A 55,111-nucleotide genomic window follows, 5' to 3' on the forward strand; every position below is an offset into this window, starting at 1 on the left:
GCACATACATGTCCTGCTCGCCGACAGCACATACATGTCCTGCTCGCCGACATAGTAGACCTTGTCGTATTTCAGCGCGTGGCCCTTGCCGTCGTTCAGTCCGTCGCGCGGCAGCACCATCACGGCGCCGTTCATGCCGGAGACGACATGCCAGGGGATCATCGGGCCGCCCGGGGCGCAGTGATAGACGAACACGCCGGTCCGCGTTGCCTTCCAGCGCAGCACGACCTGCTCGCCGGGATTGACCAGCGTGAGCTCGGCACCACCGAGCGCGCCGGTCGCGGAGTGGAAGTCGATGTTGTGCGGCATGGTGTTGGTCGCGGGATTGACCAGCGTCACCTCGACATAGTCGCCTTCATGCACGACCATCAGCGGGCCCGGCATCGAGCCGTTGAAGGTCATGGCCTGGAACGTGGTGCCCTTGTCGTCGATGACGACCTTCTTCTCCTCGATGTTGAGCTTGAACTCGACGATCTTGGGCCCCTGCGTCGTGGCCTGCTCGTGCGCGTGCACGAAGGGCGGGGCGACCAGCTCGACTTTCTGCCGCGGCAGCTTGAGATCGCCGGCGGCGAACGTGGGTGTCGCGAGCATCAGGGCGGTCGCGGCGGCGCTGATCAATGCGGCTCTGCGGGTGAACATCGGAAGCATCCTTCATCTGAAAGGGTTTTGATGACGGATGCAGTCTGCGCCTGTTACGGCAAGAGTGTTTGCGCTGCGACAAGCTTTTGCCGAATTCGCCTCCGGTAAAATCCTTAGGAGGTTTGCCGAAGCGCGTATCGGCCGTGCGAAGCGCACGACGTCGCGTGGCATCGGCTGCGCAAGCGGCAAATCGTTCGCATGTTCAACTATGCGCGATTGTGAATCTATGGTTGTCGATCAGAGAAGCTGGATCGCAATCCAGACCGTGCCCCAGACCGCGAGCGACAGCGCGGCGAAGATGGCGGCGGTGATCGCCAGCACCCGCACGAGATAACCTGCGCCGACGGTGGGTGCGGCAGGGACGGGACGAAAATCGTCGAAGCGCGGGATATGACCGCGAACGCCGGTGAGCCAGAGAACGAGATCGAGCGCGAGCGACGCCATGGCCTATCTCCAGTGAGTCATGATTGAACGTGATCTTGGCTCCGATCCGGCGCTCGGACTTTGAGCGAGCGCAAGGTGGTCCGCCCGAAAACGGGTCATCCAATGCCATCCGGGATTTGCCGCGCCACCGCGCGGCATCGATTTACGAATGGGTAAGATATGAGGACCGATCTCGCAGCGAGCTACGGCGAAGAGAGATTGCCGCGGTACACGAGCTATCCGACCGCGCCGCATTTCTCGCCGGCGGTCGGCCCGGATACTTATGCCGAATGGCTCGCCGGACTCCCGGCAGGCGCCAGCGCGTCACTCTATCTGCACGTGCCGTTCTGCCGCGAGATGTGCTGGTACTGCGGCTGCCATACCCAGATCGTCCGCCGCGACGGGCTGATCGCCGCCTATCAGCGAACGCTGCGCAGCGAGATCGCGCAGGTGTCTGAGACCATCGGCCGCCGCATCAAAGTCGAGCACATCCATTTCGGCGGCGGCACGCCGACCATCATGGCGCCGGAGGCTTTTGCCGAGTTGATGGCGGCGATGCGCCATTCGTTCTTCGTGCTGCCCTCGGCCGAGATCGCGGTCGAGATCGACCCGCGCACGCTGACATCGGAGATGGTGGAGGCCATGCGGCTCTCCGGCGTCAACCGCGCCAGCCTGGGCGTGCAGAGCTTCGATCCAGTCGTGCAGCGCGCGATCAATCGCGTGCAGAGCTATGAGCAGACGGCTTCCGTCGTCGAGAGGCTGCATCGCGCCGGCATCAACGGGATCAACTTCGACCTCATCTACGGGCTGCCGCACCAGACCGTCGCGTCCTGCCTGGACACCGTTCGGCGCAGCCTCGAACTCGGGCCCGATCGTTTCTCGGTGTTCGGCTATGCGCATGTGCCTGATTTCAAGAAGCACCAGCGCATGATCAACGAGGCCGTGCTGCCCGACGGCCTCGCGCGTCATGACCAGGCATGCGCGATCGCCAATGCGCTGAAGGAGGCCGGCTACGTGCAGATCGGGCTCGACCATTTCGCGCGCCCCGACGACGCCATGGCCGTGGCCTTCGAGGACCGGACGCTGCGGCGCAATTTCCAGGGCTACACCACCGACAAGGGCGAAGTCCTGCTCGGGTTCGGCGCGAGCGCGATCGGACATCTGCCGCAGGGCTATGTGCAGAACCAGGTGCAGATCGGCGCCTACGCGCAGAGCGTCGCCGCCGGCCGCCTCGCCACCGCGAAGGGCTACGGGCTCACCGACGACGACCGGCTCCGCGCCGACATCATCGAGCGCATCATGTGCGAGTTCGGCGCCGATCTCGGCGACATCTGTGCGCGCCATGGCGCGGAACCCGAGGCGATGCTGCAATCGGCCGCGCGCCTGAAGCCGTTGATCTCGGACGGCATCGTCAGGCTCGATGGCGACCGTCTCGCGGTCGCAAGCGACTCGCGCTTCCTGGTCCGCAGCGTCGCCGCGGCGTTCGACGCGCATCTGGATCCGGGCAAGCAGTTGCACAGCAGGGCGGTGTAACTCACCTCGCGCCGCCTACGGCAGGGACTTTTGCGTATGAGCTTGGCGGGGTCCGAGCGAGCGCCTCGTCCTTCGAGACGACCGCTTCGCGGTCTCCTCGGGATGAGGCCGAGCGGCAGCTTTGCCTGTCGAAATAGTAACCACGTACTCCGTCCTCATCCTGAGGGCCCGCCGGAGGCGGGCGTCTCGAAGGATGGCCGCGGGCGAGCTTCCCGCCACGTTTTCTCATATGCGATAGCCCTGCCGCTTGCGGGGAGAGGGAGAAGCAACCACCAGCTTGCGCTTCAACAAAGAAGCTCGGAGCCCCTCCGTTATCGTCACTTCGGAACGGAGTTGTCCATGCCCTTCCGATCCGACGATCTGGTCGATGACATCATGCGTGCGGCACCGCACACGATCCGCGTGTTCCTCGCCTTCAGGATGGCTTGCGTCGGCTGTCCGATCGCGACCTTCCATACCGTGGAAGACGCCTGCCGCGAGCATGGCATCGATCGCGACAAATTCCTCGCTGCGCTGTGCGAATGCGTGCCGGCGTGAGGCGGGTTGGAGTTCGCACGGGTCGCGTGCGGATTCCCGGGTGAGGGCGGGCTTGCGCCGTAAGCGGAAGCGCCCTCACCCCTATCTTACGCAGAATTGCCGTCCGCCGTACGCTCCGCCAGCACGACGATCTTGTGCGGATCGCGCAGGATGATGCGCTGGCGGCCGCTCTCGACGAGGCCCTGGCTCTCCCAGCCGCTCAGGATGCGGCTGACGGTGTGCAACGTGGTGCCCGTCATCTGCGCGATGTCCTGTCGGCTGATCGGGAAGTCGATCTCGATGCCGTGGTCGAGCTTCTTGCCGGACTGTTTTGCGAGCCGCAGCAGCGCATGTGCGACGCGCTGCTCGACCTGCTGGGTCGACATTTCCAGGATGCGGGTGTGGCTCTCCTGCAGCCGCGCGCCGACGGTTTGCAGCGTGTTGGCGGCGATTGCCGGAAACCGCTCGATCAGCCGCGGCCAGGCCGAATTCGGCCAGATCAGCACCACGCTGTCGTCGACCGCCATCGCAGTCGCCGGATAGTGCGCGGCTCCAATCGCCATCGCGAGCCCGAAGGTCTCGCCGGGGGCGACATAGCGCACCACGATCTGCTCGCCGGTCGGGGTGGTCTTGGCCGCGCGGACATGGCCGTGCAGCAGCAGGAAGAAGGATTGCGCGTCAGCGCCCTGTTCGAAAATGGCGGCGTTCCTGGGGTACCGCGCCGAGCGGGCCTCGCGCAGGATTTCCTCGAGGTCCTCCGGCTTGACGCCGGAAAACAGCGGCAAATGCGCAACCAGCGATGTGTCGACCTTGGCCATTCTGCCTCCTTGGCGCTCGGGAGTGTGATGGCACCTGTATTCGTCAGGCAGTTTGCGATAGCGCAAAACGGGCCGGCCGGACGGCAGTATTTTTCCAAATGACGATCCAAGTGACCGTCCGAATTCACAGGAGTTGCCCCCATGGCTGGCGCCCGATCCCGTAACTTTGAGGGCTGGCCGCTGTTTGCGAACAGCTTTCGGCCTTTTTTCCTGCTCGCCGCGATTCAGGCGGGGCTTTCGATCCTAGCGTGGCTGCCGATGTTCTATGGCGAGCTCTCCGTCAGTTCGGCCTTCGCGCCGCGCGACTGGCACGTCCACGAAATGCTCTATGGCTTCCTGCCGGCGGTGATCACGGGATTCCTGTTCACGGCGATCCCGAACTGGACCGGGCGGCTGCCGATCCAGGGGACGTCGCTGGGCGCGCTGCTGGTGGTGTGGCTGGCCGGACGTTTTGCAGTGACCCTGTCCGCCGATATCGGTTGGGCGTTCGCGCTCGTCGTCGATGCCGCCTTCCTGGCATTGGTCGTTGCCGCGGCCACGCGCGAAATCATCGGGGGCGGCAACTGGCGCAATCTGCCGGTGGTAGTGCTCGTGCTGGTGCTGCTCGCCGGTAACGTCGCCTTCCATCTCGAAGCGCACTTCGAGGGCGCGGCCGATGTCAGCATCCGCGTCGGCATCGGCGTGGTCGTGCTGCTGATCTCGCTGATCGGCGGCCGCATCATCCCGAGCTTCACTCGCAACTGGCTGGTCAAGTTCAATCCCGGCCGCCTGCCGGTGCCGTTCGGACGCTTTGACGGCGCGGTGATTGGATTGAGCGCGCTCGCGCTCATAGCATGGATCGTGGCGCCGCTGAACATGATCACCGGCGCGGTGATGGCGCTCGTCGGTGTGCTTCATTTGGTGCGGTTCGCGCGCTGGGCTGGCGATCGCACCACGCGCGAACGGCTGCTGCTGATCCTGCATGTCGGTTATGTCTTCGTGCCGCTGGGCTTCCTGCTGCATGCCCTGGCTGTCTTCGGCGCGCTGCCGCCGAGCGCGGGCATTCACGCCTGGATGGCTGGTGCGGCCGGAACCATGACGCTTGCGGTGATGACGCGTGCGAGCCTCGGGCATACCGGACAGGCGTTGACGGCCTCGCCCGCGACGCAGGGGATTTACGCTGCGATCATCGTCGCGGCGCTGGCGCGGGTCGCTGCCGTGGTGTTGCCTGCGCATGGCGATGTCCTGCTGCACATCGCCGCCTGCGGATGGGTCGTCGCGTTCCTCGGCTTTGCGATTGCGTTCGGGCCGCTGCTCGCCGGCAGCCCCCGGCGCGCCCTTGCCATCATGGGCGTGCCCGCTCCGGCACGCTGAGCCTAGGCCGCGGACGCCGAGGGAACGCCGGCGGGCTTGGCCAGCGGCCGCACGCCCTTGCGCCATGCGGTGATGGTGCAGCCGAAGCGGCCACGGAACCAGCGCGCCATCGCGCTCTGCGCGGAGAAGCCGAGCTGGGTGGCGATATCGGCCAGCGGCCGGCCGGGGTCGTCGATCAGCTGGATCACGAGATCGGCGCGCTGCGCGTCGAGGATCGCCGAGAAGCTGGTGCCCGATGCGGCGAGGTGCCGATGGATGGTGCGGCGGGTGCAGGCGAGATGCTCGGCCACGCGCTCGACCGTGCAGTCGCCGCTTGCGAGCAGGATGCGCACCACCTCGTCGACCTTCCCCTCCCAGCTTGCCGGCCGCGTCTCGATCGCCTCGATCCGTTTGCGCAGATAGCTCGCGATCAGCGGATGCGCGCTCGGGATCCGCCGCTCCATGTCATGCGCCGACAAAAGGATCGCATCGTCATCGGCATTGAAGGTAACGCGGCAACCGAAGAAGTCGCGGTAGCGCTTGCGGTCGTGTGGCGGCGGATAATGCAGATGCACCTCGAGCGGCCGCCAGTCGCTGCTGAACAGCGACTGGATGATGCGGTGGACGCTGCCGAGTGCCATGTCGATCGACTGGCGCGGCGCTGTCGGCTGCCGGCCGCGCAGATGCAGTGTGACCGTCACGGTCTGCTTGTCGCGCGTGACCTCAAGCTTCATGCCGTCGTGATGAACGTGGATGAAGCGCGAGAACGCTTCGATGGCCTCACTGACGGTCGCCTGTTCACGCACGATCAGGCCGACCGCGCCGAAATTGGTGAGCCCGCCACGCTCGGCGAGCCGCAAGCCGAAATCTTCGGCACCCGATGCCTCTGCCGACAATTCGAGCAGCCGGCGCAGGCTGGTCACGGCAATGGGGGTATCGGGCTTGTCGAGCACGGCCAGCGGCAGCCTGACCTTGCGCATCATCTGTTTGGGGTCGAGTCCGACCGACCGGGCGACATCCGGGTAGTAGCTCAAGCCTGCGCTGCGCATGAGGTCGGTCATGCGACCCGTTCCTGTCAGCCATTCCCGCAGATGTCCCGAAATGTAAAGTTTCTGTCCCGATCCGTCAAATCCGGGAACAGGATGGAACATACATAAGGGAAACCGAAGCACGGGCGTGAATGCCGTGCGTATGACGACGCGGCGCGACGATGCCCCGCTGCCGTCTCGGGCCATTTGACCAAGACATTGCTGGATCGGGATGATGCCGGGAAACATGCTTTCCAAGGGTGAGGTATTCGTCATTGAAACTGACGCGGCCTCCCGCGAACAACTTTCAATGGCGCTTCAACAGAGTGCCTATGACGTGATCTGCTTTGCCGACGGCGCGTCGCTGCTGTCGGAAGCAAAGGCGCGGATGCCGGCCTGCGTGCTGCTGGAGATGCCGCCGGATCGTTCCGCCCTCGACGTGCTCAAGCGCCTGCGCGAGGAGAACTGCATGGCGCCGGTCCTGGTGACCTCGGCGAACGGCAGCATCGCCATGGCGGTCGACGCGATCAAGAGCGGCGCGGCCGACTTCATCGAGAAGCCGTTCCGCACCCGCGACATCGTCGACCGGATCGATGCTGCCATCGACGAGTTCGCGCAGCCGGGTTCAAACCGGCAACGCTGGCTCCCCGGCTGCGAGCCCCTGACCGGGCGCGAAGTCGATGTGCTTGAGCACCTTGCTGCCGGCCTGACCAACAAGGAGATCGCCCGGCGCATACATCTGAGCGCGCGCACGGTCGAAGGCTACCGCGCAGGCATCCTGAAGAAGGCCGGCGCCCGCAACGTGACCGATCTGCTCCGCCGCATCTTCGGCCAGGGTTCGCCCACCCCGGTTTAAGGACCTAAGTTTAACGGCTTCGCCGCGAGTCGACGACACTTTCCGCAGCCTTGGTGCGGCCGCGGCGGCGCCCCACGGAAACCCCAATCGAACCAGTTCCTCCGCTGCCGCGTCCAACCATGTTGGCGAGGCATTTGATCGCACGCGTCCGGCTGGCGGCGCGGCGATACGGCAGGAGGGACTTTATGCGCATCACCGCAAGATGTTTGGCAACGACGAGCCTGGTTCTGGTGACCATGGCGACGGCGTCGCCATCATGGGCCGCCGACGTGGACGCCACATCGGCCATCGACACCGTCACGGTCTATCCGGACGGCGCCACCGTCACCCGTATCATCGCGCTGGACCTCGCCTCCGGCGACAGCACGCTGGTCGCCAAGGACTTTCCGCTCTCGCTCGATCCGTCCTCCCTGCGGGTCGAGGGCGAGGCGGGTGCAAAACTCACCATCGGGACGATCGACGCGCGGCCGCCGCGTGCGGCGCCTCCCGTCAACCTGCCCGAGCTCGACAAGCGCATCGAAGCGTTGAAGGATCAGCGCGCCGATCTGCAAGGCGACATCGACGCGGCCAACGCCCGGCGCAAATTCGCGCAGCACTTTGCGGAGGCTTCTCCCGCCGGCCTTGGCGAGAAGGGCGAGGCTCGGCCGATCACCGAATGGCGCGCGGCCTTTACCGCGGTCGCCGAGGAGATCGCGACCGCCGATACCGCGATCCGCGACGCCACGCGAAAGCAGCGCGAGATCGATCGGCAGCTCGCGCAACTTGAAGCGGAGCGTTCGGCCAAGCCGCCGAGCAAGCTTGAGGTTCGCATCGATGTCGCCTCCGCCGCCGCGACGAAGGCGACGCTGCGGGTGACTTATGCAGTCCGCAATGCGCGCTGGCTGCCGCTGTATGACGCCCGGCTCGACACCGGTGCCAAGGACCGCAAGCCGCAGCTCGAGCTGGTTCGCCGCGCCGAGGTCACACAGTCGACCGGCGAAGACTGGTCGAATGTCAGCCTCGGTGTTTCCACCGTTCGCGTCAGCCGCGGCGGTAGCGCGCCGGAGCTGAATTCGCTGGTTGTGAGGTATCCGCAACTGCCGAAGCCGCTGGCATTGGGCACAGCGTCGGACATGGCGATGCCCGCGCAGCCGATGACGCGGCAGGCGCAATCTCCGGCGATGGCGAAAGCGGCGGAGCCCGAGCTGCGTGAGCGCGCGGACGAGCAGCAGGCCAATGCCGAGATCGGTGATTTCCAGGCCGTGTATCAGATCAGCGGCCGCGTCAGTCTCGGCGCCAATGAGGGCGCCAAGAGCCTGCTCATCTCCTCCATGACGGTGACGCCCGACCTCGCCATCCGCGCCGCCCCGGTCGCGGATCCCACCGCTTACCTCGAGGCGTCATTCAAGCTTGCCGAGGATACCAATCTGTTGCCCGGCAAGGTCGCGATCTTCCGCGACGGCACGTTCGTCGGTCGCAGCAAATTCTCGACCGCCGCGCGGAACGACGCGATCCGGCTCGGCTTCGGTGCCGACGACAAGATCAAGATCGAGCGCACCGTCATCAGGCAGAACGAAGGCACGGCCGGCGTGATCTCGTCCTCCAAGACCGACACGCGTTCGTTCCGCACCGTCGTCCGCAACGGGCACGACTTCCCGATCCGCATCGCGATCGAGGATCAGCTTCCGGTCAGCGAGAACGAGGATATTGGCGTCGAGATGCTGTCCTCGACCACGCCGCCCACGACCACCAATCTGCGCGACAAGCGCGGCGTGCTGGAATGGGCGTTCGACGCAAAACCCGGCGAGATCAAGGAGATCAAGTTCGCCTGGCGCATCCGCTGGCCGAAGGACAAGATCACGGTGATCGTGCCGGCGGGGTAATGCGCCCGATCTGAACCGAGGCGCGGCTCCGTCCTTCTTACCTTGCCCCGCTTGCGGGGAGAGGTCGGATTGCATCGAAGATGTAATCCGGGTGAGGGGGTACAGGTCTCTCGACGATCTCGTGCGTGGAGAGAGGCCCCTCACCCCAGCCCTCTCAGCGCGAGCGAGCTCGTCGCGGCCCCGTAAGAACGGGGAGAGGGAGTGCATCTTCACCGCGGCGGCAGTTCGGCTCGCGCCGCCGCGCGCATCGATTGCGGCAGCACGTAGGGCACTCCGTCGTCGGCCTGATGAACGACGGCGTCGATCTCGAAGATGTCGCGGATAGTCTCGCGCGTGACGATTTTGCTGCGCGGGCCGTCGGCAGCGAGCCTGCCGCCGTTCAGGACGATCAGCCGGTCGGCGAAGCGAATCGCGAGGTTGAGGTCGTGCAGGATCGCGATGACAGCGGTGCCGCCTGCGGCGCGGCGGCGCGCGGCTTCGACGAGGTCGATCTGGTGGCGCAGGTCGAGGCTCGATGTCGGCTCGTCCAGCAGCAGGAGCCCCGGCCCATGCTCGGCCTCGCCGCAGGCGAGCTGCACCAGCACGCGGGCGAAATGGGTGCGCTGCTGCTCGCCGCCCGATAGCGTCGGCAATTGCCGTTCGCGGAAATGTGCGAGGCCAACCTCGTCCAGCGCGGCGTCGACGAGCGACACGGCATCGCGCAGGCTGCGGTCGCCCGCGCCCATCAGCACGATCTCCTCGACCGTGAAGGGGAAGGTGACGTTGATGTGCTGGGACAGCATCGCACGGCGCGCGGCGAGCTCGCGCGGTGTATAGCTCGTTATGTCGCGTTGCCTCAGCCGTACCTCGCCGTCGCTGGGGCGGAGATCGCCGGAGAGCAGCCGCAGCAGCGTCGATTTGCCGGCGCCGTTCGGGCCGATGATGGCGACCATCTCGCCGGCTTCAACCGACAGGCCGACCCCATCGAGCAGCGTGGCGCGGCCGGCGCGCTTGCTGAGAGATCGCGCCTCGATCACGGCGCTCATAGCGAGGCGAGCCCGCGCTGTCGCAGCAGGATGCCGAGGAAAACAGGCGCGCCGACCGCCGCGGTCAAGATGCCAATCGGCATCTCCGCGGGCGCCACGATGGTGCGCGCCAGCGTGTCGGCGCCGACCATCAGGATGGCGCCGAGCAGCACCGAGGCTGGCAGCAGCAGGCGATGCGCAGGTCCAATAACGAGACGGAGCAGATGCGGCACGACGATGCCGACGAAGCCGATGACGCCACTGATCGACACCGCGACCCCCGTCATGGCGGAGACCATGACGATCGAGATCCGCTTGAGGCGCTCGACGTCGACGCCGCCGTGAAATGCGTCGGCCTCGCCGAGCACCAGCAGGTCGAGGCCGCACGCAATATACGCGCAGGCGCCGAGCCCGATGATGAGGATCGGCGCGAGCACGGCGGCCTTGGTCCAGGTCGCTCCGCTCATCGAGCCCAGCAGCCAGAATGTAATGTCGCGAAGCTGGCGGTCGTCGGCGATGAACACCAGCAGCCCGATGCCGGCATTGGTGATGGCGGTGATGGCGACGCCGGCGAGCAGGAAGATCGCTATCGAGGTCCGCCCCGCGCGGCTGGAGATGCCGTAAAGGATCGCGGTCGTGGCCAGCGAGCCCGCGAAGGCCGCGAGTGGCAAGAGCTCGGTCTGAAGGAAGCGCAATGTCTCGCCGAAGCGCGAGTCGGTAAACACGATCGCGCTTGCCGCCGCCAGCGCGCCGCCGCTGGAGACGCCGACCAGCGCGGGATCGGCGAGCGGGTTACGAAATAGTCCTTGCATGATGGCGCCGGCTGCGGCGAGCAAGCCGCCGACCATCGCGGTCGCCGCGATCCGGGGAATCCGGATCGACCACAGCACGAGCTGGTCGCGCGCCGTCATGGCGTCGGCGGTGGTGTTGCCTGCAAGACCGAGTGCAGCAGGCAGCCGAGAGAGGGGAATGCCGGCCGCGCCCACGGTCAGCGCGACGATGGCGGTGGCCGCGAGGATCACCAAGAGGAGGGGAATGGCAATCGACGTAAATCGCCGTCCTGCGCCCGCGCGCCGCGGGCTCCGCGAGTCCGTCCCGATCGCCACGCTCATTGCCGGCAGTTCGCCGCCGACAGAGCCGACGTGAAGGCGCCGCCCTCGGCCATTGCCGGATAGAGCTTGACGGAGAGATCACGGGCCGCCGCGGCCGTGCGCGGGCCGAAGCCGAGCAGATAGAGCCCGTCCATCGTGATAAAGCTCTTGCTGGCGGCGACGGGCGTCAAGGCGAAGCCGGGATGGGCGTAGACCGCGTCGGCCTGGAGTGAATCCTTGCCACGCTCGATCGACAGCACGACGTCGGGTTTTGCCGCGACGATCGCCTCGTCTCCGATGTTCTTGTAGCCGTCGTAGTCCTCGACCGCGTTGGTGGCGCCTGCAAGCTGGATGATCTCGTCGGCGGCGGTCTTGTGACCGGCGACCATCGCCCGTCCGTTCAGGAGCGACATCACGAACATCACGCGGACCGGCTTCGTGACCTTGGCACGCAGTGCGCGCAGCTGCGCAAGATCCGTAGCCACTGCGGTCGCCAGGCACTCGGCGCGTGCATCGACGCCCATGGCATGGCCGACCAGCTTGATCTTCTCGATCAGGCCTTCCTCGGAGAAGGTCTCGGGCACCAGCACCAGCGGCACCTTCGCCGTCTCCAGGAGGTCCATGGTCTCGCGCGGGCCCGATCCCTGGATCGCCAGGATCAGGGTCGGGTTGAGGCCCAGCACGCCCTCGGCCGAAATCTGGCGCATGTAGCCGACATTGGGTTTGTCGTGCAGCGCCGCTGCCGGATACAGGCTCGTGGTGTCGACGCCGACCAGGCGGCTCTCCAGCCCGAGCGCGTAGAGGATCTCGGTAATGGCGCCGCCGATCGAGACCGTGCGGGCGAAGTCGGCAACGGCGACATCGCGATTGCGCGCATCATGCACCGTGATACCGGCGGCGTGCGCGGTCGAGGCGAGCGCGATGGTGCCGGTGAGCAGGAGGTTTGCGAGGGTGCGACAAAATGTCATTGCAGGTTACTTCGTCAGGATCAGCTTGTTCTGCGAGGTCAGGCGAAGGCGATAGGCGTCCTCGCCATGCGCGATGATGATCTCGCGCTCCGCCGCAAACAGCTCGCGGCTGTCGATCCGGCTCCCGCGTATGGTCAAACTTCTCGTTGTTGCAGAAGGGCTTTGTGTCGGCCCTGCCGCATCGCCGCTATTGTCTCCGGACGTTGCTGACATGGTAGGTGTGATGCGCTTTCGAAATTTCAGATGCGTCTTGTTTGTATAAGCGGCATCAGGCGCATTCCAACGGCGGCAATTTACAATCGATATAAACTGCAACCCGATGACATTGACCGTCAGGGTGTTGCCACGTAACCAAATGGAACAATGCGGGCCGGGGGGCCTGCACCAGAGAATAGCCAGCCAGTCGCTCGCCGCGCGAGCGCACGCCAGCCAAACAAGGCATATCATGATTGGGTTGGGTGTATGGCTGACGGGGCTAGGTATTCGCGCGCGCTGATTTTGGGTGCGTCGGTGGTTTCAATTGCGGCGGTGTCGCCGGTGAGCAGCTTTGCGCAGACCGCGGATCAAGCCGCGCAATCATCCAAGCCGGCGAAGCCCAAGCAGGCCAAGCGCAATCCGGCCAAGCCGCAAGCTGTTCAGCAGGAGCAGGCCAGCACCAGCGTGTGGGATGCACGCGCGCAGGCGATCGTCGGCGTCCAGGCGCTCGACACCATCACGGCCGCGGCCTCCAAGACCGACGAGCGCGCGGTCGACGCGCTCGCACCGGTCAGCGTCGTGACTTCGGCGCAGATCGAAAGCCGCCAGGCCAGCACCGTCGGCGATCTCATCTACAATGTGCCGGGCGTATGGGTTCAGAACCGCGGTGACGAGCCGTCGACCTCGATCAATATCCGCGGCCTGCAGGATTTCGGCCGGGTCGCCGTCGTCGTCGACGGCGCGCGGCAGAATTATCAGCGCACCGGCCATTTCGCCAACGGCTCGTTCTTCCTCAACCCCGAATTGATCAGCGGCATCGACATCGTTCGTGGTCCGACCGCCAACATCTACGGCTCCGGTGCGATCGGCGGCGTGGCATCGTTCCGCACCAAGGATATCGAGGACGTCGTGCGTGCTGGCGAACGCTGGGGCGTCGACGTCAAGACCATCCTTGGCAGCAACTACGGACGCGCGCTCGGTTCGGCCTTCGGCGGTGTTCACGTCAATCCGAACGTGGATGTGTTCGCGGGCGGCACCTATTCGACGCAGGAGAGCTACAAAGACGGCACCGGCTTCGAGGTCGCCAACACCGGCAACCGGCTCACCAGCGGCATCGCCAAGCTGACGGTGCGCCCGGCCGACGGGCACGAGATCAAGCTCGGCACCATCTTCCAGGAGGACATCTACAGCGTGGGTCAGCCGCCACGCCGTGCCGGCGATCCCAACTCGACCAATGCGAACGGCGCCAACAACCTGAGCGGCACGTCGATCTACAGGTCCGACGTCAAGAACTACACCACGACGCTCGGCTGGAAATATTCGCAGCCGGATGACCGGTGGTTCGACTGGGACGCGAAGGTCTACTGGAATCGCACCGAGAACGACCAGGTCAAGACCGCGCATACCAGCACRACGCCGTCGGTCTTCTGCGGCGGCGTGCCCGGCAATGCCGTGTCCGGCTGTATCGGCAGCAACCGCGGATATCTGCTCGATACGGTCGGCGTCGATGTGTACAACACCACGCGCTTCGATACCGGCAGCTGGCGTCACGCGGTGACCTACGGACTGGACGCTTTCCAGGACAAGGTGTCGACGCAGGACAGGACCGGCACTTCGGAAGTGACGACGCCCGGCGGTCAGCGTACGGTCTCCGGCGGTTTCGTGCAGTGGAAGGCCAATTACACCTCCATGCTCGAGGTGATCGGCGCGCTTCGTTACGACAATTATCAGCTCTCCTCGGCATCCTCGTCGTCCGGCGGCGACCGTTTGTCGCCGAAGATCACCGTCGGGCTCGTTCCCACGGCGGTCGTGACGCCCTATGTCAGCTACGCCGAAGGTTATCGCGCGCCGTCGATCACGGAAACGCTGGTCAGCGGTCCGCATTCGGGTGCGACGGTCAACGACTCGTTCTTCCGCTGCCCGTCGGGCACGCCGGGTCCGGGCGCGGATTCGACCTTCTGCTTCGTCCCGAATCCGAACCTGCGGCCCGAGGTCGGCAAGAACAAGGAGATCGGCTTCAACATCAAGAAGAACGATCTGTTCACGGCGGGCGATACGCTGCGCGGCAAGATCAACGTGTTCCGCAACGACATCTCCGACTTCATCGATCAGGTCGCCTATGGAAATCCGCTGGTGGTCCCCACCGGCCCGCCGCCGGCGCCCTCCATCACCGTGCTTCCGTTCCTGCAGTATCAGAACGTCGCGTCCGCCCGCATCCAGGGTCTCGAGGCCGAGGCGATGTACGACGCGAACACCTGGTTCTTCGGCCTCTCCGGCAGTTACCAGAACGGCAAAAACCTCCAGACGGGATTTGGCCTGTACAGCGTTCCGCCGCAGAAGGTCACGACGACCGCCGGCGTGCGGTTGCTGGACCGGACCCTGATCCTCTCGGTGATGTGGACGTCGGTGATCGCGAACACCGACATCCCGCCGACCTATACGCCGGCGACGTCGTACGATCTCGTCAACCTCTACGCCCAGTATCAGCCGCGGCCCGATCTCACGCTGAACTTCTCGGTCGAAAATCTTCTCAACCAGTACTACCGGCCCTACGCAATTCCGGTCGGCAGCACGGGCGATACTCAAAACGACGTGAAATGGGCGAGCGCCGGCCCCGGGCTCGTGGTCAAGGGAGGCCTGAAGTACCACTTCGGCGGCATCTAAGGAGTACGCCGACGACAGCAAACGGGACGCCGTATTGACCGCCAGAGCCACGCTGATGTCCCAGCGTGGCTTCGGCACGTTCTGAAACATCCGCTCGGCATTCGCCGATCAACAAGACTGACAGGAGAAAAATCTGATGTTCATCGCAATGAATCGTTTCCAGGTGAAGCTCGGCTCGGAAGCTGCTTTCGAGACCGTCTGGCGCACCCGCGAATCCTATCTCGGCAGCATGGCCGGCTTCGTTGAATTCCATCTGCTGAAGGGGCCGCTGCTCGAGGACCACACGCTGTATTCCTCGCACACGGTCTGGGTCGACAAGGCGGCGTTCGAGGCCTGGACGCGGTCGGACGAATTCCGCCGCGCTCACGCGCGCGCCGACAACAAGACCGGCGAAAGCCTCTATCTCGGCCATCCCAAGTTCGAAGGGTTCGAGGTCATCATGACCGAGCGCAAGACGAACGCGGCCGCTTAGGTCGCGGCGGATCACGAAAGGGAGCCGGACATGCTGAGCACCGATCTCGCCGATCTCAAGGCGTATATGGTTGACAATCCCGGTGCGGTGATCGAGGACGTTGCGCGCGAGCGCAAGGTCACCCCGCGCGCGGTGATCGAGGCGCTGCCGTCGTCGATGGTGCGCGTGGGTGGCGGCGAGCATTTCGCCGCCGCCATGCAGGACATCGCCGCGTGGGGCGAGGTCACGCTCATCGTGCACACGGATGACGCGATCTTCGAGTTCACGGGCGCGGTCCCGGCGGGCGAGGTCGGCCGCGGCTATTTCAACCTGATGCAGCCGAAGGGATTGCACGGCCATCTCCGCCACGAGCGCTGCGCGGCCTTGGCCTTCGTCGAGCGTCCCTTCATGGGCAAGACCTCGGCCTTCGTCGCGTTCGTCAATGCCGACGGCGGCATCATGTTCAAGGTCTTTGTCGGCCGCGACGAGACCCGGGCGCTGCGGGCGGACCAGCTCGTGCGATTCCGGCAGCTGGCGGACCGCGTCGCGGCATAATTTCCTTCTGCCTATCGGGAGATCAGGATGCAGAGCAATTTTAGGCTTCGGCATGTGATCCTAACAATTGGGCTGGTGCTTGCGCCGGCCCCGGCCTTCGCGATCGACGAAGCGCTGTTGCCGCGCAATCTGTCGCCCTGGGGCATGTTCCTCGGTGCCGACATCATCGTGAAGACGGTGATGGTCGGGCTCGCCGTCGCCTCGCTGGTGACGTGGACGGTGTGGCTCGCCAAGACCATCGAGCTGCGCCGCAAGAGCGCGCTCGCCGTGCAGCGGACGCGCGCGCTCGAGGGCAGGATGAAGCTGGCGGAGGCGGCGGAGCGGATCGGCGACGCGCATGATGCGGTCGCCCAGCTCATCCAGTCCTGCGCGAAGGAGGCGGAGCTCTCCGGCGGCATTGTCGATGACGGCCTCCAGGAGCGCGTCGCGCTGCGGCTGGAGCGGGTCGAGGCGGCGATGTCCAGGCAAATCGCGCGCGGCACCGGCGTGCTCGCGACCATCGGCGCCACCGCGCCGTTCGTCGGGCTGTTCGGCACGGTCTGGGGCATCATGAATTCCTTCATCGGCATCTCCGAGAGCCACACCACGAGCCTTGCAGTGGTCGCGCCCGGCATCGCCGAGGCGCTGCTTGCGACAGCGCTCGGACTCGTCGCGGCTATTCCGGCGGTGGTGATTTACAACCATCTCGTCCGCGGCATCGCCAATTACCGCGCGCTGCTCGGCGACGCCTCGGCGCAGCTCATGCTGCTGGTCAGCCGGCAGCGCGACAACAGAGAGTTCCGCCTGGCGCGGGCGGCGGAGTAGGCCATGGCCGCGAAACTCGGCGCACGCGGGGGATCGCCGCTGAGGCGCGGCGACCCCGGCGATCTCGACGTCACCCATGAGATCAACGTCACGCCGTTCATCGACGTGATGCTGGTGCTGCTGATCATCTTCATGGTGGCGGCCCCGCTCGCCACCGTCGACATCGGCGTCGAGCTGCCGGCCACCGCCGCCGAGCCGGCGCCGCGGCCGGACAAGCCCACCTTCGTGACGGTGAAACCGGATCTCACGGTGGCCGTCGGCGAGGAGACAATGGCGCGCGAAGGCCTCGTCACGGCGCTCGATGCCGCCACCAAGGGCCGCAAGGACGAGCGCATCTATCTCCGTGCCGACAAGGCCGTGAGCTACGGCGACCTGATGGAGGTCATGAACACCCTGCGCAATGCCGGCTACCTCAAGGTCGCGCTGGTCGGCCTCGACGGACGCAGCTGATGGCCGCGAACGCCTTTGCCCTGCACGAGCCGCTCAGCGAGCGCGAGACCGCCCGCTGGGGTGCATCGGGCGCGGTGATCGTGGCGTTGCATGTCATCGCTGCGGTGATCGCGATGAACTGGGTGCGGTCGCAACCGGAGCAGGGCGTCACCCTGCCTGCGGTCATGATCGATATGGCGCCGATCACGTCGGCGCCTCAGGCGACGCCGGATGACGTGGTGCCGGGGCCGGTGATGAAGGAGGCCGATGCCTCACCGCCGGAGCCGATGCAGCGGCAGGCGGTCGAGGAGACCATCGCGCCGACACCGCCGCAGGAGAAGCCCGACGTGGTGGCGCCGCCGGAGCAGAAGCTCGAGCCGACACCGGACAAGCCGGAGCCCGCGAAGATCGTGCCGCAGGAAAAGCCGGCGCCCGAAAAGCCGAAAGTAGTTCGTCCGGAGGCAAAGAAGCCGTCGGAGGCGCGCCCCGCGCCTCGCACCAGCGCGCCGCCGCGCGCCGAGCGGGAGGCACCTGCAGCGTCCGCCATGAGCGCGGGCGCGATCGCATCACTGGTTGCGACCTACAATCAGCGCGTCCGTGCGCATCTGATGCGCCTTCACTCCTATCCGTCCGGCGGCAACGGTCAGCGCGGGGTGGTCCGGGTGAGTTTCACGATCGGCCGTAACGGCCAGGTCACGTCCAGCCGCATCGCTTCGTCCGGCGTTGCCGCGTTCGATGCCAAGGCCACGTCGATGATCCACCAGGCCTCGCCGTTCCCGCCGATCCCAGCGGAGATCAAGAACAGCTCGATGAGCTTTACCGTTCCGGTGGACTTTATCGTGCGGTGAGGTTGCTCTCACCCCTCCCTCTCCCCGTTCTTACGGGGAGAGGGAGGGGTGAGGGGCTGTCTCCGCGCACTCATCGAGAGTGCGGGAATGGAGTTCTATCCTCGTCATTGCGAGCGTAGCGAAGCAATCCAGACTGTCTCTGCGGAGAGAATCTGGATTGCTTCGCTGCGCTCGCAATGACGGAGGGTGAGGCGCCACTGTCGGTTCCTTCCCTCTCCCCGTGAGAACGGGGAGAGGGAGAGGAGAGAGCGTCGGCTTACTTCGCCTTCAGGAAATCCGCGACCTCGAGCAGCATGAACTCGTCGTCGTCGGCCTTGTTGGGATCGCGGCTGGACGAGAACGGCAGGTTGTTGTCGTTGCCGACGATGATGTGGGTCTCGTCGACGCGATCGACGTTCTCGATGGTGAAGAACGGGAAGGTGTAGACGCCGTCATTGAGCGGCTTGCGGGCCTTCTTGTCGGGGTCCTGGATCTTCATCAGGTCGATATGGCCGATCTTGCGCACGGGCTTGCCGACATTGGCGTCGGTCAGCTCGATCTTGTAGACGCGCTTGAACTTGGCGATGTCAGGGAAGCAGTTCTCGCCGCGGGTGCCTTGCGGGCAGGCCTTGTCGGCGGTGCCTTCGCCGTTGTCGCGCTCGATGATGAGGCCGGAGGCCTGATCGATCATGTTGAAGTCGCCGATGGCGTTGCCGTTCTGCTCGAACACATATTGCCAGTAGCGGCCGGTGAATTTTTCGGCGGCGACGTCGAATTCGAGGATGCGGGAGGCTTCCTTGCCGTCGACCTTCTCCCAGTCCTTCTTGTCGGCGTCCCACAGCGGCCCCTCGAGCAGGCCGTAGAGGAACTTGCCGTCCTTGGACGACGCAAAGCCCTCATAGCCCTTGGAGCGGCGGAGGTTGACGTTGGTATAGGTCGCGCCCGGCGCGCCCGGCGTCGCCACGGCCCAGTTGTCCGGCGAGCGCACCGGCTTGCCGTCGGCCACCGTCTCGAACACGCCGAGGATCTTGCCGGTCTTGTCGGCCTTCAGGATATAGGGGCCGAACTCGTCGCCGATCCAGAAGACGTCACCGATGATCTGGAAGCCCTCGGTGTCGAAATCGGAGCCGGTGAGATAGCGCTTCTGCGTATCCTCATGCACGATGCGGAACGGCACCTTCTTGTCGGGATCGTGCAGGAAGATGGTTTCCTGGCGCTCGATCTTGCCGCTCGCCCAATCCATCTTGTAGCGGTTCAGGTACAGCATCGAATCCGGCGAGTTGGCGCGCGCGCCCATGCCGTTGTCGGTGATGACCCAGTAGCTGCCGTCGGGCATGTGCTTGATGCCGGAATGGCCCTGCAGCGGCTGGCCCTTGAACGGCAGCGACACGCCGGTCGCACGCTCATAGGACTTGCCCATCACGGTGCCGAGCGCGTCGACGCGCTTGCCGGTGGTGTATTTGCCCGAGGTCTTGAGATCGGCAGGCGCGTCGGCCGGCGCGTCGATGAAGGTCGCGGCCGGCATCACCACGTGGCCGGCGAGCTTCGCCGGGAATTCGCCCTCGTTCTGTGCAAGCGCGGTGCTCGCGGTGAGAATGATCGTTGCGACGGAGGCAAGAAAAGTCGCGCGCATGTGCGTCTCCTGTTAGTGGACGACGCCTTATGCGGATCGCATGTTGCAGTTTTGTGAAACCGGGCGAAACGCCGCAGCAGCTATTGTTTCGGCGGTGCCGGAGAGCGCGCCGGAATCTCGAAGCTGATGGTCTTGCTGTCGATCACGCGGTGCGTGGGATCGGCCAACTCGAACAGTACCTTGTGCGGGCCCGGAGGCAGTCCGACCACGATCACGGTCTCGCCACTGGCATCGACAAAATGCCAGGGCGCATCATCGACCGTGATGTGGACGTGACCGATGCGCGGCGACACGTCGAGCGCGCCCTTGCCGAACACCGGCACGATCCGGAGATTTTCCGTGGTGTACTGGATGAAGACGAGGCCCTGCGCCAGTTGTTCGGCCAGCGGTGGATCGACTATCAGGCGGGCGGGCGCCTGCTTGTCGATGGCAACTAGCGGAGAGGGCCCGCGCACGTCGCGGGCGCTTTGGGCGACGGCGGCTGCCGCAAACATTGTGGAGACCGCCAGAGCGGCCACGACGTGGAGGGCCGCGTTCATGTTCGTTCCTTCCAGGTTATCAGGCGATCTTGCGGGCGAGGAAGTCGCGGATCAGCGGAACCATCTCGTCGAACCTGTCCTCGAGCGCGAAATGACCGGTGTTGATCAGGTGAAACTCCACTTGCGGCAGGTCGCGCTTGTAGGGATGGGCGCCGTCGGCCGGGAAGATGAAATCGTTCTTGCCCCAGACGATCAGCGTCGGCGGCTTGTGCTTGCGGAAGTAGGCTTGCACCGCGGGATACAGCGGCAGATTGGTCCGATAATCGTAGAACAGGTCCATCTGGATATCGCTGTTGCCGGGCCGGTCGAGCAGCGCCTGATCTTGTACCCAATTGTCGGGTGAAATCCGACTTACGTCCGACATGCCGTCGGTGTACTGGAATTTCGTCGTTTCAAGCGTGACCAGCTTCATCAATGCCTGTCGGCTGGTATCGGACCCGTCGGCCCAGTATTGCTTGATCGGATTCCAGAACTCCTTCAGCCCTTCGTCATAGGCGTTGCCGTTCTGGACGATCAGGCCGCTGACGCGCTCGGGATGCTTGAGCGCCAGCCGCCAGCCGACCGGGGCGCCGTAATCCATGACGTACATCGCATAGCGGGTGACACCGAGCTGGCCGAGCAGGCCGTCGACGAGTTCGCCGAAGCGATCGAAGGTGTATTTGAACGATGTGCGCGGTGGCATGTCGCTCTGGCCGTAGCCGGGGTAGTCGGGAGCGATCACGTGATAGCGGTCCGCCAGAGCCGGGATCAGGTTGCGAAACATGTGCGAGGAGGTCGGAAAGCCGTGGAGCAGTAGCACCACCGGTGCATCCTTGGGCCCCGCTTCGCGGTAGAAGATCTTGATCCCGTCGACGGATTTGGTTCGATGGTAGACGACCGGATAAGAACCGGTGGTGCCGCGGCTGTCGCGCTGCGGTTTCGCCGATGCATCCGGTGAAGCAGTGGCAACGGCCAATCCGGACAATCCAACGACCAGGTAACGACGATCGATACGGGTTTGTGGCGGCATGACCTCTGCACTTTTCATGTCGATCTCCCTGTCCAGAATCGGTGGCTTTGCGGACGTCAGTCGTCCGCGGCTTCAAACGCCCTGGTAGACCAGCCGGGTGAAGAAGCCGGGGTCGATCACGAACTGCCCCCATATCGCATCGAAGGCCGCGGTCGGTTTGGCAGCCACGGCTTCGTCCCGCGTTCGTCCCTGGCTCTTGAGACGGGCGACGTTGTCGCGGATCGTCACCAGCATGTCGCGAAACGCCTGGAGTTCGGCTCTGTTGCCAACCGGCTTGCCGTGACCGGAGATCACGATCGTATCCTGTCCGGTCGCTGCGAGATTGGCTTCGGAAGCCGCGATCATCCCGTTGATGCTGCCGCCAGTCGAGTAATCGATGAACGGATAGATGCCGTTCCAGAAGGTATCGCCGACATGAACGACGTTGGCTTCTGCAAAGGTGACGGAGATGTCGCTGTCGGTATGCGCGGGCCCGTAATATTTCAGGCCGATCGAGGTTCCGTTGAGTCTGAGCTCATAGGTGCTGGAAAATACGTCGCTGGGGATGCCGCCTGGTCCCAGCGGAAGGAAATTGTAGTCCCAGTCCTCTACGCGCTGAACTTCGAGGAGGTACTTTCGCGTGTTCTCCTGCGCGATGATCCTGGCGCCAGCGGAATGGAGCCATTCGTTGCCATCGGCGTGATCGAAATGCCAGTGGGTGTTGACGAGATGGGTGACGGGATCGGCGCCGAGATCGGCCATCGCCTTGGTGAGCTGGGGACGCGAGACGCGGATGCCGGCATCGACTAAAACCTTGCCGTCGGGACCGGTCAGGACCGCGACATTTCCGCCGGAGCCTTCGAGCACGGCTATGTTGCCTCGGAGTTTGTGCGTGGTGATCGGCGATGTCGCCGCACTGTCCTTGATCAGGCTGACAAGGCCTCGCGCTTCAGCGTAGGCCTGCCGCGGCGAAAGCCAACCGTTAGTAGCGGCAATCGTCGCACCGCTCAGGCAGCAGAGACAGAAATTGCGGCGCGACAGCAGGGCTCTGGTCTCTAACTCCATAGCGTCCTCGATTGACGGCCGGGCGACGGCATTCAAAACGCACGGCGGCTTTGCGCATATCCACCGCGTAGCCGATTGTCGCTGTGGGGAGCAGACGGTATGCTTGAGAAGCACCTTCTCAAGATATGGAAAGCGTATCCGATGGACCGGTTGGAGGCAATGTCGGTGATCGTCGCGGTCACTGAGACAGGAAGCTTTTCAGCCGCTTCGCGGCGCCTCAACACGCCGGTCGCGACAGTCAGCCGCACGGTCGCCGAGCTGGAGGCGCGGTTGAAGGCCCAACTATTTCAGCGATCCTCGCGCCAGATGAAGCTGACCGATGTCGGACGATCCTACATCGAAGCCTGCAAGCGCATTATCGGGCAGGTAGACGACGCGGAGCGCGAGGTCTCCGGCGAGTACAGGATTCCGAAAGGAGATCTCGCGGTCACGTCGCCCTGGGGGCTCGGACACATGCACCTGTTGCCGATCGCGCTCGAATTCATGGATGCCTTTCCAGACATCGCGCTGCGGCTCGTCCTGACCGACCGCATTGTCAACACGGCCGAGGAGAATATCGACATTTCGGTTCGCATCGGCAACCTCCCGGACAGCAACCTGATCGCGACCCGAGTCGGCTCGGTCCGGTTCGTGCTCTGTGCGAGTCCCGGTTATGTTGCCAAGCACGGCCAACCGAAGGTGCCTGCCGATCTGGCTGCTCATGACTGTATCAGTATCGACAGCCTCGCGGCTCAGCGGAACTGGAAGTTCGTCATCGACGGCCGCGAAGTAGCGGTGCCGATCCGGTCGAGATTGACTTTGAGCGACTCCGAGGCTGCGGTCGAAGCCGCGATCGCGGGTGCCGGCATCACCCGCGTCATGTCGTACAAGATGGAAGCCGCACGGCGCGCCGGAAAGCTCGTTTTGATGCTGGAACCATTCGAACAGGCGCCATGGCCGGTGCATATCGTCTACGCGGAGCGCAAGCCCGAGCCACTCAAGCTCCGATCTTTTCTCGACTGGGCCACGCCGCGCCTTAAGGAGCGGCTCGCTTAGCTCGTGTTACTCCTTCACCGCACCGGTCAGCGAGGACACGTAGTAATCGACGAACAGCGAATAGAAGATCGCAACCGGCAGCGAGCCGAGCAGTGATCCCGCCATCAGCGCGCCCCACTGGTAGACGTCGCCGGTGACGAGCTCGGTCAGGATCGCAACCGGCACGGTCTTGTTCGCGCCGCTCTGGATGAAGGCGAGCGCGTAGATGAACTCGTTCCAAGACAGCGTGAAGGAGAAGATGCCGGCCGAGATCAGCCCGGGCACCGCCAGCGGTAGCGTGATCCGCCGCAGGATCTGGAGGCGCGTGGCGCCGTCGACCAGCGCGCATTCCTCGAGCTCGTAGGGGATCGACTTGAAATAGCCGATCAGGAGCCAAGTGCAGAACGKCACCAGGAAGGTCGGATAGACCAGGATCAGCGCCATCGGTGAGTCGAACAGGCCGAACTGCACCACGACGGTGGCGAGCGGGATGAATAGGATCGACGGCGGCACGAGGTAAGCGAGATAGATGCCGAGGCCAACATATGGACTGCCGCGGAAGCGCAGCCGCTCGATGGCATAGGCGGCGAGCGTGCTCGCGATCAGCGACAGCGTGGTCGACCCGATCGCAACGATCATCGTTGTCCACAGCCAGCGCGGATAGGCGGTGTCGAACAGCAGGTGCTTGACGTGCGCCAGCGTCGGCGAAGTGATCCAGAACGGGTTGTGATCCTTGAAGTTCATCAGCTCTGCGTTCGGCTTGAACGACGTGATCGCCATCCAGTAGAACGGAAACAGCAGGATCAGCACGAAGCAGCCGAGCGGCAGGTAGATCATCATCAGCCGCCGCAGCCCGGAATCCCAAGCCATGGTGTCGGGCGGTGTGTTGGCGACGGCGGCCGGCTGCGCGACAGTATCAGTCATTGGCCTCTCCCTGCTGCCATTTGCGGCGCGCCAGGCCGAAATATGAGAACAGCGTCGCGAACACCAGGAACGGGATCATCGACACCGCGATCGCGGCACCTTCGCCGAGCTCGCCGCCGGCAATGCCGCGCTGGAACGCGAGCGTCGCCAGCAAATGGGTCGAGTTCACCGGGCCGCCGCGGGTGATGGCGTAGACGAGCTGGAAGTCCGTGAAGGTGAAGATGATCGAGAAGGTCATGACGATCGCGAGGATCGGCATCATCATCGGGAAGGTGATGTAGCGGAAGCGCTGCCAGGCGCTGGCGCCGTCGAGCATCGCGGCCTCGTAGAGCGAGGGCGAAATGGTCTGCAGGCCCGCGAGCAGCGAGATCGCGACGAAGGGAATGCCGCGCCAGATATTCGCCGCGATTAGCGAGAAGCGCGCTGGCCAGGGCGCGCCGAGGAAGTCGATGTTGGTGGTGCGCCAATGCAGCACGTCGACCAGCAAATAGGAGATGATCGAGAATTGCGGATCGTAGATCCACCAGAACGCCAGCGCCGAGAGCACCGTCGGCACGATCCAGGGCAGCAGCACGATGGCGCGCAAGAGGCTCTTGAACGGAAAATGGTTGTTGAGCAGCAGCGCGAGCCAGAAGCCGAGCGCGAACTTTCCGAAGGTCGCGACCGCCGTATAGAACACGCTGTAGAACACCGCGCCCCACCAGAGGGGATCGGTGAGCAGATACTGGAAATTCTCAAGGCCCACGAAGACGCCACGTCGGCCGATCGTGGTGTCGGTGAAGGCGAGCCAGATGCCGAGACCGAGCGGGTAGGTGAGGAAGACGGCGAGCAGCCCGATCGCAGGCGCGAGGCACATCACGATCAGGAACGGCTTGTAGTCGAACAGCCGCACCAGCCAGGATTGCTGCCGGTGCGCCAGTACGGGGGAGGAGAGGGTGGTCACGGACATCGGGTCGTTGTCCTGTTCTAGGCTGTTACCACACCGCCATTGCGAGCGATGCGACTTGTCCGCCGCAGCTTTGGCGAAGGCAGAAGCAATCCAGTCTGTCTCCGCAGTTGCAGTCTGGATTGCTTCGTCGCATCGCTCCTTGCAATGACGGCCGCGTTGTCGTCGGCTCTACCTCTGCCTGCGGAAGTACCGCTTGCAGCGCTGTTCCGCTTCCGCAGCCGCGGCTTCGGGCGTCGCCGCACCGGTCGCGACCGAGGCGAACATCTGCACCGTCACATAGTCCGCACGCACCGCACCTGTAGCGGTCGAAATCGGACCCTTGTAGCCGGCGTAGTACGTGCTGTTCATGGTGTCCCTGAAGATCGCGACCTTGGGATCGCCCTTCCACACCGCCGCATCGGCGTAAGCCGCAAGCGGTTGCGACCAGTAACCGCTGTTGGCGTTGAGCCACGGCTCGTACTGGTCCTTCTCCAGCATGAACTGCAGGAAGGCCTTCGCCGCGTTCGGATACTGGCTGTGCTTGAACACCATGGCGTTCAGCGTCAGTCCCGACATCGGCGAGATCGGTGCAAGGCCCTTCGGCAGCAGCTGATGTTCGGAATCCTCGGCGATCGCCGCGGTCGCCGGATCGTTCTTCAGCGAGAAATACAGCGAGACGCCGTTCGCCGTCAGCCCGATTTCCTGCGAGGAATAGGCGCGATTGTTGCTGACGTCGTTCCAGGACGGCGTACCGGCGATGAAGGTCGGGTAGAGCTCCTTCACGAAATTCAGCGCCGCGATGGTCTCCTTGCTGTTGATGGTGACATTGCCTTCCTCATCCAGCAGCGAGGCATTGTGCGACCACATCATCCAGTCCGCAAAGCCGTTGCCGTCGCCGACGGCATTGCCCAGCGCAAAGCCAGCGGGCTTGCCGGCCTTCTGCAGCTTCTTGCAGAGGTCCAGGAGCCCGGCATGATCGTCCGGCGCCTTGTCGAACCCGACGGATTTGAGGATGGATTTGCGATAGATCAGGGGACCGGCGGTGGCCCCGAACGGGAGCCCGATCCAGGTATCGCTCTTGGCCTTCTTGCCGTAGGCCTTCGCAAGGTTCTGCCAGCCGCCATACTTCTTGCCGAGATAGTCGGCGACGTCGGTCAGCTCGATCAGCTTGTCGACATAGATGTGCGGCGCGTCGGAGAAGCCGATGATGATGTCGGGGCCGGCGCCGGAATTCGAGGTCACCGCGGTCTGCTGGTTGATGTCCTCCCAGCCGACGAAATCGACCTTGACCTCGACCCCGGTCTCCTTGGTGAATTTAGCCGCGTTGGCGCGGAATACGTCTTCGTCGGCCTGGACGAAGCGCACCGGCCGCAGCATGCGCAGGGTTGCACCCTTCTCGATCGGCAGTTTCGGTGCGGGGACGTCCGCGGCCTTGATCGTGGATTGGGCGTGCGCTGCAACACCGGTTGCCGCGAGCGCCGTAGCGGACAGGCCCAGAGCCAAGGCATCACGACGGGTGATGTCGTTCCTCATCAGTTCCTCCCTATGATGTCTCCCTTCCCGGCGTTGATCGCCGGTGAAGGGCCGTTCCGATTCCCGGCGCGTTTTGCGGCCGGCCGCCTAGCTGTTCGGGCCGCGATCCATGCTGACGGGCTGCCAGCGGCGGAGCGCGGTGTTCTGCAGCACCGACGGATTGACGCAGCTTACCGGCCACATGCCCTGAAGCACCAGTGACAATTCGTAGCCCACGCGGCGCTTGCGCGCCTCGTCGAACCGTGCCGAGGCCGAGGCGACATGGGCGGTCAGCGTCACGTTCTCCATGCTGAGGATGGGATTGTTGTGCGAGGGCGGCTCCTTCTCCAGCACGTCGAGGGCGGCGTGCGCAATCCAGCCCTCCTGGAGCGCCTTGATCAGGCTTTCCTCGTCCACGGTGGCGCCGCGGCCGGTATTGATGAAGACCGATCCTTTCTTCATCTGCCGGAAGTGCTTCTCGGTGAGCATGTGATGCACCTCGGGCCTCGCCGGGGCGTGCATCGAGACGAAATCCGACTGCGACAGCACCTCGTTCAGCGTCGCCGGGATCACGCCATGGTCGTACATCAGCGTTTCCTGGATGAAGGGATCGTAGGCCATCATGCGCAGGCCGAACGGGGCGGCGCGCTTCGCAACGGCACGCGCGACGCGGCCGAACGAGACGAAGCCGAGCGTCTGGCCCATCAGCCGCGGGATCTTCAACAGCGCTGGCCGGCCCTCGGCCCAGCGCCCATCGCGCACCATCCTGTCCTGCTCGACCAGGCGGCGGAAGCCGGCGAGCAGCAGCATCATGGCGTGGTCGGCGACCTCCTCGATGAAGGTGTCGGGGATGTTGGTGACGGGAATGCCGCGGGCGGTCGCGGCCTTCACGTCGACGCTGTCGACGCCGACAGAGCCGAGCGTGATGACCTTGCAGCTCTCCAGCGCGTCGATGATGGTCTTGGAGATCGGGATGCCCTTGGCATAGATGGCATCGGCGTTTTTCGCGGCGGCGATGAATTCGGCCTCATTGGCCGGCGCCTCGATGATCTCGGCATCGATCGGATCGAGCGCCTCGCGCTCGAAGGAATAGTCGCTGCCTGCGACCGTGAAGCTCGCGCCCTTCGGCGTCACCACCCTGTATTTCGGCATTTCCTGCTCCCGATTTGGTCTGTCGGTTCTTGTTGTGACCTGCACCTTGTGGGCGGGCCTTTGCGTCTTTTACGCGAAATCGGAGCGGTCGCGTACAATCGTCGGTTGCCGCTGCGGCGATTTATTCGACTGTTTCGGCCTTCCGTCCGGGCTTCTACGGAGCCGCCCGTAACAGGTTGATAAGAGGTCACACACTAAAAGTTGAATCAAATTTATCGATTCCCTTGCGCGCCCGTATCCCATTATTGCCGGAGCTGTCCCGTGAAGTTGAGCAATCTGAAGATCGCCCCCAAGCTCGGTATCCTTGTCGGCGTCACCCTGTTCGGCCTTTGCCTCTCCGGTGTTCTCGCCGGCTATCTGATGAAGCGCGAGATGGTGAATGCGCGCATCGACCAGGCCAAGTCGATCGTCGACCTGGGTCGCAACTACGCCGCGGCGCTGAAGAAACGCGTCGATGCCGGCGAGCTGACCAAGGATGCGGCGCTGGCCGACCTTCGCCGTTACGGCAACGCGATGACCTACGACAACGGCTCGGGCTATCTGTTCGGCACGTCCTATGACGGCATCACCCAGCTCGCGCCCGATCCGAAGCAGATCGGCACCAACCGCATGGATGTCGTGACCAACGGCCGCAAGCTCTCCGTCGAGCTGATGGACGGCGTCAAGGCCAACGGCTCGATCCTGCTCTATTATGATTACGTGAAGCCCGGCCAGGAGACGCCGATCAGCAAGATCGGTTACGCCGTCGCGGTGCCCGGCTTCGACATGTATCTCGGCACCGGCGCCTATCTCAGCGACATCGACGCCAAGATGGGCCCGGTCTACTGGCTGCTAGGTCTTGCCATGCTCGGCATCGTCATCGTCGCCGGCGGCGTTGCCTGGCTGATCAGCCGCGGCATCAGCCGCCCGCTGGAACTGCTCGGCGCCCGCATGAAGGATCTCGCCGACGGCAAGCTCGAGGGTGAGATTCCCGGGGTTGGTCGCGGCGACGAGGTCGGCGCGATGGCTTCGACCGTCCAGATCTTCAAGGACAACGCGGTCCGCATCCGCGGCCTCGAGAAGACCGAGGCCGATGCCAAGGAGCGTGCCGCGGCGGAACGTCGCAGCGCGATGGAGGGCATCGCCAGCGATTTCGAGCGCAGCGTCAACGGCATCGTCCGCTCGGTCTCCTCGGCCGCCGCCGGCATGCAGAGCACCGCGCAGTCGATGACCGCGACGGCCAGCGACGCCTCGTCGCGTGCGGCGACGGTCGGCGCCGCCTCGCAAAAAGCCTCCGGCAATGTCGGCACGGTTGCCGCAGCCGCCGAGGAATTGTCGAGCTCGGTTGCGGAAATCTCCCGCCAGGTCACGCGCTCGACCGAAGTCGCGAGCCGGGCCGTCAGCGATGCCGAGCGCACCAACGCCACCGTGCAGGTGCTCTCGACCGGCGCCGAGAAGATCGGCGAGGTCGTCAAGCTGATCCACTCGATTGCGGCGCAGACCAACCTGCTTGCGCTCAACGCCACCATCGAAGCGGCGCGCGCCGGCGAGTCCGGCCGCGGCTTCGCGGTGGTGGCCTCCGAGGTCAAGGCGCTGGCGAACCAGACCGCGAAGGCGACCGAGGAAATCTCCGCGCAAGTGGCGGCGATGCAGACCTCGACCAGCGACGCGGTCACCGCGATCTCCGGCATCACCCAGACCATCGCCGAGATGAGCGAGATCACCGCCGGCATTTCCGCCTCGATCGAGCAGCAGGGCGAAGCGACCCGCGAGATCGCCCGCAACATCCAGTCGGTCGCGGCCGGCTCGAACGAGATCAACGCCAATATCGGCAGCGTCACCTCGGCCGCGGAAGCGACCGGCTCTGCTGCCACCGACGTGCTCACCAACGCCCGCGAGCTGGACAGCCAGTCCGGCGCGCTGCGCAGCGCCGTCGACGGCTTCCTCGCCAAGGTCCGCGCGGCGTAAAGCCGAACGCACGGAATTCGCTGAATTGGTAGGGTGGGCAAAGGCGCGCAAGCGCCGTGCCCACCTTTTTTCTTTTTCAACTTTTCGGCTGTCATGCCCCGCGAAGGCGGGGCATCCAGTACGCCGCGGCCCATCGGGTCAATCACCAACGTCTCGGAATACTGGATCGCCCGCCTTCGCGGGCGATGACACCTTCCTAGACCCCCTACTGCTTCTCGATCTTCGCGTTCGTGATCAGCTTCTCCCACAGCACCAGCTGCTCGTTCACGAACGTGCCGAGCTGCTCCGGCGTGCCGGAGAAGGCGTCCATGCCGAGCGTGGCGAGCTGGGCCTTGATCTCCGGCTTCTCGACGATCTTCCTGATCTCGGCGTTAAGTCTGGTCACGATCTCCTTGGGCATGCCGGCGGGGCCAAAATAGCCCTGCCACGACGAGATGTCGAAATCGGGCACGCCGGCCTCCTGCATCGAGGGCAGGTTCGGCACCAGCGGCGAGCGGTCCTTGGTGGTGACAGCGAGCGCGCGCAGCGCGTTGCCGTTGACGTGGGGCAGGCCGGTCAGGATGTCGACGAACATCATCGAGACGCGGCCGCCCATGACGTCGTTGAGCGCCGGCGGCGAGCTCTTGTAGGGCACGTGCAGGAGATCGAGCCCGGCATTGTGCGCAAAGGTCGCACCCGACACGATCGCCGAGGACGAGCCCGACGCGTAGCTCAGCTTGCCCGGATTGGCCTTGCCGTAGGCGACGAGCTCGCCGACGGTCTTGGCCGGCACCTCCGGGTGAATCACCAGCATGAAGGGCAGGTCGCCGGTGCGCGCGATCGGGGTGAAGTCCTTGACGGGGTCGTAGGTCAGKCTCTTGAGCAGATAGGGATTGGCCGAATGCGTGGTGTTGGTCGTCACCAGCAGCGTGTAGCCGTCGGGGGCGGCGCGCGCCACAAAGGTCGCGGCGATCATGCCGTTGGCGCCGGCCTTGTTCTCGATCACGATGCCGACGCCGAGCGCCTGCGACAAATGCTGCGAGATCAGCCGCGTCGTGGTGTCGGTGCCGCTGCCGGCCGCGAACGGCAGCACCAGCGTGATGTTGCGGCTCGGATAATTGTCGGCCTGCGCGGCGGATGCGGCGGCGAGACAAAGTGCGGCTGCGCCGGCGGCGCGCAGAGCGCGGATCAGTGATGACAGCATGTCTGGACGTTCCCTCTTTTTCGTTGGCGGGGAACCTAGCTTCTCTTCGCAAAAATCGGAAGACGGGAGTTTGCTGCCCACCTCGCGGAATTATTTCACCGCAGAACCCTGGCGAGAGGCGAACACGACGCCGGCGAGCACGAGCGCATAGCCGATCAAATGGAACGGCTGGAGCTTTTCGCCGAGCAGGACGATCGCCATCGCCGAACCGAACACCGGGACCAGATGGAAGAACGGCGCGGCGCGGTTCGGGCCGATCAGCGCCACGCCGCGGTTGAAGAAGAGATAGGCCAGCGTCGAGGGAAAGATCAGGATGTAACCCAGCGTCGCCAGCGTCACCCCGTCGAGTTGCAGGACGCGGCCGCTTAGGGCTTCCCAGATCGCGGCGGGCAGCAGCATCGTCGCGCCACAGAAGGTGGTGAAGGAGAGAAACGAGAGCTGGTGGATCTTCGGCCGCCGCGGGATGAAGGCGGAGTAGAGCCCGAACGCCACGAGCGAAGAGGCGAACATGATGTCGCCCCTGTTGAAGCTGATGCTCGCGAGCGCGGCGAGATCGCCGCGCAGGATGATGATCAGCACGCCGAGAAGCGAGATCGCGATGCCGGCGAGCTGCGCACCCGTCAACCGCACGCCGAACAGCACCAGCGACCACAGCGCCACGAACAGCGGTCCGGCCGACTGGATCAGCAGCGCGTTCAGCGCCTCCGTGTATTGCATCGCCCAGTACGAGATCGCGTTGTTGAAGGCAAAGCCGACAAGCGACAGGAACAGCATCAGCGGCAGGCTTTTGCGCAAATTCGGCCAGTCGCGCTTCAGATGCGGCCAGGCGAACGGCAACAGGATCAGGAACACGCCGAACCAGCGGATCGTGGTCACCGTCAGCGGCGGCACATGCGCGCCGACATGGCGCGCGAGCACGATGTTGCCGGCCCAGAACAGCGAGCTCAGGCTGAGCAACAGGTAAGGCTGGTTGTTGAGCCAACTGGCCGGATTCGAGGCCTTTGGCGCGGGCGAAGCAATCGTCATTGGCGTTGGATGCGACCTTGCGCCGGATTCTTGTTGTGACACAAGTCTCGCGGCCGCAAGGCTACAATGCAGGCATGGCTTGAGGAGGTGTCATTGGCGGTTAATATGTTGAACATCGAGGGCCTGGAGCGGCTCGATGCAAATGCACCGGTGGTGATGCTGAACCTGATGCGTTTTCACCAGCGCTCGCGCGACGGCGACGGTTCAGGCTGGGACGCGTATCTTCGTTACAGCGCGATCACCGTGCCCATGATCAGGGCACGCGGCGGCACGCTGCTGTGGACCGGCGAAGCGAAAGCGGTCGCGCTCGGCCCGCAAGATGGCAACGACTGGGATTTCGTCGCGCTGGTCTATTACCCAACGGTTGCGGCTTTCATCGACATGATGACGTCGGAGGCCTACGAGACGCAGGCCGATCCGCATCGCGTCAACGGCTGGGCCGAGCACGTGATCATCGCGACGAACGAAGCGTACAGCAAGTTCAGGATGAGTTCACACCGAGATTCGTAGGGTGGGCAAAGGCGCGCTCTTCGCGCGCCGTGCCCACCATCCTTCGCGTTTCAACTGGCATGGTGGGCACGCTTCGCTTTGCCCACCCTACGATGTTGAGTTACGTCGCCTGCTTCCGCGACGCCACGAACACGCCGGCCAGCACCAGCGCAAAGCCGATGAAATGAAACGCCTGCGGGTGTTCGCCGAGGAACGCCATCGCCATGATCGAGCCGAACACCGGCACGACATGAAAGAACGGCGCGGCGCGGTTGGCGCCAATCAGGCGCACGCCGCGATTGAAGCAGAGATAGGCGAGCGTCGAGGGGAACACCGCGACATAGAACAGCGTCAGCAGGTTCGGCCCGTCGAGCTTCATCACGGGACGCGCGGACAGCTCCCATATCTCGAGCGGAATCAGGCAGGCGGCGCCGGCGCCGAAGGTGAAGGCGAGGAATGACAGGCCGTGCATCGGCGGCCGCTTCAGGGTCAGCACCGAATACAGCGCGAAGATGATCAGCGCGACGATGAAGATGAGGTCGCCCTTGTTGAATGCGATGTTCGACAGCGTGGTGAAATCGCCGTGCAGCAGGATCGTCAGCACGCCGCACATCGAGAGAGCCACGCCGAACGCCTGTGCCGCGGTGAGGCGGACGCCGAGGATGGCCAGCGACCACAGCGCCACGACCAGCGGCGCGGCCGACTGCAGCAGCAGCGTGTTGAGTGCCTGGGTATGTTCCAGCGCCCAATATTGCAGCGTGTTGAAGGCGCCGATGCCGGTGATCGACAGCACGATCATCAGGCCGAGCCTGCTGCGGATCGCGGGCCAGTCCTGGGCGAGATGTTTCCAGGCGAACGGCAGCACCAGCAGGAAGGCGAAGGTCCAGCGCAGGAACGACAGCGTCACCGGCGGGATGTGGCCGGCGGCCAGCCGCCCGACAATGGCGTTGCCGGCCCAGCACAGCGCGGTGATGCTGAGGAGCAGATAAGGCTGGTTGGCGATCCAGCTGTGACTGGATGATTCGGGGCTCGTGGTCTGGCCGGTGGCGGACATTGTGGTTGTTATGGCCCCCGCGTGGAGTACGCCGAGGCACCGGCCCGGCAAGCTCGGGCCGGCTGATAGCCCGGCATGCCCAAAGACACGGAAATCGAAGTGGCATCAACGGGGGGCGGACGCATCGCGACCATGCAGCGGCGGATCAGCCTCGCGCGTTGGCCGAAGCTTACGAAATGGCCATGGAAGGCTTCTGGATTTTACGGGGATATCAAAGGGTTAAACTGCGTCTTGAGCCCCGAAAAAGCCCCGTTCCTGCTTGCCTAGAGAGGCTGCTTCCTTTATCCGGTTGGCTGCCTCGCGTGCGAACGGCTCCGGCCGTCAGCTGGGCTGGCGCATCTAAAATCTTCAGAGGATTACCCGCGAATGGCCAACGTTGTCGTCGTCGGAGCCCAGTGGGGCGACGAAGGGAAGGGCAAGATCGTCGACTGGTTGTCGGAGCAGGCGGACATCGTCGTCCGCTTCCAGGGCGGTCATAACGCCGGCCACACGCTGGTCATCAACGGCAAGACCTACAAGCTCGCGCTGCTGCCCTCCGGTGTGCTGCGCGACCAGAAGCTGTCGGTGATCGGCAACGGCGTGGTGTTCGATCCGCAGGCCTTCCTCGACGAGGTCACCAAGCTGCGCTCGCAGGGCGTCGCGATCTCTCCGGACAATCTGCGCGTCGCCGAGAACGTCACCCTGATCCTGCCGCTGCACCGTGAGCTCGACGCGCACCGCGAATCCGCCAATGCGGCAACCGCGATCGGCACCACCCGCCGCGGCATCGGACCGGCCTATGAAGACAAGGTCGGCCGCCGTGCCATCCGCCTGATGGACCTCGCCGATCTCGACACCCTCCCGCACAAGATCGACCGGCTGCTGGCGCATCACAACGCGCTGCGCCGTGGCCTCAACCTGCCGGAGTTCGACGGCAAGGTGATCCTGAAGGAATTGACCGCGCTGGCGCCGGAGCTGCTGCCCTATGCCGAGACGGTGTGGCGGTTGCTCGACATCAAGCGGCGCGAAGGCAAGCGCATGCTGTTCGAGGGCGCGCAAGGCGCGCTGCTCGACGTCGACCACGGCACCTATCCCTACGTCACCTCGTCCAACACGGTGGCGGCGCAGGCCGCGACCGGCTCGGGCCTCGGCCCCGGTGCGGTCGGCTATGTGCTCGGCCTGTGCAAGGCCTATACGACCCGGGTCGGCCAGGGCCCGTTCCCGACCGAGCAGGACAACGAGACCGGCCGCAAGATCGGCGAGCGTGGCCGCGAGTTCGGCACCAACACCGGCCGTCCGCGCCGCTGCGGCTGGTTCGACGCCGTGCTGGTCCRCCAGGCGGTCCGGACCTGCGGCATCAACGGCCTGGCGCTGACCAAGCTCGACATCCTCGACGGCTTCCACACGATCGAGGTCTGCACTGGCTACAAGCTCGACGGCAAGGAGATCGACCACTTCCCGGCCGGCGAGGGCGCCCAGGCCCGGGTCGAGCCGATCTACGAGACCATCGAGGGCTGGAAGGAGCCGACCGCCAATGCCCGTTCCTGGGCGGACCTGCCGGCCCAGGCCATCAAATATGTCCGCCGGATCGAGGAATTGGTGGGGTGCCCGGTCGCACTGCTTTCCACCAGCCCGGAACGCGAGGATACTATTCTGGTGCAAAATCCGTTTGAGGCTTAACGATATCTTACCGGGACGTGCGCTAGTTGAGTTGAAATGGCTGATTACTATCCGCTGATCGCCCGCGCTATTTCCGCCCTGGACCCCAACGCTCCCGGCGAAAGCCGTCGCGCGCTCTATGAGCGCGCGCGCACGGCCCTGATCGCGCAGCTCCGCAGCGTGCAGCCGCCGCTCTCCGAATCCGAGATCACCCGCGAACGGCTGTCGCTGGAAGAGGCCGTCCGCAAGGTCGAATCGGAGGCCGCCCAGCGCGCCCGGGAGGCCTCGCGCCCCGGTCCCGGTGGCGGCGCCCGCAGCGGCGGCAGCGGAGACGCCTTCCGCCGGGCCAGCACCCGCGCCGCCGAGGGCAATCCGCCGCCGTCTCAGCCGGCCGCTCCGCGCACCCGTCCGGCTCCGCCGCCGCCGCGTGCCGACCGCCCGTCCTTCAATGTCGATGATCAGGGCGACGCCCCGCGTGCGCCGCGGGCCCCGCGTTTCGACGCGCCGCGCCAGCCGGGTCCCCCGGCGGCGCCGCCGATGCCGGAGCCGCCGGCTGCTCCCCCGGCCGGACGCGATCGCCCGCCCGGGCGCCGTCCGCCCGACATCGGGCCGCCACCGCCTCAGCCGCCGGCACCGGGCGTACGCGGTTTTCGCGACATCACCGCCGACGTGAACGATCTCGGCGGCGCTGCCGCGCAGGCCAACCGCGCCGCGCGTCGCACCTATGCCAATGTGCCCTCGCCCTCGCCGGAGTTCGACCGGCTGGAGCCGAGCCTGGAAAATCGCGCCGGCGAGCAGGACGCGCCCTATTCCTACGACGAGTCGATCGAGGAGGCTGAGCGCTACACGCCGCAGCCGCCATCGTCGCGCCCGCGCGTCGCGCCCGAGCGCGAAGCCAAGAAGCGCGCCCGCACCGGCTCCGCCTTCCCGTTCAAGAGCGCGATCGCCGTCGGCATCGTGCTGATCCTGGTCGGCGCCGGGATCCTCTGGGGCAAGCCCCTGATCCAGACCGTGAGCGGCCTGTTCAAGTCCTCGCCGACCCAGGTGGTGGAGGCGCCGAAGGATCCGGCCCAGCCGCAGAGCAAGCCCAAGATTCCGGATCGCGTCGGCCAGCCTTCGGCCAGCGACCAGCCGGTCGCGCCGGTGGCGCAGAAGGTCGTGCTCTATGACGAGGATCCGTCCGACCCGAAGGGCAAGCAATATGTCGGCTCGGTGGTGTGGCGGCTCGAACCGATCAAGGCCTCGGGCAACCAGAAGGCCGACGTCGCCGTGCGCGCCGACATCGAGATCCCCGACCGCAAGTTCAAGATGACGATGTCGTTCCGCCGCAACACCGACTCGTCGCTGCCGGCGAGCCACACCGCGGAATTGACCTTCATCCTGCCGCCGGACTTTCCGGGCGGCAGCATCTCCAACGTGCCGGGCATCCTGATGAAGTCGAACGAGCAGGCGCGCGGCACGCCGCTTGCGGGTCTCGCGGTCAAGGTCACCGACGGCTTCTTCCTGGTCGGCCTCTCCAATGTCGACGCCGACCGCGCCCGTAACGTCCAGCTCCTGAAAGAGCGCTCATGGTTCGACGTGCCGCTGGTCTACGCCAACCAGCGCCGCGCCATCATCGCCATCGAGAAGGGCGCCCCCGGCGAGCGCGCCTTCAACGATGCGTTCGCGCAGTGGGGCGATTAGGGCGTTTTCGAGCGAAGTGGATACCGGTTCGCGTCAAGAAAACGCGTCAAAACAAGAATCTAGAGCCCCGTTCCGATTCCATCGGAACGGGAAAGGCTCCAGGGCCGGCGCGTGACCGATCTTCACCTCTCCCGACGAGAGAGGTGAATCGAACTCTCAAGCGATCCGATCGGGATTGAACCGGGCCTACTGCGCCGCTGCCTCCCGCTTGCGCGCGGCCGCGTGCTCGCGGTCCATCACGGCGCGGCAGCCAGGGCTGACCTGCGCCTTCTTCTGCACCATGCAGGCCCTGACGCGCGAGATGTCGGGAATCTCACTGGAGCACAGCCGCATCGCATCACCTGTGCACATCTGCTGTGCTTCGGACGAGAAGGCGAGTGCGGGCGATGTCTGGAGTACGATGGCGGTGGTTGCGAAAGCGAAGAGCGAAACGATGGTCGTGTAGCGTGTCATGACGAATGCGTCCCCGAGTTCCGTGGTTTGAACCACTTGGTTTTGGGGCGCCGCACGCGGCTTGATCTGCCGCATGTCACAGCCTTCACGCCGGGAACTTTGGTCCCGCATGTGGTCGCTCGATCTCTCGTGGTGTTCGAATCGAAAAGTGCTGCGCCGCCCGATTCGAGTATGCGCGATTGTCACACGGCTGCAATGGTCCGCTCGAATGAATTCGCAATTGTTGCGTGTCCGTCACGCAGCATGCGGCGCGAGATCAGATCAACCGATCGGACGACGCGTTCGCTTCTTCCGCATCGCTCGCGCCTGATGCTGCGGGGTGTTCCTCGACGGCCGTGACGCCTTTCGCAGTGAGCTCGAACAGATCGCCGTCCTTCATCACGTAGCCGTCGGCGATCAGCTCGCCGATCTTGCCGTGTCGGTCGTCGGCAAAGGCGACCGACTGGCTGATGTCCCGCAGGATCGAGAGCTGTTCGTCGCGCAACATGGCTTCACTCTCCGTGCGCCGGGGATCGTTCCCGGCCTTACATGCCGTGGCTCTGAAACACCTTGCTGCAGGACTTCGACAGCTTGGCCCGGTTGGCCTGCAGGCACGCCTGCACAGCGCCGTCATTGCCGAGGTCCTTCCGGCAGAACCGCGAGGCGTCACGCGAGCAGGCGTTCTGCTCCTGCGGCGTACCCATGTGGCCCTGCGCGAGAGCAGGCGTGATCGACATGCCGCTCAGGGCTGTCAGGGCGAGCGTCGCCATAAGAACGGATTTCCGGGACATCGACAAACTCCAATCTGACTGCAGGTATGAATTTCAGTCCTGTCTGAACTCGTCGCCTTGCCGCTTGTTCCCGTCAGGACGGGCCGGCGCCCCGCTATTCAAGGTTCCCGCGTCGCTGCTATAACAGCGGCGAAGGATGAGGATACTTGATGAAACGCTATCTGGTGTTTGCGCTGGTCGGTCCGTTCGTCGGCGGGTTCCTGCTGCTGCTGACGACGACCTATCAGTCCGGTTACTGGGCCCAGACCAATCTCAGCGAGGTCGGCAAGCTGTTCGCGGTGTTCTTCAAATCGCTGCAATACAGCTATCTGTTCGGCTTCCTGCCCTCGCTGATGATCGGTGCGGTCGACGACATCCTGATCCATGTCCGCCGGATCGGCCCGGTGCTGCGGATGATCCTGGTCGGCCTGTTCGCCTTCGTGCTGGCGTCGCTGACCTACAGCTCGCGCGGGCCGGATTCGGGCACGGTGCAATTCATCCTGTACGGCCTCGTCGGATTCGTGCCGGCGGTGCTTTCATCCTGGCTCGTGCATAGATATGTCGAGGAGCCGCAGCCGGCTGCGGCTTAGACCTGAACGCGCGACGTTCGGGCGCGGCGCGGCAACTTCCGCGACACCAGTGCGTTCTCCAAAGGCCATGACCATGTCCGATGACGACATTCTTGCTCCGCACAGACCCCGTTCCGGGTCCCGCGCGCGCGGGAGTTTTTCGGACACCGAAGCGCGCGGGCCGATCATCGACCAGGACGGCCACGAGATCCGTCCCGAAACACTGGAGCAGGGGTTTCGCGAGTTTCGCTTCGAGTTCGGCCAGGGAAACCCGTTCGGCAATCTGACGCGGGAGCAGCGGGTGGCGCGGATGGAGGCCATCGCAAAGCTGCTCGATGTCGCCTTCATCCTGCCCGGCACGAATATCCGCTATGGCATCGACGGCCTGATCGGGCTGATCCCGATCGTCGGCGACATCATCACCACCGCGATCTCGCTGTGGCTGGTGCGCGAGGCCCGCGCGCTGGGCGCGCCGTGGTATCTCACCGCGCGCATGCTCGGCAATGTCGCGGTCGACGGCGTGGTCGGCATGGTGCCGTTCGCGGGCGATGCCTTCGACGTCATGTTCCGCGCCAACATGCGCAACGTCCGCCTGCTGCGCCGCTGGCTCGACAAGCAGCCGCGGATTTAGCGTGGCGCTTCTTGCTTCGCTTCTCCCCGTAAGAACGGGGGGAGGGAGAAGAGAGAGCACCGCCCCAAAAAGCAAAAAGCGCGACGGCCTTTCGGCCATCGCGCTTTCAGCGCATATCGGGCTTGGCGAAAACTTACGCCGCGTCGGCGTCGGTCTCGGGGGCCGGCGCCGGCCGGGGACGGCGGGGCAGCGGGAAGGCTTCGCTCTCGTAGAGCGAGCGGATGCCGTTCTGGTCGAAGCGCGCTTCCTCGACCTGGAGATAGGCGCCGTTCAGCGAATCCGTCGGCAACTGCTCCATCGCGAACTGCACGGCTTCGGCCGCGGTGCCGAACCGGCGATAGGTGAAGCCTGCACGCTTCTTCTTGCGGATTGCGGCGGGGAAGAGCTCGGCAGAAGTGTTGAAGTTGAACGGACGCAGTGGACGCATGGTCAAAGACCTCGTGATCTTGTCTGGGGCTTTAAGCGCGTGGGGTTTTGAAAGGCAGGGGCCACCATCGAGTGGGTCCGCCGCACATGTCATTTTCGCCCTCTAATATAGGCTGTTTTGACAGAAATGCGACCCCCGCGATGGGAGATGATGAATCCGCGCATGGCAGCTCCGCGAGCGCCGTAAACCAAATAATTTCAATATGTTAGATGGTTTACAGTTTGCCAAGCAGCAGCAGCACGACCAGGACCACCAGCACGACGCCGCCGATCCCCATGCCGGAATGGCCCATGCCATAGCCGTAACCACCGAACCGGCCGGACATGCCGCCCAGCAGATAGATGATCACCAGGATGATCAGGATGGTCCCAAGCGTCATGGTATCCTCCCTGGCGGCTGCCGGATTGCGCGCATCGGTCGCACCGCCAGAAGAGAAAAGCACATCGCGCCGCCGGGTTCCATGACGGAACCGGGCGGCGCGCAATGTTATTTGGGCTCGAGCTTCAGCGCGGCCGAGTTGATGCAGTAGCGCAGGCCGGTCGGGCCGGGGCCGTCGGGGAAGACGTGGCCGAGATGGCCGCTGCACTTGGAGCACAGCACCTCGGTGCGGACCATGCCGTGGCTGGCATCGTGCTCCTCGTCGACATGGCTCTCGACCGCGGGCTGGGTGAAGCTCGGCCAGCCGCATCCGGAATCGAACTTGGCATCGGACTCGAACAGCACATTGCCGCAGCCGGCGCAGACATAAGTGCCGGCGCGGTGGTCGTGCTCATATTCGCCGGAGAAGGGACGCTCCGTCGCCTTCTCGCGCAGCACCGCGTACTGCATCGGCGACAATTCGCGCCGCCACTGCTCTTCGCTCTTGATGACCTTGTCGTCGGTGGTTTTCGTCTTGGTGTCGGGCATGGGTCTCCCGTTTGTTTGGTGAACTTGTTTTCGGTGATCTTCAGATCAGTTGGTGGCCTTGCTGGCGCTCACCAGCGTCGGCTTTTCAATGTAGTTATCCGCGAACAGCTTTTTCAGGTTCTCGACTTTCGGAATGTCGTTGTAGGCGATGTAGGGCTGGTTCGGGTGCAGCGTCAGATAGTCCTGGTGATAGGCCTCCGCCGGGTAGAACGCTTCCAGCGCGCCGACCTTGGTCACGATCGGCTTGCTGAATACCTTGGCGCCGTTGAGCTGGGCGATATAGGCCTCCGCCACCTTCTTCTGCTCATCGGAGGTGGTGAAGATCGCCGAGCGATATTGCGTGCCGGAGTCGGGGCCCTGGCGGTTGAGCTGGGTCGGGTCGTGCGCCACCGAGAAGTAGATCTGGAGGATCTTGCCGTAGGAGATCTTCTTCGGGTCGAACTTGATCTCGACCGACTCGGCATGGCCGGTCCGGCCGCTCGAGACCGTCTGGTAATCGGCCGTCGCCTTGGTGCCGCCGGCATAGCCGGAGACTGCGTTGACAACGCCGACGGTGTGCTGGAAGACGCCCTGGACGCCCCAGAAGCAGCCGCCGGCGATGACGGCGGTCTGGATCCCGGTTGCGGGCGACGCATCCACGGTGGGCGCGGGGATCACGACGGCATCCTCCGCGGCCCTGGACGGCACGGCGAAGGCCAGCGTCAGTGCGGTGGTGGCGGCGAGCAGCGAGGCGAGGGCGGTGCGGCGCATGGCGATCCTCTTCGGAAGGTCTGACAGTGTAGGGCGGCCGGGGACGGGCGAACAGCCTGTTTGGCCGCGTTTTCGGACATCTGAGATACGGGCGCAGACGGCGATTGTTACGGGGAAACGGACACGAGTCTGTGAAAAATAGCCTCAGACGGCGTGGCTTGGCGAGGCCGGGAACTCCGGGCTAGATGAACGCGCGCGATCGCGCTCGACTCAATCATGTGGTGGCTGGAGCTGACCTGACAACATGCTGCGTGTCATTCCCCTGACCCTCGCCATCCTGATCTCAAATGCCGCGATCGCCGCGGCCGAGCCGCAAGCCGGCGAGGACCTCGCCACCTGTCGCGACCGCCAGGCGGAGGCCCAGGCCCGCGCGACGGCCTGCGACAATCTGTTGAAGGCCGATAAGCTCGGCGGCAAGGACAAGTCGCTCGCGCTCGTCGTGCGTGGCAATGCGCTGATCAACAAGCGCGACTATGACCGCGCCATCGAGGCGCTGTCGTCCGCCATCGATCTCGATCCGGACAATGTCGGCGCCATCAACCTGCGCGGGCTCTCCCATGAGCGCAAGGGCGAGGACGATCTCGCCATGGCCGACTACAATCTCGCCATCCTGAAGCGCGCGAATTTCGGCTATGCCTACAACAATCGCGGCACCATCCATCTGCGCCGCGGCGCGCTGCAAAGCGCGCTCGACGACTTCAACCTGTCGATCAAATACACGCCCACGTTCCTGCTCGGCTGGACCAATCGTGCCCGCATGCGCACGCTGAACAAGGATTTCGACGGCGCGATTACCGACTTTGCGGCAGCCGAGAAGATCGACCCGGCCGCGCCGCAGATCGCCGGCAACCGCTGCATCACCTACGGCATGATGGGCAAGTACGACCAGGCTTTCGCCGACTGCGACGGCCTGATCCAGAAGCAGCCCAGGAATACATTCGCGATCAACAATCGCGCCGAGGTCAACGTGATGAAGGGGGACCTCGACGCCGCGCTGAAGGACTACAACACGGTCATCCAGCTCAATCCGAACAGTGTGCGCGCCCATTCCGGCCGCGGCCAGATCTACGAGCGCAGGAAAGATCTCGCCCAGGCCCGCGCCGACTATCGCGCGGCGGCCTATTCGCTGACGAGGTTCGACGAGCCCGACGTCGCGCGCGCTCGCGCCATCGCGCAGGAGCGCCTGGCCGCGCTGACGCCGCAGGCGCCGGCCGGGTCCACCGGGCGCCGCGTGGCGCTCGTGATCGGCAACGGCGCCTACAAGAACGTCCACGCCTTGCCCAATCCGCCGCGCGACGCGAAAATGATTGCAAACGTGCTGCGCGATGTCGGCTTCCAGACCGTGATCTCCGTCAGCGACCTCTCCCGCGACAAGTTCTTCGAGGCGCTGCAGACGTTTGCCACCGAAGCGGAGAATGCGGATTGGGCGGTGGTCTATTACGCCGGCCACGGTTTCGAGATCGGCGGCGTCAACTATCTCGTCCCTGTTGACGCCAAGCTTGCCGCCGACAGGGACGCCGAGACCCAGGCGGTCGCGCTGGAGCAGGTGATCGCAGCGGTGGGCGCTGCGAGAAAAGTGCGTCTGGTGATGCTGGATGCCTGCCGCGACAATCCCTTTGCGCCGGCCATGCAGCGCACGCTGTCGCTCAAGCTGGTGGACAAGGGCTTTTCCAACATCGAGCCCGGCGCCGGCTTCATGGTGGTCTACGCCGCCAAGCACGGCGAGACTGCGCTGGACGGCGATGGCGGCGCCGACAGCCCCTTCGCCACCGCGCTCGCCCGCGAGATCAAGGTGCCGAAGGTCGAGATCCGGAAACTGTTCGACATCGTCCGCGACGACGTCTGGTCCGCCACCAAGCACGAGCAGCAGCCGTTTTCATACGGTTCGCCGCCGGGCCGCGAGGATTTTTATTTTGTTGCGGGGAAGTGAGGGTTGCCGGTGTGAGACGCGAAAGCCGCGCCTCATTCGCGGTGTCGTAGGGTGGGCAAAGCGACTTGTCCGCCGTAGCTCGAAGAGCGAAGGCGGAAGCGTGCCCACCATTTTTATTGAATGTGTGGAGAGATGGTGGGCACGGCGCGTTGCGCCTTTGCCCACCCTACGGCAACGTCACACGACGATACTCAACCGCTTCGCCGCCCGCGTAATTCCCGTGTACAGCCACCGCGCCCGGCTATCCTGAAACGCAAAGCTCTCGTCGAACAGCACGACGTCGTCCCATTGCGAGCCCTGCGATTTGTGCACGGTCAGCACATAGCCGTAGTCGAACTCGTCATACGGCTTGYGCTGCTCCCAGGCGATCGCCTCGACGCCGCCCTCGAAGCAATCGGCGCGCACAGAGACTTTTGTCACCTTGTGACCGAAGTCTTCATCCGGCGACAGCCGCATGCTGAGGATGCGCGATTTCGAGCGCGAGGTGTTGCGCGACTTCACGCGCCACAGGCCGCCGTTGAACAGGCCCTTCTTGCGGTTGTTGCGCAGGCACACCAGCTTGTCGCCGGCGACCGGGAAGACATCCTCGATGTTCTGGCGCTGGCGCACCCGCATGTTGTAGGCGCGGCGCGTGTTGTTGCGGCCGACCAGCACCTGGTCGGCGCCCATGACGCGGTCCGGGTCGAGCTCTTTCCGCGACACCACCTCGCTCTCGCCGTAACGGCCGATATCGAGCTCGCGGCCCTCGCGCACATCCATCGACATCCGCACGATCGGATCGTCCTGGGCCTGGCGATGCACCTCGGTCAGCATCGCGTCGGGCTCGGTGTTGGTGAAGAAGCCGCCACCCTGGATCGGCGGCAGCTGCGCGGGATCGCCGAGCACCAGCAGCGGGCAATCGAACGACATCAGGTCGCGGCCCAATTCGGCGTCGACCATCGAGCATTCGTCGATCACGATCAGCTTGGCCTTGGAGGCCGGCGCGTCGTCCCACAGCTCGAAGCTCGGCTGCTCCTCGCCGGATTCGCGGGCGCGGTAGATCAGGGAGTGAATGGTGGAGGCCTCGTCGCAACCCTTGTTGCGCATGACCAGCGCCGCCTTGCCGGTGAAGGCGGCGAACTTCACCTCGCCGTCGACGCCTTCGGCGATGTGCCGCGCCAGCGTGGTCTTGCCGGTGCCGGCAAAGCCAAACAGGCGGAACACCGGCGGCGTGCCGTTGCGGCCGGGTTTTGCCTTGAGCCAGTCGCCAACGGCTTTGAGCGCGGCATCCTGATGCGGGGTGAAAGTGGCCATGTCTGTCTTGAGGAAGGGCAGAATCGAGGCGATTCGCCATCCCTCGAAACTAACCATTCGGCCCAAGGGTTCAAGCGGCCCAGCCGCCCCTATTGCCAGCCGGGAACGCCGCGCATGTCGGGCAGGTGGTGGGCGATGCCCTTGTGGCAGTCGATGCAGGTCTTTTCCTTCGTGAACAGGAAGCGCTGGTGCGCCACCGAGGCCCGCGGCGACTGCTTGGTGATGTCCATGGAATCGGCGCTGTGGCAGTTGCGGCATTCCAGGGAATCGTTGGCCTTGAACCGTGCCCATTCATGTGCGGCCAGCTCGAGCCGGTGGTCCAAAAATTTCTCGCGGGTGTCGATCGTGCCGAAGATCTTGCCCCAGACCTCCTTGGAGGCCTGCATCTTGCGCGCGATCTTGTCGGTCCAGTTGTGCGGCACGTGGCAGTCCGGGCAGGTCGCGCGCACGCCGGAGCGATTGGTGAAGTGGATGGTCGACTTCAGCTCGGCGAAGACGTTTTCGCGCATCTCGTGACAGCCGGTGCAGAACTTCTCGGTGTTGGTCAGTTCCAGCGCGGTGTTGAAGCCGCCCCAGAAGATCACGCCGGCCGCAAAGCCCGCGAGCACCAGCACGCCGAGCCCGAACACCGAGCTCGGCCGGATCAGCACCTGCCAGAGCTCGCGCGCGAAGTCCCAGCAGCGCAGCATAAAGCTACGCTTGGCTTCCACCTTTCCCTTGGGCTCGTCGGCAGCCGTCGTCATCGTCGGCCACCGGGGCTGGCGCGCGAGAGCAGCGTGTCGATGTCGATGAAATCGTTGCTCACCGGCGGCGTCGCGGTGTTCTGCGGCACGTGGCATTCCGTGCAGAAGAAGCGCCGCGGCGAGATCGAGGCCAGGAACTGGCCGTCGCGGTCCATGAAATGCGTGATCGAAACCATCGGCGCCTGCGATTCCGCGATGCGTGCCCGCGCATGGCAGGACAGGCATTTGTTGCCGTTGAGGTCGATCTGGTAGCCGTCGATGGTGTGCGGGATCACCGGCGGCTGCTCCGGGTAGTTGCGCACCTCTCTCTCGGACGTATTGCGGTTCGGCAGCATCGGTGGCGCCGCGCCCTCGTCATTGAGCGGGGCCGGGCCCCGCAGGCCTGACGTCACCGTCTGTGCGGTGAGAGAGCTCGCGCCCGCGGCGATCGCGACCGCGAGCAGGGCTATGCCAAATCGTTTCATCATGACAGGTTCACCCGCTCGATGCGCACGGCGCATTTCTTGTAGTCGGTCTGCAGCGAGATCGGATCGGTGGCGTCCAGCGTCACCTTGTTGATCATCTTGGATTCGTCGAACCACGGCACGAACACGAGGCCACGCGGCGGCCGGTCGCGGCCGCGCGTCTCGACGCGGGCGCGGATGAAACCGCGGCGGGATTCCACCTTCACCTCGTCGCCGCGCCGGAGCTTGGCTTCCGACGCATCGTCGGGATGCATGAAGCAGACCGCCTCGGGGAACGCCTTGTAGAGCTCGGGCACGCGGCGCGTCATGGTGCCGGAATGCCAGTGCTCCAGCACGCGGCCGGTCGAGAGCCAGAACGGATAGTCGCTGTCGGGCGATTCCGCCGGCGGCTCGTAAGGCAGGGCGAAGATGCGCGCCCTGCCGTCGGGATAGCCGTAGAACTGCACGTCGGTGCCCTGCTTGACATAGGGGTCGCTGCCCTCGCGGAAACGCCATTTGGTTTCCTGGCCGTTGACGACGGGCCAGCGCAGCCCGCGCTCGCGGTGATAGGCCTCGAACGGCGCGAGGTCGTGACCGTGGCCGCGGCCGAACGAGGCGTACTCTTCAAAGAGCCCCTTCTGAACGTAGAAGCCGAACGCCTTGGATTCCGTGTTGGCGTAGCCTTCCTCGATCTCCGAGGTCGGAAACTTGTCGACCTGGCCGTTCTTGTAGAGCACGTCGAACAGCGTCTTGCCGCGAACCTCCGGCTTCTTGGCGATCAGCTCCTCCGGCCAGACCTCCTCGATCTTGAAGCGCTTTGAGAACTCCATGAGCTGCCAGAGATCGGATTTGGCCTCGCCGGGCGCGTTGACGAGCTGGTGCCAGAACTGCGTGCGCCGCTCGGCATTGCCGTAGGCGCCTTCCTTCTCCACCCACATCGCGGTCGRCAGGATCAGATCGGCGGCAAGCGCCGTCACCGACGGATAGGCGTCCGAGACCACGATGAAATTGTCGGGATTGCGGAAGCCCGGATAGGTCTCCTCGTTGGCGTTGGGACCGGCCTGGAGGTTGTTGTTGACCTGCACCCAATAGGCGTTGATCAGGCCGTCCTTCAGCATCCGGCTTTGCAGCACGGCGTGGGCGCCGTTCTTGTCGGGAATGGTGCCTTCCGGCAGCAGCCAGAGATGCTCGGCCTTGTCGCGATGCTCCTTGTTGGTGACGACCATGTCGGCCGGCAGGCGGTGCGAGAAGGTGCCGACCTCGCGCGCGGTGCCGCAGGCCGAAGGCTGGCCGGTCAGCGAGAACGGGCTGTTGCCGGGCGAGGAGATCTTTCCGGTCAGCAGGTGGATGTTGTAGACGAGGTTGTTGCACCAGACGCCGCGGGTGTGCTGGTTGAAGCCCATGGTCCAGAACGAGACCACTTTTGTCTTCGGATCGGCGTAGAGCTCGGCGAGCGCTTCGAGCCGGTTCATCGGCACGCCGGACATCTCGGCAGCTTTCTCCAGCGTGTAGTCCGAGACGAACTTGACGAATTCGTCATAGCTCATGTCGGTGGAGTCGTTGGCCTTGGCCGCACCGGTTGCTTTTTTCTGGAGCGGATGCTCGGGCCGCAATCCATAGCCAATGTCGGTCTGCCCGCGCCTGAAAATCGTATGCGCGGCGACGAAATCCTTGTTGACCCGGCCGGTCTTGATGATGTGGTTCGCGATGGCGTTGAGGATGTAGAGATCGGTCTGCGGCTTGAACACCATGCCGATGTCGGCGAGGTCGAACGAGCGGTGCTCGAAGGTGGACAGCACGGCGACGCGGACATGCGGCGCGGACAGCCTGCGGTCGGCGAGGCGCGTCCACAAAATGGGATGCATCTCCGCCATGTTGGAGCCCCACAGCACGAAGGCGTCGGTGGCCTCGATGTCGTCATAGCAGCCAGCTGGCTCGTCGATGCCGAAGGTGCGCATCATGCCGGCGACGGCGGAGGCCATGCAGTGCCGCGCATTGGGATCGATGTTGTTGGTGCGGAAGCCGGCCTTGTAGAGCTTCGAGGCGGCGTAACCTTCCCAGATCGTCCACTGGCCGGAGCCGAACATGGCGAGACCGTTGGGCCCGCGTTTCTTCAGCGTTTCCTTCCACTTCACCTCCATGATGTCGAAGGCTTCGGTCCAGCTGATTGGCGTGAACTCGCCGTTCTTGTCGTACTTGCCGCCGGTCTTGCGCAGCATCGGCTGCGTCAGCCGGTCGTGGCCGTACATGATCTTGGAGAGGAAGTAGCCCTTGACGCAGTTGAGGCCGCGATTGACCTCGGCCTTGATGTCGCCGTGGGTGGCGACGACGCGGTTGTCCTTGGTCGCGACCATCACGGAGCAGCCGGTTCCGCAGAAGCGGCAGGCGGCCTTGTCCCATTTCAGTTCGCTGTTGTCGCGCTCGGCGACGAGATTGGCGGCGAGCGCCGGTGCCGGCATGCCCGCAGCGGCGGCCGCGATCGCGGCGGCCTCGAGCTTGAGCATCTGGCGGCGGTCGAGCTTTGGCGATGTCATGATGGCTCTCCCGTCCCTTAGGCGGTTTCGATGGCGTGGAAGACCAGCGCCGCGGAATAGACGTTGGGCAGCGACTGGATGGTGTTGAGCAGGGTGCCGAGGCTGCCGGCATCCGGCGCTTCGGTCACGACGACGAGTTTTCCGCGCGGGTCTCGGCCGTGAATTTCGCAGCCGGGAAGTGCTGCGATCTCGGCTTCCAGTTCGTCCAGGCGCTCGGGGCGGGCCTGCACGATGATGCTGGCGATCTCGCAACCTGGCGGCGCGACGACGCGGTCGGCGGTGAGCACCCGGCCGGTGATCAATGCGCGGCGGTTGAGTGTGGATTGGGCCATGATGCCTGTCTTTCGCTGTTCGGGGGTCRATGCGGGGAGGGCGGTGGGCCGGGAGGGCCGGCGAACATCTGGTAGATCCAGACGCCGAGCCCGTATGAGCCGACCGTTCCGACCGCGAGGACGGGCATCACGACCGCGGTCAGGAACAGGAAAGCGAAAATCTCCATGCGCTTACGGCGCACGCGCGAAGTCGTGTCGTCAGGGGCCGACATATTCGGTCTCTCTGAAATGGTGCTGRAATCGGGACGGCATCCGGGCCGTTGCCTTGCTGCACTTTAAATGGAGCAGGGCTGCTAACGCGTTGATCTGGATCAACCCGTCGACTTGACCGGATGTCGCGGCGCGGCCAACGGACCGAGCCGCGGCGCTCCGTGCGCGCGAGAGAAGCAAGCGGCAACGATCGTTACCCAAAAGCGAAGACGCTTTGCGGCTCGGGGGTCAGGCCGCATCTTCTCTTGCCTCGGAAATGCCCGCGACCTACTACCAGTGGTAGCGGGCGCCGCAACATCCATCGCTGCTACGTGGCGGGAGCTACATATGAGGCGAATCCGAATCATTCATAAGACCGAATATTTTTACAATCAGCCGGTCACCTTCGGCACTCATCGAGCCATGATGCGGCCTCGCGAGGGACATGACGTCCACATCGTGAGAGGGTCGATCGATATCGAGCCGAACGCCGAAGTTCGCTGGTTGCGCGACAATTACGACAATGCCATCGCAGTCGTGACCTTTTTGGAATTATCCGACACGCTCAGGATCGCAAGCGAGGTCGACGTCGACCTTTACCACGACGACCCCATTGAATGGYGGATTGCGCCATTCGCCAGTTCATTTCCCTTCCAATATCCCCCGGAGGAGCAGCTTGAGCTGACGGTGTATCGTCTCCCGAGCTATCTCTACGACGCCACCGCCCTGCTCGAATGGTTGCGCGACCTCTACAAACCCGGTCAGTTGATCGGCACGCTGGACCTTCTGAACAATTTGAATACTCACATCTACCGATCGTTCAAATACGTTTCCCGCGAGGCTCTCGGGGTTCAATCACCCAACGAAACGCTGCGGCTCGGCAGCGGGACCTGTCGCGACTATGCGGTGTTCATGATGGAAGCTGCCCGCTACTGGGGATTTGGTGCGCGCTTTGTCACCGGCTACATCCAGATGGCCGAGGGACAACACGGCGCCACGCACGCCTGGACCGAGATCTATATCCCCGGAGCCGGGTGGCGCGGCTATGATCCCACCAACAACAAGATCGTCGGCAGTGAACACATACCCGTCGCCGTGACGCGCGAACAGGAAAGGGCCTCTCCGCTTTCCGGGACGTGGGATGGTCCGGCGGATGCATTCAGCCGGATGAACGTCTCGGTGCAAGTCATATCAATACCAGCATCGCCATGATCGTAGTCCACGGTCGATCACGGCAAGCGCGGGTTGGCGGCCAGTCGGTGTGTCCTTGATCCCTCGCCCGTCTTGTCATCATCATTTGAATTGAAGTCGGCGACTTCCATGGCAGGCATCCATGTTTGATCCGACGATTGTCTTGGTCCTTCTCGGGGCTGCGATCCTGATGTTCGCGATCAACAGGCTGCGCCTGGATGTGGTCGCACTGATCATGCTCCTTGCGCTCCCCTTCACCGGTGTCCTCACCATGAGCGAAGCATTGGCAGGTTTCAGCGATCCGAACATTGTGCTAACGCCGGCGACCCGAACCTCTCCGTCTGGATCGATGAGTACAAACTCGCGGACCGCGAATAACGGCTGCGCGTGACGGAACAATTGTCTCTCGCCGGCATGACCATTGAAGCCCTGGACCTTCGCGGCTCGGCCGGAGCAAGCATTGTGGCCGTGGAACGCAGCCGCAGATTTGGTCACCATCAGCCTGCCCCGCCGAGTCCAAGCAGGTTCTCCAGGTGCCGGGCAAGGCGCCGCAGGCGATGATTTGCCTGGCGCCCGTCGTTGGTTTGATGGTCAGCGGCCTGATCCCGAATGTGCAGGCCGCCCTGATCGGATGCATGCTGATGGGCGCACTGGGCTGTATCGACATTACCAGCGCTTACCGTTCGGTCGACTGGAAGACCATTGTCCTCATTGTTGGAATGTTGCCGTTTTCAGTCGCCCTGGAGAGAACCGGCGGGGTTGAACTTGCGGCTGATGGGCTAAGAGCCATCACCAGCGGTGCCGGCCATCACATCATGCTCGCCACGCTCTTTGCCATGACGGCGCTGCTTGGGATGTTTATCTCGAATACCGCGACGGCAGTATTGATGGCCCCCGTCGCTATCGCTATCGCTGTCGCGAAGGAAATGCATGCCTCGCCGTATCCGTTTGCAATGACGGTGGGCCTGGCTGCTTCGACTGCTTTCATGACGCCTGTGTCGTCGCCGGTTAACACGTTGGTGGTCGCCCCCGGACATTACACGTTCGGTGACTTTGTGCGCATCCGCGTACCGTTTTCCCGGGTCGTCTTGATCGTCTGCACCTTGCTCGTGCCCTGGCTGTTGCCGCTCTGAACCGGGCAACGTCCTGAATTTGTTAAACGTGATTTGCTTCGCGATCTCGTCGGTCACCGCGGGGAGACTGGCGGGCCGGGACCACCGCCGCAATTTTGGATTGTGCCCGCGCAAGGGCGGTGCGAGAGTCTGATCTCGAACGGGGAAACGCGGATTGTGAACGCGATGGGGCTCTCGGCCATCGATCTCGGGCTTCGCGGCGCGGCGAGCGGCGTGTTCCTGTTGATCGTTCTCATGGTGCTGCAGCGTCGTGCCACCAATCAGCTGGCCTTGCTGGGCACGGCCATGGCCGCCGGCGGTGCGTTCTATGCGATCGTCACCGCGCCGGTCTTTCCCAAATCGTCGTTGTGGTGGACGTTGCCGATCCTGTCCTCGCTGCCCGCCGTCTTCTGGTTGTGGGCGCGCGCGTCGTTCGACGACGATTTCGTGCTCCGGCGACGGCATGGCGTCCTGTGGCTGACCATCTTGGCCGTCGGATTTGCGGTGTCGCTTGGCTGGACGACCTGGCCCAACTTGGCCAGGGGCGGCAGCAAAGTCCTGTCGGCCGTGGCCGTGCTGCTGGCGCTCGCGGCCGCGGTCCAGACGGTCCAGACCTGGCGTGTAGATCTGGTCGCGCGGCGGCGCCGGCTGCGGCTGGCTGTGCTCGCGATCAATGTCGTGTTCATCGGGGTCGTGGCCGGAGCGGGCGTCGCCGCGGTCCCCGTCGCGGTTCCCGGCGAGGCCAGCAGTCTTCCGACCGCGATCAGCCTGTTCGTGTTGGCGATGCTCGCAGGCCTCGGCGTTTTGGACCTGCGGGCGATTGTCACCGTCAATGATGCCGCGGCGGCGATCAGACCCGGCGACACGGCCGGGCGACCGGTGACCGATCGTGCACCCACAGGGCGGGGCACGGCCGACCCCGTCCTGTTGCGGCGCCTCGACCATCTGATGACCGTGGAGCGAATCTACCGGCAGGAAGGTCTTGCGATCGGCGCGCTCGCGGCGCGGCTCGATGTTCCCGAGCACCGACTTCGCCAGGCCATCAACGAAGGGCTGGGTTATCGCAACTTCAACGCGTTCCTCAATCACTATCGCATCGAGGATGCCAAACTGGCGCTGTCCGATGTGACGCAACGGGAGGTGCCGGTGCTGACCATCGCCATGGATGCAGGCTTCCAGTCGATCGGGCCTTTCAATCGCGCCTTCAAGGCCGAAACCGGCGTAACTCCGACCGAATTCCGGCGCGAGGCGCTGAGCCGGCCGCAAACGGCGCCGGATGCCGACCGCCATTTCAAAATCGGCCAGCCGCGCCGAGAAATCGGCTAGCCGATTATAGGATTGGGCAAGAGAGCCCTGACATGATCGGGCAGATTGCCGGAAACAAGCCTTTCACCAGCAAGCCGAGTCCGTCCATGTCCCGATCGACCGCCATCGCCCCCGCATCGGAACGGCTGCACGCGCTCGACGCGGTCAGGGGGTTTGCCCTGCTGYTCGGCATCGTCCTGCACGCAACCCTGTCGTTCGTGCCGGCCCCGACCAGGATCTGGATCATCCAGGATACCCATCAAAGCCTGGCCCTGGGCCTGCTGTTCTTCGTCATCCACGTCTTCCGGATGACGACCTTCTTCCTGATGGCGGGTTTCTTCGCCCGAATGAGTTTCCATCGCCGGGGAATCTGGGGCTTTGTCAGGGACAGGTTGCAGAGGATCGGACTGCCGCTCGTGATCGGCTGGCCGATCGTGTTTACGCCGATGGTTCTGGTGGTCATCTGGGCCGCGGGCTTTCCGAACGGCGGTCCGATCCCCGGCGCACCTCGCTGGCCGCCGGTGCTGCCGAATTTCCCTCTGACCCATCTCTGGTTTCTCTACTTATTGCTCGAGCTCTATGTCGCCATGCTCCTGCTGCGCGGTGTGGTCGTCCGGCTTGATGTGTCCGGCAAGCTGCGCACGGTCGTTGACCGTCTCTTCGCAAGCGTCATGCGAAATCCGCTGGCACCTTTGGTTCTGGCGATCCCGATCGGCATCGCCTTCAGCCTCGACCCAAGATGGATCAACGTGATGGGGGTGAGGACGCCAGATCAATCATTCGTCACCAACGCGCAGGCCTGGATCGGCTTTGGCTCCGCATTCGCCGTCGGCTGGCTGCTGCATCGGCAGCTCGATCTGCTGCGCCTCATCGAGCGACGCTGGTTGCCGCACCTCCTGCTCGCGGTCGTCCTGATCAGTTTCGTGCTTGTTGGGGTGATGACGTCTGCGCCGGGCGCGCCGAAATTGCCGGTCAGTTTCGCGACACTCAGGCTTGTTTCCGCCATCCTCTACGCACCCGCAATATGGATTGCGACCTTCGCGGTCCTCGGCCTCGCACTTCGCTTCATGTCCGGCTTCAGCCCGACCCGGCGCTACCTCGCCGATGCGTCCTACTGGCTCTATCTGATCCACATGCCGATCGTGATGGCGCTGCAGGTCGCGCTGTCGCAGCTCGACTGGCCCGGGCTAGTCAAGTTCGCGATCATTCTCGTCGTCGCGATCCCGCCGATGCTGGCGAGCTATCATCTGATGGTACGCTTCACCTTCATCGGCGCGGTCCTGAATGGCCGACGCGCACGGCGCGAAGCGGCGCCTGCCGCCGCGGTCACAGGCCCCGCCGTGCCATAACGCGAAGTGTCGGGTCATCCTCCCGCACGGCGGAATTGCGGCTCCATAGACAGCGCCTCCCCGCTCACTAAGATGAGTGCAACAAGAATAAGCGGGAGAGGCGTCATGAAGTTCGGCATCTTCTATGAGCTGCAGCTGCCACGGCCCTGGGTGGCCGGCGACGAGCTGAAGCTCTACCAGAACGCGCTCTCGCAGATGGAGCTCGCCGACAAGCTCGGCTACGACCACGCCTGGGTCGTCGAGCATCACTTCCTCGAAGAGTACTCGCACTCGCCCTCGCCGGAATCGTTCCTCGCCGCCGCGAGCCAGCGCACCAAGAACATCAGGCTCGGCCACGGCATCCTCCAGCTCACCACCAATCATCCGGCGCGCGTCGCCGAGCGCGTCGCGGTGCTCGACCTGCTCTCCAACGGCCGTTGCGAATTCGGCATGGGGGAGAGCGCCTCCATCACCGAGCTCACGCCATTCGGCCGCGACATGGAGACCAAGAAGGAGGTCTTTGAGGAAGCTGTGCAGGCGATCTTTCCGATGTTCAGGGATGCCGGCTCCGAGCATCACGGCAAGTATTTCGACATTCCCTTGCGCAATGTCGTGCCGAAGCCGGTGCAGAAGCCGCATCCGCCTTTGTGGATGGCGTGCTCGCAACTGCCGACCATCGAACGCGCCGGCCGTCACGGCTTTGGCGCGCTGGGCTTCCAGTTCGTCAGCGCGGATGCCGCGCATGCCTGGGTGCACGCCTATTACAACGCGATGACCAAGCGATTGCACAAGCTCGCCGACTACGAGATCAACCCGAACATGGCGCTGGTCTCGTTCTTCATGTGTGCCAAGACCGACGAGGAGGCGCGTGCGCGCGCCGACGGCGCCACCTTCTTCCAGTTCGCGCTGCGCTTCTACGGCGCCTCGCAGAACCGCCAGCGTCCCGCGCCCTACACCGTGAACATGTGGGACGAGTACAACAAGTGGAAGCGCGACAATCCCGAGGCGCAGGAGGCGGCGTTGCGCGGCGGCCTGATCGGCTCGCCCGAGACGATCCGCAGGAAGCTGAAGCGCTTCCAGTCGTCGCATATCGACCAGGTCATCCTGCTCAACCAGGCCGGCAAGAACAGCCACGAGCACATCTGCGAATCGCTGGAGCTGTTCGGCCGCGAGGTGATGCCGGAGTTCCAGAACGATCCGGCCCAGGCGGCGTGGAAGCAGGGCGTCATGAGCGGCGAGATCAAGCTGGAAGAGATCGACACCGAGGCTTTTACGGATCGCTACGGCAAGCTCGCGATCAACGTCGCGCCGGCGAAGGCCGCGGCGGGGTAGGGCGCTGCATCCGGCATGGGCCCCGGCTCGGCAGCGCCATAGCGCGTCGAAGACGCGCGTAAACGCGCTTATGTCACGCTGCGCTGCGTCCGGGGCACGAGACCATCCTCTGCATCGGCCAGCA

General features: G+C 64.5%; 56 protein-coding genes and 1 pseudogene. 25 read left to right on the top strand and 32 right to left on the bottom strand.

Annotation, left to right across the window (positions count from 1 at the left end; genetic code table 11):
* Together nirK and AB4Z51_RS22955 are read right to left on the bottom strand one after the other, a co-directional pair.
* Positions 1-639: copper-containing nitrite reductase (gene nirK / locus AB4Z51_RS22950; protein WP_441498029.1), on the bottom strand; the 639-nt coding region annotated here is incomplete at its 3' end.
* A gap of 237 nt (positions 640-876) precedes the next feature.
* Positions 877-1,083, bottom strand: a complete 207-nt coding sequence (locus tag AB4Z51_RS22955; protein ID WP_135216400.1) for a hypothetical protein — start codon at positions 1,081-1,083, stop codon at positions 877-879.
* A gap of 159 nt (positions 1,084-1,242) precedes the next feature.
* On the opposite strand from AB4Z51_RS22955, the gene hemN reads away from it, so the two are divergent.
* Together hemN and AB4Z51_RS22965 are read left to right on the top strand one after the other, a co-directional pair.
* Entirely contained in the window at positions 1,243-2,595 is a 1,353-nt protein-coding gene (gene hemN / locus AB4Z51_RS22960) for an oxygen-independent coproporphyrinogen III oxidase (protein WP_166080134.1), read from the top strand.
* Positions 2,596-2,934: 339 nt separating this feature from the next.
* On the top strand, positions 2,935-3,132 hold the full coding sequence (locus tag AB4Z51_RS22965) for a DUF1858 domain-containing protein (RefSeq protein ID WP_014492467.1): 198 nt from the start codon (positions 2,935-2,937) through the stop codon (positions 3,130-3,132).
* A gap of 86 nt (positions 3,133-3,218) precedes the next feature.
* Here the strand turns inward: AB4Z51_RS22965 and AB4Z51_RS22970 are convergent, their stop codons facing one another.
* Positions 3,219-3,929: a Crp/Fnr family transcriptional regulator gene (locus AB4Z51_RS22970; RefSeq protein WP_038954878.1), complete on the bottom strand. Its 711-nt coding sequence runs from the start codon at positions 3,927-3,929 to the stop codon at positions 3,219-3,221.
* 141 nt (positions 3,930-4,070) lie between these two features.
* On the opposite strand from AB4Z51_RS22970, the gene AB4Z51_RS22975 reads away from it, so the two are divergent.
* Positions 4,071-5,282, top strand: coding sequence for an NnrS family protein (locus AB4Z51_RS22975; RefSeq protein ID WP_441498030.1), 1,212 nt, complete (start codon positions 4,071-4,073; stop codon positions 5,280-5,282).
* A gap of 2 nt (positions 5,283-5,284) precedes the next feature.
* On the opposite strand, the gene AB4Z51_RS22980 is transcribed toward AB4Z51_RS22975, so the two are convergent.
* Entirely contained in the window at positions 5,285-6,322 is a 1,038-nt protein-coding gene (locus tag AB4Z51_RS22980) for an AraC family transcriptional regulator (protein WP_441498071.1), read from the bottom strand.
* A 202-nt stretch (positions 6,323-6,524) separates the two neighbouring features.
* Here AB4Z51_RS22980 and AB4Z51_RS22985 point away from each other — a divergent pair, with 202 nt between their 5' ends.
* Both AB4Z51_RS22985 and AB4Z51_RS22990 read left to right on the top strand, forming a co-directional pair.
* Positions 6,525-7,145, top strand: a complete 621-nt coding sequence (locus tag AB4Z51_RS22985) for a response regulator transcription factor (protein ID WP_063986095.1) — start codon at positions 6,525-6,527, stop codon at positions 7,143-7,145.
* Positions 7,146-7,330: 185 nt separating this feature from the next.
* The gene (locus AB4Z51_RS22990) at positions 7,331-9,007 is read left to right on the top strand and encodes a mucoidy inhibitor MuiA family protein (protein WP_441498031.1); all 1,677 of its coding nucleotides are present in this window, start codon (positions 7,331-7,333) and stop codon (positions 9,005-9,007) included.
* 209 nt (positions 9,008-9,216) lie between these two features.
* On the opposite strand, the gene AB4Z51_RS22995 is transcribed toward AB4Z51_RS22990, so the two are convergent.
* Genes AB4Z51_RS22995 through AB4Z51_RS23010 form a run of 4 tightly spaced genes read right to left on the bottom strand, consistent with a single transcriptional unit; the run spans position 9,217 to position 12,283 of the window.
* Entirely contained in the window at positions 9,217-10,032 is an 816-nt protein-coding gene (locus tag AB4Z51_RS22995) for a heme ABC transporter ATP-binding protein (RefSeq protein ID WP_441498032.1), read from the bottom strand.
* The gene (locus tag AB4Z51_RS23000) at positions 10,029-11,123 is read right to left on the bottom strand and encodes a FecCD family ABC transporter permease (RefSeq protein ID WP_441498033.1); all 1,095 of its coding nucleotides are present in this window, start codon (positions 11,121-11,123) and stop codon (positions 10,029-10,031) included. The genes AB4Z51_RS22995 and AB4Z51_RS23000 overlap by 4 nt, the downstream gene beginning before the upstream one ends.
* Positions 11,120-12,070, bottom strand: coding sequence for a heme/hemin ABC transporter substrate-binding protein (locus AB4Z51_RS23005; RefSeq protein WP_441498034.1), 951 nt, complete (start codon positions 12,068-12,070; stop codon positions 11,120-11,122). The genes AB4Z51_RS23000 and AB4Z51_RS23005 overlap by 4 nt, the downstream gene beginning before the upstream one ends.
* Before the next feature lie 6 nt (positions 12,071-12,076).
* On the bottom strand, positions 12,077-12,283 hold the full coding sequence (locus AB4Z51_RS23010) for a hemin uptake protein HemP (RefSeq protein WP_063981151.1): 207 nt from the start codon (positions 12,281-12,283) through the stop codon (positions 12,077-12,079).
* A gap of 249 nt (positions 12,284-12,532) precedes the next feature.
* Here AB4Z51_RS23010 and AB4Z51_RS23015 point away from each other — a divergent pair, with 249 nt between their 5' ends.
* The 6 genes from AB4Z51_RS23015 (at position 12,533) to AB4Z51_RS23040 (ending at position 18,016) form a co-directional block, all read left to right on the top strand.
* The gene (locus AB4Z51_RS23015) at positions 12,533-14,929 is read left to right on the top strand and encodes a TonB-dependent hemoglobin/transferrin/lactoferrin family receptor (protein ID WP_441498035.1); all 2,397 of its coding nucleotides are present in this window, start codon (positions 12,533-12,535) and stop codon (positions 14,927-14,929) included.
* Between the two features lie 136 nt (positions 14,930-15,065).
* A complete protein-coding gene (locus AB4Z51_RS23020) occupies positions 15,066-15,401 on the top strand; it encodes an antibiotic biosynthesis monooxygenase family protein (protein WP_028151060.1) in 336 nt (111 codons plus the stop codon).
* A gap of 30 nt (positions 15,402-15,431) precedes the next feature.
* Positions 15,432-15,935, top strand: coding sequence for a heme utilization cystosolic carrier protein HutX (gene hutX, locus AB4Z51_RS23025; RefSeq protein ID WP_441498036.1), 504 nt, complete (start codon positions 15,432-15,434; stop codon positions 15,933-15,935).
* Between the two features lie 27 nt (positions 15,936-15,962).
* Positions 15,963-16,739, top strand: coding sequence for a tonB-system energizer ExbB (gene exbB, locus AB4Z51_RS23030; protein ID WP_441498037.1), 777 nt, complete (start codon positions 15,963-15,965; stop codon positions 16,737-16,739).
* Between the two features lie 3 nt (positions 16,740-16,742).
* The gene (gene exbD / locus AB4Z51_RS23035; protein WP_441498038.1) at positions 16,743-17,189 is read left to right on the top strand and encodes a TonB system transport protein ExbD; all 447 of its coding nucleotides are present in this window, start codon (positions 16,743-16,745) and stop codon (positions 17,187-17,189) included.
* Positions 17,189-18,016: a TonB family protein gene (locus tag AB4Z51_RS23040; protein WP_441498039.1), complete on the top strand. Its 828-nt coding sequence runs from the start codon at positions 17,189-17,191 to the stop codon at positions 18,014-18,016. Before exbD ends, AB4Z51_RS23040 begins: the two co-directional genes overlap by 1 nt.
* A gap of 256 nt (positions 18,017-18,272) precedes the next feature.
* Here the strand turns inward: AB4Z51_RS23040 and AB4Z51_RS23045 are convergent, their stop codons facing one another.
* The 4 genes from AB4Z51_RS23045 to AB4Z51_RS23060 form a co-directional block, all read right to left on the bottom strand.
* Entirely contained in the window at positions 18,273-19,628 is a 1,356-nt protein-coding gene (locus AB4Z51_RS23045; RefSeq protein WP_441498040.1) for an esterase-like activity of phytase family protein, read from the bottom strand.
* An 80-nt stretch (positions 19,629-19,708) separates the two neighbouring features.
* Positions 19,709-20,167 carry a DUF6130 family protein gene (locus AB4Z51_RS23050; protein ID WP_085398951.1) on the bottom strand — a complete coding sequence of 153 codons (459 nt, stop codon included), beginning with the start codon at positions 20,165-20,167 and terminating at the stop codon, positions 19,709-19,711.
* A gap of 19 nt (positions 20,168-20,186) precedes the next feature.
* Positions 20,187-21,194: an alpha/beta fold hydrolase gene (locus AB4Z51_RS23055; RefSeq protein WP_231143479.1), complete on the bottom strand. Its 1,008-nt coding sequence runs from the start codon at positions 21,192-21,194 to the stop codon at positions 20,187-20,189.
* Between the two features lie 54 nt (positions 21,195-21,248).
* Positions 21,249-22,220: an MBL fold metallo-hydrolase gene (locus AB4Z51_RS23060; RefSeq protein WP_441498041.1), complete on the bottom strand. Its 972-nt coding sequence runs from the start codon at positions 22,218-22,220 to the stop codon at positions 21,249-21,251.
* 141 nt (positions 22,221-22,361) lie between these two features.
* On the opposite strand from AB4Z51_RS23060, the gene AB4Z51_RS23065 reads away from it, so the two are divergent.
* Positions 22,362-23,255 (top strand): LysR family transcriptional regulator, encoded by an 894-nt coding sequence (locus tag AB4Z51_RS23065; protein WP_085398962.1) that lies wholly within the window; start codon positions 22,362-22,364, stop codon positions 23,253-23,255.
* Between the two features lie 6 nt (positions 23,256-23,261).
* Here the strand turns inward: AB4Z51_RS23065 and AB4Z51_RS23070 are convergent, their stop codons facing one another.
* The 4 genes from AB4Z51_RS23070 to AB4Z51_RS23085 all read right to left on the bottom strand — a co-directional run bounded on the left by AB4Z51_RS23070 (position 23,262) and on the right by AB4Z51_RS23085 (position 27,750).
* A complete protein-coding gene (locus AB4Z51_RS23070; protein WP_441498042.1) occupies positions 23,262-24,158 on the bottom strand; it encodes a carbohydrate ABC transporter permease in 897 nt (298 codons plus the stop codon).
* Positions 24,151-25,107: a carbohydrate ABC transporter permease gene (locus tag AB4Z51_RS23075; RefSeq protein ID WP_071909793.1), complete on the bottom strand. Its 957-nt coding sequence runs from the start codon at positions 25,105-25,107 to the stop codon at positions 24,151-24,153. The genes AB4Z51_RS23070 and AB4Z51_RS23075 overlap by 8 nt, the downstream gene beginning before the upstream one ends.
* 168 nt (positions 25,108-25,275) lie before the next feature.
* Positions 25,276-26,619, bottom strand: a complete 1,344-nt coding sequence (locus AB4Z51_RS23080) for an ABC transporter substrate-binding protein (protein ID WP_247302463.1) — start codon at positions 26,617-26,619, stop codon at positions 25,276-25,278.
* An 87-nt stretch (positions 26,620-26,706) separates the two neighbouring features.
* Positions 26,707-27,750, bottom strand: a complete 1,044-nt coding sequence (locus tag AB4Z51_RS23085; RefSeq protein WP_441498043.1) for a C-terminal binding protein — start codon at positions 27,748-27,750, stop codon at positions 26,707-26,709.
* A 261-nt stretch (positions 27,751-28,011) separates the two neighbouring features.
* Between AB4Z51_RS23085 and AB4Z51_RS23090 the strand changes: the two genes are divergently transcribed.
* Complete coding sequence (locus AB4Z51_RS23090; RefSeq protein WP_071909796.1) at positions 28,012-29,697, top strand: methyl-accepting chemotaxis protein; 1,686 nt, start codon at positions 28,012-28,014, stop codon at positions 29,695-29,697.
* A 205-nt stretch (positions 29,698-29,902) separates the two neighbouring features.
* Here AB4Z51_RS23090 and AB4Z51_RS23095 read toward each other — a convergent pair whose 3' ends face one another.
* Positions 29,903-30,880 carry a Bug family tripartite tricarboxylate transporter substrate binding protein gene (locus AB4Z51_RS23095; RefSeq protein WP_441498044.1) on the bottom strand — a complete coding sequence of 326 codons (978 nt, stop codon included), beginning with the start codon at positions 30,878-30,880 and terminating at the stop codon, positions 29,903-29,905.
* 90 nt (positions 30,881-30,970) lie between these two features.
* Positions 30,971-31,906, bottom strand: coding sequence for a DMT family transporter (locus AB4Z51_RS23100; protein ID WP_247302467.1), 936 nt, complete (start codon positions 31,904-31,906; stop codon positions 30,971-30,973).
* Positions 31,907-32,011: 105 nt separating this feature from the next.
* Here AB4Z51_RS23100 and AB4Z51_RS23105 point away from each other — a divergent pair, with 105 nt between their 5' ends.
* On the top strand, positions 32,012-32,416 hold the full coding sequence (locus AB4Z51_RS23105; RefSeq protein ID WP_441498072.1) for a DUF1330 domain-containing protein: 405 nt from the start codon (positions 32,012-32,014) through the stop codon (positions 32,414-32,416).
* Positions 32,417-32,516: 100 nt separating this feature from the next.
* On the opposite strand, the gene AB4Z51_RS23110 is transcribed toward AB4Z51_RS23105, so the two are convergent.
* Complete coding sequence (locus AB4Z51_RS23110; RefSeq protein ID WP_441498045.1) at positions 32,517-33,449, bottom strand: DMT family transporter; 933 nt, start codon at positions 33,447-33,449, stop codon at positions 32,517-32,519.
* Between the two features lie 366 nt (positions 33,450-33,815).
* Here AB4Z51_RS23110 and AB4Z51_RS23115 point away from each other — a divergent pair, with 366 nt between their 5' ends.
* Positions 33,816-35,108 carry an adenylosuccinate synthase gene (locus tag AB4Z51_RS23115; protein WP_441498046.1) on the top strand — a complete coding sequence of 431 codons (1,293 nt, stop codon included), beginning with the start codon at positions 33,816-33,818 and terminating at the stop codon, positions 35,106-35,108.
* A gap of 36 nt (positions 35,109-35,144) precedes the next feature.
* Positions 35,145-36,770: a hypothetical protein gene (locus AB4Z51_RS23120; RefSeq protein WP_085398943.1), complete on the top strand. Its 1,626-nt coding sequence runs from the start codon at positions 35,145-35,147 to the stop codon at positions 36,768-36,770.
* 186 nt (positions 36,771-36,956) lie between these two features.
* On the opposite strand, the gene AB4Z51_RS23125 is transcribed toward AB4Z51_RS23120, so the two are convergent.
* The 3 genes from AB4Z51_RS23125 to AB4Z51_RS23135 all read right to left on the bottom strand — a co-directional run bounded on the left by AB4Z51_RS23125 (position 36,957) and on the right by AB4Z51_RS23135 (position 37,993).
* On the bottom strand, positions 36,957-37,223 hold the full coding sequence (locus AB4Z51_RS23125; RefSeq protein WP_247302473.1) for a hypothetical protein: 267 nt from the start codon (positions 37,221-37,223) through the stop codon (positions 36,957-36,959).
* Between the two features lie 256 nt (positions 37,224-37,479).
* On the bottom strand, positions 37,480-37,710 hold the full coding sequence (locus AB4Z51_RS23130; protein WP_441498047.1) for a hypothetical protein: 231 nt from the start codon (positions 37,708-37,710) through the stop codon (positions 37,480-37,482).
* A 37-nt stretch (positions 37,711-37,747) separates the two neighbouring features.
* A complete protein-coding gene (locus tag AB4Z51_RS23135) occupies positions 37,748-37,993 on the bottom strand; it encodes a cysteine rich repeat-containing protein (protein ID WP_071909803.1) in 246 nt (81 codons plus the stop codon).
* Between the two features lie 149 nt (positions 37,994-38,142).
* Between AB4Z51_RS23135 and AB4Z51_RS23140 the strand changes: the two genes are divergently transcribed.
* Both AB4Z51_RS23140 and AB4Z51_RS23145 read left to right on the top strand, forming a co-directional pair.
* The gene (locus tag AB4Z51_RS23140) at positions 38,143-38,562 is read left to right on the top strand and encodes a DUF5413 family protein (protein ID WP_231143472.1); all 420 of its coding nucleotides are present in this window, start codon (positions 38,143-38,145) and stop codon (positions 38,560-38,562) included.
* 67 nt (positions 38,563-38,629) lie between these two features.
* Positions 38,630-39,172, top strand: a complete 543-nt coding sequence (locus tag AB4Z51_RS23145) for a DUF4112 domain-containing protein (RefSeq protein ID WP_135216353.1) — start codon at positions 38,630-38,632, stop codon at positions 39,170-39,172.
* 133 nt (positions 39,173-39,305) lie between these two features.
* Here AB4Z51_RS23145 and AB4Z51_RS23150 read toward each other — a convergent pair whose 3' ends face one another.
* The 4 genes from AB4Z51_RS23150 to msrA all read right to left on the bottom strand — a co-directional run bounded on the left by AB4Z51_RS23150 (position 39,306) and on the right by msrA (position 41,255).
* On the bottom strand, positions 39,306-39,599 hold the full coding sequence (locus AB4Z51_RS23150; RefSeq protein WP_063981175.1) for a hypothetical protein: 294 nt from the start codon (positions 39,597-39,599) through the stop codon (positions 39,306-39,308).
* 214 nt (positions 39,600-39,813) lie between these two features.
* Positions 39,814-39,978 carry a DUF3309 family protein gene (locus AB4Z51_RS23155; protein ID WP_014492503.1) on the bottom strand — a complete coding sequence of 55 codons (165 nt, stop codon included), beginning with the start codon at positions 39,976-39,978 and terminating at the stop codon, positions 39,814-39,816.
* A 107-nt stretch (positions 39,979-40,085) separates the two neighbouring features.
* Positions 40,086-40,505, bottom strand: coding sequence for a peptide-methionine (R)-S-oxide reductase MsrB (msrB, locus tag AB4Z51_RS23160; protein ID WP_441498048.1), 420 nt, complete (start codon positions 40,503-40,505; stop codon positions 40,086-40,088).
* A gap of 45 nt (positions 40,506-40,550) precedes the next feature.
* Complete coding sequence (msrA, locus tag AB4Z51_RS23165; RefSeq protein WP_441498049.1) at positions 40,551-41,255, bottom strand: peptide-methionine (S)-S-oxide reductase MsrA; 705 nt, start codon at positions 41,253-41,255, stop codon at positions 40,551-40,553.
* A gap of 244 nt (positions 41,256-41,499) precedes the next feature.
* On the opposite strand from msrA, the gene AB4Z51_RS23170 reads away from it, so the two are divergent.
* Complete coding sequence (locus AB4Z51_RS23170; RefSeq protein ID WP_441498050.1) at positions 41,500-43,185, top strand: caspase family protein; 1,686 nt, start codon at positions 41,500-41,502, stop codon at positions 43,183-43,185.
* A 177-nt stretch (positions 43,186-43,362) separates the two neighbouring features.
* Here the strand turns inward: AB4Z51_RS23170 and AB4Z51_RS23175 are convergent, their stop codons facing one another.
* The 6 genes and pseudogenes from AB4Z51_RS23175 to napE all read right to left on the bottom strand — a co-directional run.
* On the bottom strand, positions 43,363-44,478 hold the full coding sequence (locus tag AB4Z51_RS23175; RefSeq protein WP_441498051.1) for an ATP-dependent DNA helicase: 1,116 nt from the start codon (positions 44,476-44,478) through the stop codon (positions 43,363-43,365).
* Between the two features lie 89 nt (positions 44,479-44,567).
* Positions 44,568-45,221, bottom strand: a complete 654-nt coding sequence (locus AB4Z51_RS23180) for a NapC/NirT family cytochrome c (protein ID WP_085398940.1) — start codon at positions 45,219-45,221, stop codon at positions 44,568-44,570.
* The gene (locus tag AB4Z51_RS23185) at positions 45,218-45,688 is read right to left on the bottom strand and encodes a nitrate reductase cytochrome c-type subunit (RefSeq protein ID WP_028151035.1); all 471 of its coding nucleotides are present in this window, start codon (positions 45,686-45,688) and stop codon (positions 45,218-45,220) included. Before AB4Z51_RS23185 ends, AB4Z51_RS23180 begins: the two co-directional genes overlap by 4 nt.
* Positions 45,685-48,198, bottom strand: coding sequence for a nitrate reductase catalytic subunit NapA (gene napA, locus AB4Z51_RS23190; protein ID WP_441498052.1), 2,514 nt, complete (start codon positions 48,196-48,198; stop codon positions 45,685-45,687). Before napA ends, AB4Z51_RS23185 begins: the two co-directional genes overlap by 4 nt.
* A gap of 17 nt (positions 48,199-48,215) precedes the next feature.
* A complete protein-coding gene (locus AB4Z51_RS23195; RefSeq protein ID WP_063981182.1) occupies positions 48,216-48,530 on the bottom strand; it encodes a chaperone NapD in 315 nt (104 codons plus the stop codon).
* Between the two features lie 29 nt (positions 48,531-48,559).
* Positions 48,560-48,742: pseudogene (napE, locus tag AB4Z51_RS23200) on the bottom strand (periplasmic nitrate reductase, NapE protein); the annotation flags it as partial.
* A gap of 325 nt (positions 48,743-49,067) precedes the next feature.
* Here napE and AB4Z51_RS23205 point away from each other — a divergent pair.
* The 6 genes from AB4Z51_RS23205 to AB4Z51_RS23230 all read left to right on the top strand — a co-directional run bounded on the left by AB4Z51_RS23205 (position 49,068) and on the right by AB4Z51_RS23230 (position 54,987).
* Positions 49,068-49,931 carry a transglutaminase family protein gene (locus AB4Z51_RS23205; RefSeq protein WP_441498053.1) on the top strand — a complete coding sequence of 288 codons (864 nt, stop codon included), beginning with the start codon at positions 49,068-49,070 and terminating at the stop codon, positions 49,929-49,931.
* Positions 49,932-50,052: 121 nt separating this feature from the next.
* Complete coding sequence (locus AB4Z51_RS23210; protein WP_441498054.1) at positions 50,053-50,301, top strand: hypothetical protein; 249 nt, start codon at positions 50,053-50,055, stop codon at positions 50,299-50,301.
* 142 nt (positions 50,302-50,443) lie between these two features.
* Positions 50,444-51,043, top strand: a complete 600-nt coding sequence (locus tag AB4Z51_RS23215) for an SLC13 family permease (protein ID WP_441498055.1) — start codon at positions 50,444-50,446, stop codon at positions 51,041-51,043.
* 165 nt (positions 51,044-51,208) lie between these two features.
* Complete coding sequence (locus tag AB4Z51_RS23220; RefSeq protein WP_441498073.1) at positions 51,209-52,348, top strand: helix-turn-helix domain-containing protein; 1,140 nt, start codon at positions 51,209-51,211, stop codon at positions 52,346-52,348.
* A gap of 86 nt (positions 52,349-52,434) precedes the next feature.
* On the top strand, positions 52,435-53,676 hold the full coding sequence (locus AB4Z51_RS23225; protein WP_441498056.1) for an acyltransferase family protein: 1,242 nt from the start codon (positions 52,435-52,437) through the stop codon (positions 53,674-53,676).
* Between the two features lie 105 nt (positions 53,677-53,781).
* Positions 53,782-54,987, top strand: coding sequence for an LLM class flavin-dependent oxidoreductase (locus tag AB4Z51_RS23230; protein ID WP_304491325.1), 1,206 nt, complete (start codon positions 53,782-53,784; stop codon positions 54,985-54,987).
* Positions 54,988-55,111 lie beyond the last annotated feature (124 nt).

The organism is Bradyrhizobium sp. 2TAF36, assembly GCF_052114925.1.
In the GTDB taxonomy this organism is placed as follows: domain Bacteria; phylum Pseudomonadota; class Alphaproteobacteria; order Rhizobiales; family Xanthobacteraceae; genus Bradyrhizobium; species Bradyrhizobium barranii.

What these genes read in the sequence shown, in the direction of transcription:
- AB4Z51_RS22955 (WP_135216400.1), bottom strand. Translation starts at nt 1,083, where the DNA reads ATGGCGTCGCTCGCGCTCGATCTCGTTCTCTGGCTCACCGGCGTTCGC.
- hemN (WP_166080134.1), top strand. Translation starts at nt 1,243, where the DNA reads ATGAGGACCGATCTCGCAGCGAGCTACGGCGAAGAGAGATTGCCGCGG.
- AB4Z51_RS22965 (WP_014492467.1), top strand. Translation starts at nt 2,935, where the DNA reads ATGCCCTTCCGATCCGACGATCTGGTCGATGACATCATGCGTGCGGCA.
- AB4Z51_RS22970 (WP_038954878.1), bottom strand. Translation starts at nt 3,929, where the DNA reads ATGGCCAAGGTCGACACATCGCTGGTTGCGCATTTGCCGCTGTTTTCC.
- AB4Z51_RS22975 (WP_441498030.1), top strand. Translation starts at nt 4,071, where the DNA reads ATGGCTGGCGCCCGATCCCGTAACTTTGAGGGCTGGCCGCTGTTTGCG.
- AB4Z51_RS22980 (WP_441498071.1), bottom strand. Translation starts at nt 6,322, where the DNA reads ATGACCGACCTCATGCGCAGCGCAGGCTTGAGCTACTACCCGGATGTC.
- AB4Z51_RS22985 (WP_063986095.1), top strand. Translation starts at nt 6,525, where the DNA reads ATGCCGGGAAACATGCTTTCCAAGGGTGAGGTATTCGTCATTGAAACT.
- AB4Z51_RS22990 (WP_441498031.1), top strand. Translation starts at nt 7,331, where the DNA reads ATGCGCATCACCGCAAGATGTTTGGCAACGACGAGCCTGGTTCTGGTG.
- AB4Z51_RS22995 (WP_441498032.1), bottom strand. Translation starts at nt 10,032, where the DNA reads ATGAGCGCCGTGATCGAGGCGCGATCTCTCAGCAAGCGCGCCGGCCGC.
- AB4Z51_RS23000 (WP_441498033.1), bottom strand. Translation starts at nt 11,123, where the DNA reads ATGAGCGTGGCGATCGGGACGGACTCGCGGAGCCCGCGGCGCGCGGGC.
- AB4Z51_RS23005 (WP_441498034.1), bottom strand. Translation starts at nt 12,070, where the DNA reads ATGACATTTTGTCGCACCCTCGCAAACCTCCTGCTCACCGGCACCATC.
- AB4Z51_RS23010 (WP_063981151.1), bottom strand. Translation starts at nt 12,283, where the DNA reads ATGTCAGCAACGTCCGGAGACAATAGCGGCGATGCGGCAGGGCCGACA.
- AB4Z51_RS23020 (WP_028151060.1), top strand. Translation starts at nt 15,066, where the DNA reads ATGTTCATCGCAATGAATCGTTTCCAGGTGAAGCTCGGCTCGGAAGCT.
- hutX (WP_441498036.1), top strand. Translation starts at nt 15,432, where the DNA reads ATGCTGAGCACCGATCTCGCCGATCTCAAGGCGTATATGGTTGACAAT.
- exbB (WP_441498037.1), top strand. Translation starts at nt 15,963, where the DNA reads ATGCAGAGCAATTTTAGGCTTCGGCATGTGATCCTAACAATTGGGCTG.
- exbD (WP_441498038.1), top strand. Translation starts at nt 16,743, where the DNA reads ATGGCCGCGAAACTCGGCGCACGCGGGGGATCGCCGCTGAGGCGCGGC.
- AB4Z51_RS23040 (WP_441498039.1), top strand. Translation starts at nt 17,189, where the DNA reads ATGGCCGCGAACGCCTTTGCCCTGCACGAGCCGCTCAGCGAGCGCGAG.
- AB4Z51_RS23045 (WP_441498040.1), bottom strand. Translation starts at nt 19,628, where the DNA reads ATGCGCGCGACTTTTCTTGCCTCCGTCGCAACGATCATTCTCACCGCG.
- AB4Z51_RS23050 (WP_085398951.1), bottom strand. Translation starts at nt 20,167, where the DNA reads ATGAACGCGGCCCTCCACGTCGTGGCCGCTCTGGCGGTCTCCACAATG.
- AB4Z51_RS23055 (WP_231143479.1), bottom strand. Translation starts at nt 21,194, where the DNA reads ATGAAAAGTGCAGAGGTCATGCCGCCACAAACCCGTATCGATCGTCGT.
- AB4Z51_RS23060 (WP_441498041.1), bottom strand. Translation starts at nt 22,220, where the DNA reads ATGGAGTTAGAGACCAGAGCCCTGCTGTCGCGCCGCAATTTCTGTCTC.
- AB4Z51_RS23065 (WP_085398962.1), top strand. Translation starts at nt 22,362, where the DNA reads ATGGACCGGTTGGAGGCAATGTCGGTGATCGTCGCGGTCACTGAGACA.
- AB4Z51_RS23075 (WP_071909793.1), bottom strand. Translation starts at nt 25,107, where the DNA reads ATGTCCGTGACCACCCTCTCCTCCCCCGTACTGGCGCACCGGCAGCAA.
- AB4Z51_RS23080 (WP_247302463.1), bottom strand. Translation starts at nt 26,619, where the DNA reads ATGAGGAACGACATCACCCGTCGTGATGCCTTGGCTCTGGGCCTGTCC.
- AB4Z51_RS23085 (WP_441498043.1), bottom strand. Translation starts at nt 27,750, where the DNA reads ATGCCGAAATACAGGGTGGTGACGCCGAAGGGCGCGAGCTTCACGGTC.
- AB4Z51_RS23100 (WP_247302467.1), bottom strand. Translation starts at nt 31,906, where the DNA reads ATGACGATTGCTTCGCCCGCGCCAAAGGCCTCGAATCCGGCCAGTTGG.
- AB4Z51_RS23105 (WP_441498072.1), top strand. Translation starts at nt 32,012, where the DNA reads ATGTTGAACATCGAGGGCCTGGAGCGGCTCGATGCAAATGCACCGGTG.
- AB4Z51_RS23110 (WP_441498045.1), bottom strand. Translation starts at nt 33,449, where the DNA reads ATGTCCGCCACCGGCCAGACCACGAGCCCCGAATCATCCAGTCACAGC.
- AB4Z51_RS23120 (WP_085398943.1), top strand. Translation starts at nt 35,145, where the DNA reads ATGGCTGATTACTATCCGCTGATCGCCCGCGCTATTTCCGCCCTGGAC.
- AB4Z51_RS23125 (WP_247302473.1), bottom strand. Translation starts at nt 37,223, where the DNA reads ATGACACGCTACACGACCATCGTTTCGCTCTTCGCTTTCGCAACCACC.
- AB4Z51_RS23130 (WP_441498047.1), bottom strand. Translation starts at nt 37,710, where the DNA reads ATGTTGCGCGACGAACAGCTCTCGATCCTGCGGGACATCAGCCAGTCG.
- AB4Z51_RS23135 (WP_071909803.1), bottom strand. Translation starts at nt 37,993, where the DNA reads ATGTCCCGGAAATCCGTTCTTATGGCGACGCTCGCCCTGACAGCCCTG.
- AB4Z51_RS23140 (WP_231143472.1), top strand. Translation starts at nt 38,143, where the DNA reads ATGAAACGCTATCTGGTGTTTGCGCTGGTCGGTCCGTTCGTCGGCGGG.
- AB4Z51_RS23145 (WP_135216353.1), top strand. Translation starts at nt 38,630, where the DNA reads ATGACCATGTCCGATGACGACATTCTTGCTCCGCACAGACCCCGTTCC.
- AB4Z51_RS23150 (WP_063981175.1), bottom strand. Translation starts at nt 39,599, where the DNA reads ATGCGTCCACTGCGTCCGTTCAACTTCAACACTTCTGCCGAGCTCTTC.
- AB4Z51_RS23155 (WP_014492503.1), bottom strand. Translation starts at nt 39,978, where the DNA reads ATGACGCTTGGGACCATCCTGATCATCCTGGTGATCATCTATCTGCTG.
- msrB (WP_441498048.1), bottom strand. Translation starts at nt 40,505, where the DNA reads ATGCCCGACACCAAGACGAAAACCACCGACGACAAGGTCATCAAGAGC.
- msrA (WP_441498049.1), bottom strand. Translation starts at nt 41,255, where the DNA reads ATGCGCCGCACCGCCCTCGCCTCGCTGCTCGCCGCCACCACCGCACTG.
- AB4Z51_RS23170 (WP_441498050.1), top strand. Translation starts at nt 41,500, where the DNA reads ATGCTGCGTGTCATTCCCCTGACCCTCGCCATCCTGATCTCAAATGCC.
- AB4Z51_RS23180 (WP_085398940.1), bottom strand. Translation starts at nt 45,221, where the DNA reads ATGACGACGGCTGCCGACGAGCCCAAGGGAAAGGTGGAAGCCAAGCGT.
- AB4Z51_RS23185 (WP_028151035.1), bottom strand. Translation starts at nt 45,688, where the DNA reads ATGATGAAACGATTTGGCATAGCCCTGCTCGCGGTCGCGATCGCCGCG.
- AB4Z51_RS23195 (WP_063981182.1), bottom strand. Translation starts at nt 48,530, where the DNA reads ATGGCCCAATCCACACTCAACCGCCGCGCATTGATCACCGGCCGGGTG.
- AB4Z51_RS23210 (WP_441498054.1), top strand. Translation starts at nt 50,053, where the DNA reads ATGTTTGATCCGACGATTGTCTTGGTCCTTCTCGGGGCTGCGATCCTG.
- AB4Z51_RS23220 (WP_441498073.1), top strand. Translation starts at nt 51,209, where the DNA reads ATGGGGCTCTCGGCCATCGATCTCGGGCTTCGCGGCGCGGCGAGCGGC.
- AB4Z51_RS23230 (WP_304491325.1), top strand. Translation starts at nt 53,782, where the DNA reads ATGAAGTTCGGCATCTTCTATGAGCTGCAGCTGCCACGGCCCTGGGTG.